Below are 57671 nucleotides of genomic sequence, written 5' to 3' on the forward strand. Positions count from 1 at the left end.
ATGGTGATGCTTTTTGCGGTGACTTCTAAAGTATAGGTTTCACTTGCAAGTGTTTCGTCCTCGATAAACACAACGCCGTTTTCATCTTTTGTATCGATGATGTTTAGCGGAAAACCTGCTGCCTTTTCAAGTAAATCTGACAAATATTTGGCGGCTGGCTTTTGACTGTTATTACCAACAGAGATTTTGATGTCCTTTGAAAACGTATAACTGCCTTCTGAAAGATACATCGAGGATGGTTTGGGAACAATGGATATTTCANNAGAGCGAGGAACGAGTGACGAGAAATCTTATAATACTATGATTCCTCTTCGTGCCTCATTCGGAATGACAAACTATTTTCAGAAAAGAATTTCATTCTTTTGTTTAAAACTATGGATTTCCAATCCATAGTGGTTTATTTTTTTTCGGCTTTGGCTTTTTCTTCTGCTTCAAGCTTGTCAGAATCTTTAAAATAATTGATTCCTACACTGTCCCAATGCTGTTGCATTTTTTTAAGAGCGACTTTAAAACTGTCATAATCTTTGTTTTCCAACTCCGTCCAGCCCACTTCAGCATAAGCCGCTATTCTTGGGAATGTTTGTCTTTCAACATCAGCATGTGTTGGGGTCCATTCACTCCACATTTGAGCTCCCGTACCATAAATGTTTTTGTGATATTGCACATCCAATCCTTCCGGGATAGGGTCAAAATCATATGCTTTTTTCAAAGGGATGGACGTGTAGCCATAATCCAAATACGTGCTACTATGTAATGAATTTACAATGGCATACCCATTTTTAGCAGCATCAGATAATAATTCCAAATCGCCTTTCCAGAAATGAACGATTACGTTTTTAGCCAATTCGGTTTCGGCTTCTTGGTCTCCTTTCTTTTCAGCAAAATCGGTATGAATGTTTTTTCCTAAAATTTCATTCCATCCCATCATGCGTCTGCCATTGTCTCCAATATATTGAGAAATTTTATTGGTAAAATCAATTTGTAAATCAGCAGGTGTATTGATATTGTGTTCTTTCATGTATTTTTGAACCGAAGCAGATTTCTCCCACACTTCATAACCTACTTCATCACCACCAATATGGATGACTTCAGAAGGGAACAATTCGAATAATTCAGTCAATACATCCTTAATAAATGTAATAACTTCAGGTTTAGTAACGTCATAATTATCATAAAGACGCCCGAATGTGACTGGGACGTCAATATCGACACCAGCAGTTCCCAACCATGTGTAAGCAGCAATGGCTGCACTGGAGTGACCTGGCATTTCAAATTCTGGAACTACGTTAATGTTCCGTGCTTTGGCATAAGCAACAATATCTTTTATTTGCTCTTGAGTGTAGAATCCACCGTGTGGTTCACCTGAGGTTTTTCCACTTTTCCAAGTTTCAATTTCAGTGTCTGCACGAAATGCACCAACTTCAGTTAAGAGGGGATATTTCTTTATTTCTACGCGCCAGCCGGCATCATCAATCAAATGCCAATGCAAAGTGTTCATTTTTAACAACGCCATTTGGTCAATCATTCTTTTAGCGTGTTCCTCGCCATGAAAGTAACGTGAATCGTCAATCATATAGGCACGCCATTTAAAACGCGGACTGTCCTGAATTGTAACTGACGGAATTAAATAGCTAGTGTTTTTAGTGCCTTCACCAGTTTCAATGGCTACCAATTGTTTTAATGTTTGTACGCCATAAAAATAGCCCGCAGCATCATTAGCTAAAATGCGTATTTTTTTTGGTGTAACCGTAAGCTCATAAGCCTCTGGCCCTAAGCTTTCATTTTGTTCAAAAGTGATGCTGGCGTCATTACTGTCACTTGATGTGATGTTTTGACCTGAAGTTTCTGCCAAATACTTTTGTAAATCTTCAGCGGCCGTTTTTTGGGCGTCATGATTTGTAGACATCGTTTGATCAGCAGTGATCTTAAAAGAACCTTCATTCAACTTTAAAGAATTGGGTTGCGGTAGTACGGCTATTTCAGATGCCGTAAAGGATTTTGTTTTTACAGCACAATTTGTTAAGGTAAAGAGACCGATTAAAGTAAATAAAATAAATTTCATTATTTAGTGTTTAGGGATTATAGGTGAATTCAAATTTTGTTCAAAAAGTTATAATGTTAATTGATTGTTAGCGTTGCACTTATTATATATTTTTTCATCGTTTTAAGCTATTACGGTCAATTTGAATAGCCCTAAGTTTTACTTTCTAATTCTCAAAAAACAATCTGAAAATATATGAACATAAAGACAGTTTTAAAAATCATTTCGACGTACGACTACGCTACACAGTTGGAGGCATTTAAGGATATTCATTTTATGTGTTTTCATGATGATTACCGATGACTCTAATCTTGTGGAATAAATTCCATCTTATAATTGGTAGTTGCAAGTTGCATTATTGCAGTATATATGAAATCGCTGACCTGTTTGTGTCCAGGGAAGTTGATTAAATCGACTGTATCTTCTGGTCTATGGTATTGTGGATGCGCCCCCGTATGAATTCCCAAAACAGATAAGCCCGCTTTGTAAAATGACACATGGTCAGAACCACCAACGGAGCCTGCATGCACCACCGGAGTTAAACCTAAAGATTCTCCTAAATTTTGCAGTAAGGCAACGCCACCAGGAAACGTACCAGCGCCATTCATATACACATGATTAGCAGTATTGAGTCTGCCCACCATATCCATATTGATCATTAGTTTAATTTGTGTAAGCGGCACTAATGGATTATCTACAAAATATTGACTTCCTAATAAACCTTGTTCTTCTGCACCAAAGGCAATAAAAATAACGCTGCGCTTTAAGCTTTGTTTGTTAGCGGCTATCTTTTCGGCTATCTCTAACAAAGCAGCGGTGCCACTAGCATTATCATCCGCACCATAATGAATGGTGTTTTTTTGATCTGATTTGGAGGAAGGCCCACCCATACCCAAATGGTCATAATGGGCACCTAAGATTATGTATTCATCTTTTAATAACGGATCAGTGCCTTCAACAAAAGCAACAACATTAGAAGTTTTTACTAGTCGTTTTTCAGGTACTCCTTTGGCCACACGTAATTTCGCCTTAAATTTCTGTCTATAAGATTTCCCTAAAGGAAGAAGGCCCTGCTTTTTGAAATCTTTCTGAATATAGCTTACCACAGCACGGTTGGCTTTAGTGCCGGGAAATCGGCCCGCATTTTTTTCAGAAGCTAAAAATGAAATATGATCTTTTAGCTCATTCTCCGTGATGTCAGATTGCGAAAATCCACTAAAGCATAAAGTGCTTATTAGTAAAAATAGGAGTGTTTTTCTCATGGTTTTGTTTGTTGTAGGGTGTCTTTTTTGGATTCAAAAACGTGTTTCGCGTAATTCAAATCCATAGCGTCGTATCGGTGTTTCATCGTATTTAAACGCAATTTGAAATCGTCCCAATTTCTGGCCTCTTTTTGAGTCCAAACCACTTCTGATAAAGCAGTCATTCTTGGTAAAATCATATATTCTACATCATCAGTAGTGTCCATATACTCGGTCCAAACATTGCCTTGTGCGCCTAAAACATACGAGCTTTCTTCTTCTGATAATTCATTGGGAACAGGCTCATAAGCATACACATCTGCCACCGTTGTTTTTCCGCCTATGGCTAAAGGCTCATTGTCTTTATCTTCAGTTTGATAATGATCAAAATAACAAGAATGTCCCGGAGTCATAATAACATCGTGATGCTGTTTGGCTGCTTCAATTCCACCTTTTTCACCTCGCCAAGACATGACTGTAGCATTTGGTGCCAATCCACCTTCCAAGATTTCATCCCAGCCAATGATTTTTTTGCCGTTGGCATTCAAATATTTTTCAATACGCTGGATAAAATAACTTTGCAATTCATGTTCATCCGCTAAATTATTGTCTTTTATTCGTTTTTGGCAATCGGGACATCTTTTCCAATTGGATTTTGGACATTCATCACCACCAATATGGATATATTCTGATGGGAATAACGGAATTACTTCTGCTAAAACATCCTCCAGAAATTGGAATGTTTGTTCATCTCCAGCACAAAATACATCGTCAAAAACGCCCCAAGTTTCCTGTACAATTTTTGGGGTGCCGTTGGCTTGAGCTTCTTTTCCGGCTTTTGAACCCATATCTTTAGTAACTATTGTAGGTTCTTCAGGAAAACAGCTTAAAAAGGGATAAGCGGCAATAGCGGCGCTGGCGTGGCCGGGCAATTCTATTTCTGGAATGACCGTCACATGTCTTTCTGTAGCATACTTTACAATATCTTTCACCTCTTCTTGCGTATAGAATCCGCTATATTCCGTTTCGTCATTTCCTGTACCGGGGTGATGGCCTATAATTGTACCATATCTTTTTGAACCTATTTCGGTTAGTTTTGGGTATTTTTTAATTTCTATGCGCCAGCCTTGATCTTCAGTTAAATGCCAATGGAAGGTGTTCATTTTGTGCATTGCCAATAAATCGATATATTTTTTAATGAATGCCACAGGAAACATATGTCGCGCAACATCAAGATGCATGCCTCTGTAGGCAAATCGTGGATGGTCTTTTATCTCTACTGCTGGAATGGTCAAGTCTGATGTTTGCTGGGTTTCAGAATTGCTTGACACTGGTATTAATTGGCGTAATGTTTGAATGCCATAAAACACACCCTTTGACGTTTTGCCTGAAATAACAATGTTGTCATAGGTTACGGAAACTTCATAGCCTTCTTCATTTTCAATAGCGTCATCAATTTTCAACTGGATAGTTCCAGACGTGCCTGATTCAAAATCAATAGTGGCATTGGTAAGAAGACTTAACATGTCTGCCAAATAATCGCCCTCATGTTCTAATCCAGCAGCTGCAGAAACGGTAGTTTTTGAATCTACTACAAAACGACCGGTTTGCATTTCTAAAGACTCTGGTTTCGGAATGATTTGATAATCTGAAGTCGCATTTTGATAGTCTTTATTCGGATTGTTGCAGGCAAAAAACAGAATGGAGATAATTAGCGCTAATGAAATTTTCATGTGAATAGGTTATTTAATTTATAATAGGATTATTTCGTGATAACGCCAATTTCAGCAATAAGGGCGTCATCTTTATCATTCATTATTTTATTGGCTACCAGTCTGATATATCTTACAGAAGTAGCTTTTGAAAATGTGATTTTCTGTTGTATAGGATTCGCGATAATATTCGAAAACTCTCCTTCTGATAGTGTCGTCCAATTTTCACCATCCATGCTTCCGTAAAAGCTATAATGTGTAATGACGCCAGAAACCCATCGGCCTTGGGTTGGCGTATAGGTAAAACCTTTAATGGCCGTTGTTTCTCCTAAATCAATACTATAATTGGTTAAGGTTTGTGTATTGACGGACCAGTCTGTTAACGGATTTTCATCAATAGCTTGATCTGTAAGTGAGACACCTTGAAAGGTTGTGATTTTCCAAAGTTTTTTACTAATGTCAAAGCTTTCGGTGATGACGTCACTTTGGCGCTGGGTTGCCGGATCTATTGAAAACGTTTTTAAAGTGGTGGGTTGGTCAATAGCGATGGGAGCTAGATATTTAGAAGAGGACGTGCTTGGTTCCTCGCTATTTAAAGTATAGTATATTGTTAGTCCATCTTCTGGAGTTTGGAGACTTACTAATCCCTGCTTGTTCCTGCTCATTTTAGGAACGTCAACAATTAATGGTGCATGATAAACAGCGATATTTGAGATTATAGGACTGCCTTTTGCACCTTCAATATTCAGCCTGATTTTTGTTGCTTTGGTATCATCAAGTCTTAAAATACGTTTATAACCTATGGTCGTTTGATTATCTAAAGTTTTCCAAATACCATCAATTTCAGCATCTAAAGAAAATTGGGTCACACGTTGTCCTAACGGGATGTATTCCTGAACTAAGAATCTATTAAAAAGCGTTGGTTTGCCAAAGTCGATGGTGATGGATGCATTAGTGATATCATCATTAGTAGTCCAATATGTGGTTTTATCGCTATCTACTGCTCGATCTGACTTATACCTAGATGTGTTCCCACGGGTATGGTTAGCCGAAGTTTTTGCGTTCAAAGCCAAATTAGTTGCAAAATCTTCTTTTAATTGTGCCATTAATTTTTTGAGTTGTCTTTCGTCATTTTCGTGAACCAAACCTCTGCGGTCAACCGGAAGGTTCAGTAGTAGCGTGCTATTTTGACCAACCGATTTATAGTAAATTTCCAATAATTCCTTCAAAGTCTTCACCTTGTTGTCCTCTGATTTGTGATAATACCAACCCGGCCGGATGGAAACATCGGCTTCGGCAGGCACCCAGTGTGTACCGTTTTCTTGGCCCATGGCGTATTTTTTACTGTATTCTGGCATGCCGCCATAAATGGAATCTCTTAACAATGGAGACCAAGTGGTTTCATAAGCATAACCATGTTCATTGCCTACCCAACGTGCATCGGGTCCACTGTCACTCCAAATAATAGCGTTAGGTTGTAATTTCCGGATTAAGGCAATGGTGTTTTTCCAATCGTAATAGGATTTTTTATCTACGGTACGGATCTCTCTGGCGCCGCCATAATAACCATCGCCACCATTGGCACCATCAAACCAAACTTCAAAAATGTCGCCATAGTTGGTTAATAATTCGGTCAGTTGATTTCTAAAGTATTCAATATATTCAGGTTTGCCATAATCGGGGTGATTTCGATCCCATGGCGAGAGGTAAATCCCCATTTTAAGCCCATATTCCCTGCAGGCTTCAGCCAATTCTTTGACCACATCGCCTTTGCCGTTTTTCCAAGGCGAATTCTTTACGGAATAATCGGTATATTCTGAAGGCCATAAACAAAATCCGTCGTGATGCTTATTGGTTAAAATGAGTCCTTTCATGCCAGCTTCTTTGGCTATTCTTGCCCATTGTCTTGCATCTAATTCAGAGGGATTAAATAAATCTGGCGATTTATCGCCATAACCCCATTCGTCATCCGTAAAGGTGTTAATGCTAAAATGGATAAACCCGTAAAACTCCATGTCTTGCCATGCCAATTGCTGGTCACTCGGTGTAGGGCCTACAGCTTTTGGTGGTGGTACAGATGCACACGATTGACATAGGATGATGAGCAAGACTAATGCGGAATTTTGAAGATAGGCCATGTTGGGTTTTCTTGTTGAAATGTTTTGGATGCATAAGATAAGGCTGAACGTAAACAAGCATTGTAAACCGTGGCTAGTAAGCATCTGACTGATGAGGCTAAAGATAACAATAATAGGGAATGGAGCCACCTATGCTTTAAAGGAGTTGTAGTCGTAATTCGTCAAAATGGGGTATTATTTAATCAATAGAATAGTCTACGCAAAAATCTAGAAAGAAAACGGATCGAAATCGAGGCAAGTGAGGGGATTGAATTTTAAAATTATAAATTCTGAGATCAATTATTGGTACATTGAAACCGCTTAGAGAGATTAAAATGCGGACTGTTGGATTGGTATCAACTGCGTCTTGTTGGTTAACTTATTTTATAAAAATCGAAGCGCAAGTCCAATTAATTTAAAAGTTGAATATTCCTTGAAAAAGAGAAACGAAAATAGCTTGATCAAATAAGATGGGTTAACTTCAAAAAAAGCCGTATATCGATTAATATGTAATACATAATACAATTAATCTTATTTTATTAACTTAGCGACGTGATTTAATAATGAATACTATCCGTTTTGCTTCATTTGTAATCTGTTGGAGCTGTGAAAAACGAATATAAATTTAATGATTACGTCCGAATTCGAACGAATTTTTAATAATAAAGTAATATTTCTAAAATGAAGAAACTCCAAAAAGCGGTCCTCTTAATTGCAATCATGCTCACGTGTTTGCCATTATGTAGTCAGGAAATATCCAAGTTAGATCGTTCAGAATTGCCGGCTTTGCCAGCGGTTAATAGCACTAGCGAATCCATTGGATATGCAGGGATGTTGGGCGGGGCTCATAACGGTGTGATTTTGGCTGCCGGAGGCGCTAACTTTCCGGAAGGCAAGCCTTGGGAAGGTGGTAAAAAGGTATGGAGCGCGTCTGTTTTTATTTTAGAACATGGACAATGGCGACTCTCCACAACACAATTGCCTATGCCTTTAGGGTATTCAGCCTCCGTTAGTACGGCTCAAGGCGTGTTATGTATTGGCGGTAATAATGAGGGTCTCATAAGTGATAGCGTATTTTTATTGGCTTATAATAAGGTCTCCAAAGAAGTTGATATCACTAAATATCCGAAGCTTCCGGAGCCATTGGCATTTACGTCAGCAGTAGTAGATGAAGATTTTGTGTATGTTATTGGAGGTAATTCTAAGGATGGTAGCACGAATTCATTTTATAGATTGTCTTTAAAAGGTAAGCAAAATTGGGAGCGATTAAAAGATTTTCCGGGACGTCCTAGAGCGCTACATACAACCGCGATACAAGAAACACAAACCACCAAAAAATTATTCGTTATTGGTGGTCGCTCGGAAAGTCCAGGAAAAAAATCGGAGGCCTTAACCAACTATTTATCTTATGATTTTAAAAATAAAGTTTGGGCTGATGAGGGAGATTTGTTAATTAAAGATACACCACGCGTCTTAATGGGCGCTTCAGCCGAGGTCATGGGGTCCATGCACATAATGGTTTATGGCGGTAGTGACGCTGTGCTTTTTGATGAATTGGAAACGATAGGACGGCAACTGGCTACAACGCCCAATGATTCTACAGCCACTGCATTAACCTCCAGACGTGATGGCATTTTAAATAATCATCCAGGATTTTCAAAAGATATTTTGGCTTATAATACCATCACTAAGAAGTGGTTTGTTTATGATCAACTAACTACCCAAATCCCGGTAACCGCACTTGCCTTTAAAAACAACGGCGATTTTATTATTGTCTCGGGAGAAGTGTCTCCAGGGATTCGAACATCAGGCTCACAAAGCTTTAAGATTGCTGATGCGGCGCATCCTTTCGGAGTTCTGAACTATACAATTCTTGCTCTGTACTTGCTAATATCTGTACTGATTGGGCTGTATTTTGCACGAAAACAAAAATCAACGGACGATTATTTTTCAGGTGGTGGCAGGATCCCTTGGTGGGCTTCAGGCTTGAGTGTGTTTGGAACCTTATTGAGTGCCATTACCTTTATGGCCATTCCTGCTAAAGCATTTGTGACAGATTGGTCCTTCTTTTTTCTAAATATCACCGCAATCCTTATCACGCCACTTATCGCATTTGTGTTTATTCCATTCTTTAATAAGCTTAAGATAAAAACGGCTTATGAATATCTTGAAGATCGGTTTAATTATACAGCTCGTGCTTTTGGAAGTTTCTCTTTTATCTTATTTCAATTAGGCCGGATAGGCATCGTATTATTACTACCATCTTTGGCCATTTCTATTGTGACGGGCATCCCTGTGGAAATCAGTATTTTAATTATGGGCGTGCTTTGTGTATTCTACACCACCTTTGGAGGTATTGAAGCCGTGATTTGGACCGATGTGATGCAGGTAATCGTGCTGCTCGGCGGTAGTGTTTTGGCGGTAGCGTGGATCATGCTTCATACCGAAACCTCCTTTGGAGATATGATTACGTACGCTTCTGAACGGGATAAATTCAATATAGCCAACATGAATTTTAATTTTACTGAATCGACGTTTTGGGTGGTGTTTATTGGTGGACTCGCTTCTGCAATGGTGACCCAAGGTACGGATCAAACCATAGTACAACGGTATTTAACCAGTAGTAGCGTTAAAGATTCTCAAAAAACACTCTATACCAATGCTGTGCTGACATTGCCGGCAACCATTATCTTTTTTGGGATTGGTACCTTATTATTTATGTTCTATTCTGAAATGCCTGGCAAACTGTCTCCAGCGATGTCCAATAACGACTCCATTTTTCCGTGGTATATTGTCAGAGAATTGCCGATGGGGGTTTCAGGTTTGTTGGTAGCCGGGATATTTTCTGCAGCCATGTCCAGTATCAGTAGTAGTTTGAACTCTGTGTCTACAGCCTATTGCAACGATTTTCATATGCATTTTAAGCCAGGGGTCAATGATCATAAATTACTAAAAATTGCCAGGATTGTAACCGTGGTAACGGGTGTGCTTGGTGTGCTTTTAGCACTATGGATGGCCAGTTCTAATATCAAATCATTATGGGATCAATTTTACCGATTCTTAGGGCTTTTTACAGGCGGACTAGGAGGGATGTTCCTTTTGGGGATGCTTACCAAACGTGCTAATGCTACAGGAACTTTAATGGGCTTGGTAGTGAGTGCGCTGTTGATATGGTATATTAGTGTGTTTACGGAAATCAACTTTTTAATGTACTCCTTCTTTGGGGTGGCCTCTTGTTTTACATTCGGCTATATATTCAGTTTGTTTTTTGGAAAACCTAAAGTTAGATAACAGATAATTAGAGTCAATCAAGCACCTGCCACTTTGGAGAGAAATAAGTAGATCTTCCGCCAACTTTGATTTTTTCGATGTTGGCATCGGTGTGAAAACAAGGTTCGCCTTCTTTTCTACGGTGGATTAAGAAGTCTTCCGGAAAATCAGGGTGATGGGCATCATTGGCAATGGACACTTCTATGACGTTTTTCATGGCGTTGAAAACATGTTCAATGTCTTGAGTGCTCATGTCGGGCACTTTTTGCATTGGATGGATTTGTGCTTGGTACAAAATTTCATCCGCCATCCAATTGCCAATGCCGGCTGCCACACTTTGATCCATGAGGACAGCTTTTATATAGGTTTTTTTCAGGCTTAAGGAGGTTTTAAAATCCTCCAAACTTAAATCTCGGGCGTCATCGCTTAAATTGCGTTCCGCTTTATAAGCCGTAATAGAATCAATTAAATCCCACCAGCCAAACTTCCGCTTGTTTTCAAATGCGAAATAAAAGCCATTTTCAAAACTGAGCACGATATGACCGAACTTTGGTCGGTCTTCTTTTTCCTTATAATAATTGGGTCTCCCGGTCATTCCGAAGTGCATCACCAGAGTTTTTTCGCCAGAGGTTTTAATGAACAGATATTTTCCGATGCGTTGGGTTTCGGTAAATTCATTGCCGACCAGATATTTTTCAAATTCAGATTTTGAACTTTTGAGGAGTCGGTTATCACGACATTCGAACGATGTAATGGTCTTGAGCAATGCGGTGTTGTCAATATAAATTTTATAACCCTCAACTTCTGGTAATTCTGGCATACTATTTAATTTTAGACCTAATTTAATTAAAAAACTTCGATGAGTCGTCTCGACTGAGCACTTACTTTCGTCTTTGAAATCGCCGATAATTTATTATCTTCAACCCAATCAAACTGAATCATAACACTACCAAACAAATAAACCTCTAAATTTTAGTCTATGAAAATCTATAAACTCACTTTGGTAACGGATGTTGTAGTAGAGGCATTTGCCAATTTAATTCCGCAACTTGCTCCTAGTTGTCAATTGCCAACAAAAGAAGATTTAAAGGCTATCGTGAACTCTAAACATACCCTGCTTTTTATGGCGGAGGAAAATAATGAGATCTTAGGCACCATGACGCTCGTATTAAATAAAATACCTACAGGCGATAAAGTTTGGATTGAGGATGTGGTGGTCGATCAATCAGCCAGGGGTAAAGGCGTTGGCGTAAAGTTGATTCAGTTTTCAATTGATTACGCTAAAACCGAAAAGCTAATGAGCATCAACTTAACGTCTAGTCCTGATCGCGTTGCTGCCAATCAGCTTTATCAGAAATTAGGGTTTATTCAAAGAGAAACCAACGTTTATAGACTGACTATAAAATAGTACATAAAAACGGTGGCTAATAACGGATATAGCGGTGTTACTTAATTGTGATCAATAACGCCCACTCTTCCGCCTCACCATTAGATGATTTGCGTCGTCTTATAATACATCAAGAACTTCAAGTTGCGTTAAGATTTTACTTCATGCTTATTTAAGTACTCGTCAACACCTGTAGCTAGAGCGTCGTTTTTAAAAGCTATCGGATTTTTCTTAAAGTGTTTTTTAAAGCATTTTGAAAAGTACTTCGGATCATTGAAACCTGTTTTAAAAGCAGTTTCCGAAACAGTATACCCATGTTTAGTGATTAAAATAGCGGCTTTTTTCAGACGCAAAATCCTTACAAAATCAACTAGGCTATGGCCTGTTAAAGATTGGCATTTTCTATAAATGCTTGAATAGCTCATGTTTAAAGGCGCGACCAGATCTTCCATCTTAAAATTAGAGTCCTCCAATCTTAAGTTAATATGTGACACCAAATTTTCAAGAAATAGTTCATCTTGAGATTTCTCTATAAAGTCTTCAGGTCTCGAAATGACTTCTTTGCGGTATTTGCTGATGATATATTCTTTAGAAATTAAAATATTTTGAATTTTCAGCAGCAACTCATTGGTGTTAAAAGGTTTGTTAATGTATTCTATGGCGCCAGATTTCAATCCTTTCAGTTTTGAATTTGTGGAATTTTTAGCGGTCATTAAAATAACAGGAATGTGCTTTGTGAGCTGATCTTCTTGAAGTAATTTGCTCATTTCAATACCGTCTAATTCTGGCATCATGATATCACTTAAGATGAGGTCAGGTAGGTTGCTTTTGGCGTAATAATAGCCTTCGTTACCATTCTCAGCTAAAATTATATTGTAATGATGTTCCAACAATTCCTTTAAAAACAACTGTAGGTCTAGCGTGTCTTCCACAATCAGAACTGTTTTTTTTAATATATTGGGATCGTTATGGTCTATTGATAGTAACTCCTCTTCCATTGTGTCATAGGTAGCTTCATCTTCATAATCTACAGTAATCCGTTCCGTATCGGTATAGACGTCATCAGTTACTGGGAAAGTAATGGAGAATGTTGTACCACTTGTTTTGGAAGATTCTACTTCAATGGTTCCCTTATGCAAATCAATGAGCTCTTTGGTTAGCGCTAGTCCGATACCGGTGCCTTTATTTTTTTTACCGATATGAGACTGATAAAAAAGCTCGAAAATGGAGTCTAACTCTTCCTTGGCAACGCCTGCGCCAGAATCGCTCACTGCGATTTTCACCATCTTATTTAAATTGACAGGAGTCACTATCAATTGAATATTGCCTTCTCTAGGGGTGAATTTAAATGCGTTGGAGAGCAAATTGTAAATAATGTGCTCAATTTTGTCCTTATCATACCAGGTGTCAGTTAAATTTTTAGGACTATTGACGGTAAAATCTATATTCTTTTTTCGAGCTAATTCATTAAACGAACGTACAATGTCTTCAACGTTATCGTGTAAATTATTTTTCGTAACCATTAATCTTAACTTGTCCAATTCTTTATTCCGGACCAAGGTTAACTCATAGGCTATTTTAGAAAGACGCCTTGCGTTGTAGGCAATAATGTTGAGGCGTTGTTTTAGAAGTAAATTGCCATTTTTTTCAGCTTTGATAATCATATCCTCGATAGGGCCTAAGATCAATGTTAATGGGGTTTGAATTTCGTGAGACATTTTGGCGAAAAAGTTCATCTTTAATTGATGCAGCTCATTTTCATTTTTGTGATTTATTTTTTCTAAATACAAGTTCTTTTTCAAACCATACCAGCGTCTGATGCCATAAATAATTAACAAACCAACACATAGGTACAACACCCACGCAATGGGTTTGTTCCAAAAAGGTTTTTCAATGTTAATGGTGATGCTTTTGGTAGGCACGTCCCATGTATCATCCTTCGTGCCAGCTTTTACTTCAAAAGTATAGTTGCCGGCAGGAATATTAGTATAGGTTGCGGAACGGTCATGATGACTAAGTATCCAATCTTTATCAAAGCCTTTTAAGCGATAGGCGTAATAATATTTGGGATGTAAGACATTATCAATAGCAGCAAATCGGAAAGCAAATGAGGATTCATTATGCTTCAATTTTAGGGTTTTTAGCTTACTAAAACCTTCTGTAATTTGATCTGGCAATAACACGTTGGCCGGTTGATTAAGGACTTCAATGTTATTAATTTGCAGAATGGGACGGGATTCTTTCTTAAATAAATCTTGAGGGTAGAAGTAATTAAAACCCTTCAAACCTCCAAAATAGAGCATGCCTGTATGGTCTTTAAAGGCACTTCTGGACAAGAACGTATTATCTTGTAGTCCGTCTGTACTGTAATAGGTTTTTATAATTGAATCATGTGTTTTAAAATTTATAATGCCATCAGTAGAACTTATCCATAAGTTGTCATCTCCAATGTTGATCACTGCCGTTAGTGATTTGTTGGAAATTGCCGATAATTCTTCAAAAGAAGAGAATACGCTACTATTGGTGTCATATTTTAATAACTTTCCGGAATCGTCTATAAGCCATAAGCTATTATAGGCACCTTCAGCAATGTGTTTGATGCCTCTAATTCTATCCAATTCAGAATTGCGAATGGAGCGGTCAATAAATGTTGAGGCGTTCAATTTATTATAATTTTCATTAAACTGAAATAAGCCTCCACCAACAGTGCCCAACCACAATTTCGCATCTTGTGATTCAATTATACTCTGTACAATTAAACCTTTTAAGTTGTTAGTGTTATTTTCAAAAGAAGCCAGGAGTACGAAATCATCGTTGTAAATGTTTAAACACGTGTTAGAACCAACCCATATGCGGCCCTTTCGATCTGTATATACCGTTCTCACATCAGAGGCTTTCTGGTTTTTTACATTAAAGACAGGACTATTTTTAAATTGTCTGGCTTTTGCATCATATATCCAAAGACCATTTTTATAAGTACCTACCCAAATATTTCCCTTATTGTCTTCTGCTATGGTTTGTATATAAAATCCCTTATTTGTAATCGGATCATTAAAAAAAGTCTCTTCTTTAATGATATCATTACCATTAAATGTAATTTTTGTAAGTCCTGATCCGTCTGTGCCCGCCCATAAAATGTTGTCAGAACTTTTTAAAAGACTTAATATTCTGTTCGGATATTGTTGATCAGAGCCTTCATGATAATTAATTGTGTTGGCTGCATTGGGAAGAATGTTGAGGTTACCATAATTTGGTGTAATCCAGATGTTTTGGTGATTGTCTTCAGTAATATGAAGAATCGTATTACTACTTAAAGAAAACTCATTGCGTGTTTGTTTCATAAAAAGAAGGACATCGCCAGTTGTCAAGTTGACTTTGTACAATCCGCCGCCATCTGTTCCTGCCCATAAAAAATCATTGCTGTCAATAAATAGGTTTAAGAACAATTCGCTTTTTATATTGTGATAATTGCCTTTAAAAAATGACTCTTGAATAAAGGTCTTGCTAGGGATATCATATAAGAAAAGACCTTTTGTTTCAGTACCAATCCAAAGTCTGTCATAAGTATCAGTGGTCAGAATCAGGTCTTCGGGGTAATTATTAAAGGGTGCATCTATATATTCTAGTGTTTGGGATGCTAATGAGTAAAAAAGGATATTACCGTCTCCAGTACTAATAAATAGGGTATTGGAGGCTCCAACTGCAAAATCCGTGATTTTTGTAGATCTGTGGTATAGATCGGGAATGGTCGTAATGAGATCCATCGTGCCATCTTTATAAGCGTAAATCGTTCCTGTGTTGGTCATAATCCATAAACTGCCATCTCTTGAAGTCATGACACTGACCCGCTGATTTTCTAAAAGAGGAGTCAAATCTTCAAAGGTACCTTTCTCGGCATTGTATCGGGTTAAAAATCCTTGATACGTTGACAAATATATGTTTTGAGAGGTGTCAGTAATCATATCCTTTATAATTGCTGCACCATCGGCTTTAGGAAATATTCTTTTACTAGGGATCAGACTGTAATTATAGCCATCAAAGACGTAAATATCTCCTTTTTGAACCATCCAAATATTTCCAATATTATCTTGTATGGTTTTGGTGACGGCAATGGGCGTATTATCCGATGAAGGCGAAATATGGGTAAAGTTAATATGATTTTGGGCTAATGATAGGTGCATTACTCCTAAGAAAAAGTAAAAAATGGTCCATCGGTCTCTCAATTGGTGCATAACTAAGTACTGCGTTTTTAATGAAAGGTCTAAAATAGCTTATAAGTGTTAATATCTTCAGAGATTTTTGAATTTAATCTCATTAAATATAAAACTATGTGTTGAATAATGATGAGATGTGTAATAGTAAAAAAGAATGCGAAGGGGTATAAAGTGATCAAATAGGAGTAAATTTTGAGCATTTCAGTGATAATACTGTTAAACGCTGAAAATTTGCCCCTCTTTTTATAACATAAGTTTCACATTTGGGAATAGAATAATTTAACGAAACATTAACTATTAATTAATATGGGTTCTAGAAGGGATTTTGTAAAAACTACGGCGTTAGCTGGAGCTGGGCTTTTTATGTTGCCAAATATATCGTTTGGAGCCATGACAGGTGAGTCCGATCAAAAATTGAAAATCGCTTTTATAGGTATTGGAGAAAGAGGCATTATGCATTTAAGTAATGCTATGTATAGAAAGGATGTTGAAGTTACTGCAATTTGCGATGTGGACCCTAAACGGATTGATATAGCTTTAAAAATGATCTCCGATAGAAAATTTGCTAAGCCCTTAGTTTTTGATAAATCAGATAATGACTACAAAAACCTGCTCGATTTAAAAGAGGTAGATGCTGTAGTGATTTCAACACCTTGGTTATGGCACACAAGAATGGCGGTAGATTCCATGAAAGCTGGTAAATACACCGGTCTAGAAGTTTCTGCGGCCAATACCTTGGAAGAATGCTGGGATTTGGTGAACACACACGAAGCAACAGGATCGCATTTGATGATTCTTGAAAATGTAAACTACCGTCGCGATGTTTTAGCCGTATTGAATATGGTCAAACAAAATGTTTTTGGAGAGTTAGTGCATTTTAGATGTGGCTATCAGCATGATTTACGTGAGGTAAAATTCAACAATGGCACGCAACCCTATGGCGGAGGTGTAGAATTTGGTGATAAGGGGTATTCTGAGGCAAAATGGCGCACACAACATTCGCTTTTAAGAAATGCTGATGTGTATCCAACCCATGGCTTGGGCCCAATAGCCGTAATGTGTGATATTAATAGGGGCAACCGATTAATGTCATTAACATCACATGCTTCAAAAGGTATCGGACTGCACAATTATATTGTGGACAAGGGAGGAAAAGATCACCCCAACGCGAAGTTAAAATTCAAGCAAGGTGATGTCATTACCACCACCGTTGAAACTACCAATGGCGAAACCATTATCATAACCCATGATTGTAATTTACCAAGACCTTATTCCTTAGGGTTTAGAGTTCAGGGAGCCAATGGCCTATGGGAAGTTGATGGCAACCGGATTTATATTGAGGGCAAATCGAATCCTCACCGTTGGGATGCTGCCGATGAGTGGCTCGAAAAATATGACCATCCCTTATGGAAAAAGTACGGTGAGAAGGCTACAGGAGCGGGACACGGTGGCATGGACTTTTTTGTACTAAATGCATTTATAGAATCGGCCAAAGAAAATAGTGCACCGCCAATGGATGCCTATGATGCTGCAGCATGGAGTTCAATAACACCATTATCAGAAGCTTCCATAGAAAATAACGGAGAACCTCAGGATATTCCTGATTTTACAAGAGGGATGTGGGTAAAACGCAAACCTTATAATTGGATTAAAGAATCTTATTAGACTAAACAACCATGAAAATTAACTAACAAAAATTACTTTATGAAAAAATTATTTACTTTCTTATTGTTGACAATATTTGTTACCGTTGGGTTTGAGGCTCAGGCACAGAGCACTCAAAAAACCATAACGGGAACTGTAATAGATGTTGATAAAGTTCCTGTGATAGGTGCCAATGTTATTGTTGATGGTACATCTATTGGAACCATAACTGATTTTGACGGAAAATATAGTATTACAATGCCTTCTACGGCACGTTCTATATCTGTATCTTATGTGGGTTATGCCACTCAAACGATAGTCATTGGTGAGCAAAAAGTCATTGATGTCACTTTAGAAGTTGATGCTGCTGGCTTAGACGAGGTGGTGATAGTTGGGTACGGACAACAGAAAAAAGAAAGTGTTGTTGGTGCACAAGCTACTATTAAACCTAGAGAACTTAGATCTCCTACTGGAAATCTAACCACGGCAGTTGCGGGTAGAATAGCTGGAGTAGTTGCCACTCAGAGAGGAGGGGGGCCTGGTGCAGACGGAGCAACCTTATTTATTAGAGGTATTGGAACCTTTGCCAGCAGCCCACAAGCCCCGTTACTAGTAGTTGATGGAGTGCCAGATCGTGATATCAATAATATTGATCCAGAAGACATTGAAAGTTTTACAGTGCTTAAGGACGCAACAGCTACAGCTGTATATGGAACACGTGGCGCTAATGGCGTTATACTTATCAATACCAAAAGCGGTAAGATTGGTAAACCTACAATTAATGCTGAATACAATCACGGAATTACCAGATTTACGGATCTTCCAGATTTTGTGGATGGGCCAACATTTATGAGGCTTTACAACGAAGGTTTAACCATGCGGGGTAGAACGCCAACCTATACTGAAGAAGTTATTGGATTTCATGAGAGTGGGGTGGATCCGGATTTATATCCAAATGTTGATTGGTATGATGTGTTATTCAAGGATTTCGGGAGTAATGATAGAGTGACTCTAAACGTTGGTGGTGGTTCTGAATCAGCACAATATTATTTATCTGCAGGTTATTACGGAGAGTCAGGTTTGTTCAAAACAGAAAATATTGACTCTTACAATTCTGAGTTAAAGCTGAACAGGTTTAATTTTACAAGTAACTTAAATTTAAATATTACCAGAAATACAAAATTGGATTTTGGAATAAACGGTTATATCACTGATTATAACCGACCGGCTTATGGTGTGAATACTATTTTTAATATTGCTACGGCTTCTTCACCGCATACTATTCCTTCGCAATATAGCAATGGTCAATGGCCACAAATAAAAGGAACACTTCAAAGTCCTTATATGGCATTAACCCAATCTGGTGTTACCAACCAGGCCTCTAACACCATAAGATCGAATCTAAGAGTAACTCAGGAATTAGATATGGTTTTAGATGGTTTAAGCGCAACGGCCATGTTCGCTTATGACGTTAACAATAGTACTAATTTAACCCGATCAAGAAATTTGCAAACCTATTTTGCAACAGGTCGTGATGATGAAGGTAATTTAATTACTGAGATCTCAGCTCCAGGTTCAGATGAGTTAGGGTTTGAGTTGACACGTTTTGGTGATAAAAGATTTTATGTGGAAGCGGCAACAAATTATGCTCAAAAATTTGGTGATCACGACGTTTCAGGTCTACTTCTATTCAATCAATCTGATTTTAGAGATGCTTCTGATCGAGTTACTAGTTATAAGGCAGCCATTCAATATAGACAACGTAATTATGTAGGACGTGTAAACTATGGTTATGCTGACAAATACTTTGCTGAAGCTAACTTTTCCTACTCCGGTTCAGATAACTTTGTGGATAGTGAACGTTATGGTTTCTTTCCTTCCTTTGGGGCTGGATGGATTATTTCTAAGGAAAAATTCTTTGAACCCCTCCAGAATATCGTTTCTAATTTTAAATTAAGATATAGTTATGGTCTTTCTGGAAATGCGGCGGTTGATAATCCTAATTTACGATTCTTATACTTAACAACAATTGGTAACAGCGCCGGTTATACTTTTGGGGCTCCAGGATCACAACGAAGTTATGGTGGTTATAATGAATCTCGAATTGGTGGTGATGTACGCTGGGAAACCTCGTATAGACAAAACCTAGGTATTGAATTGAGCTTTCTTAATAGTGATCTAGACCTTACGGTTGAATTATTCCATGAAAAAAGAGAAGGTATATTACTCCCTAATTATGTAATCCCTTACGTTTCAGGATTTACAGTAAGTAATATTCCATACAACAATGTGGGGCGTACCGAAAATAAGGGTATAGACGTAACGCTAGATTATAACAAGAATTGGAGTGGTACAAGCTTTTTCTCTTTTAAAGGAACATTTAATTACAATAAAAACAAGGCTGTATTTGATGGTCTTCCGGAATGGAGGTATCCTTATCTAAATAGGATTGGTCAGTCAATCAGCCAGCGCTTCGGTTATATATCCCAAGGGTTTTTTGAGAGTGAAGAGCAGATTGCAAATGCAGCCGTGCAATCTGGTGATGTAAGGCCGGGAGATCTTCGTTACAAAGATCTTAATGGGGATGGTTTAATAAACAGTAATGACCAAACGGCCATTGGTTATGGAAGTGTTCCCCAAATTGTCTATGGATTGAGCTTTGGAGGAGGTTTTAAAGGTTTTGATATTAGCTTGTTTTTTCAAGGTACTGCGCTTGTTGATTTTAATTATGCAGGTGGTTTTGGAACAACACCATTTTCACAAGGTGCAAATTACGGTAACATGTACGCGACAGTCAATGATCGTTGGACACCTGAAAACCCTAACCCTAATGCGTTTTATCCAAGATTGTCCACGAATCAGGATCAAACTACTAATTACTACACCAGTACACATTGGGTTGAAAGAGCTGATTATATTAGATTAAAGCAAGCCGAAATAGGGTATACTTTTGAGGATAATAGTTTTTTAAATAAATATGCTATTCAGAAAGTTAGGTTGTTTTTGAGCGGAACTAATCTCTTTACAATTTCACCTTGGAAGCACTGGGATCCAGAACTTGGCGATGGACGGGGTGCAGCCTATCCTAATATTAGTGTTTACAACGTAGGTTTACGTTTTAATTTTCAATAAATACGACTATGAAAAATATTAAAAACATAACATTTATATCATTCAGTATTCTTTTTGTATCGCTTTTTACAGCCTGCGAAAAAGATTATTTTGATACCCAACCCGATAATCAGTTATCAGTAGATGGAATTTTTTCTAACCGCGGCCAAACAGAAACTTGGTGGGCAGGACTATTCAGTAATATCCCTGATATCTGGGATCAACCTTACAACTATCAATACGGACTAACCACTGATGAGAGTGATGCCAGCAATTGGATTAATCCGGGGATCAACAGCGGTGCTATTACTCCTGATAATACACCGTCTAATTTTCAATCACTTTATGAACGTATCCGTTTAGCAACAATTTTCTTAGACCGTGTTGATGGAAACATTGAAATATTAGAGCAGGCTGGTGGAGATCAAATTATTCAGCATTATAAAGGTGAGGCCAGGTTTTTAAGAGCATACTATTATTGGAGGATGATGAAACAGCTCGGGCCGGTTGCGTTTGCGCCACTTGAGCCTGGACAACCTGGAGATGATTTTCAAATTCCGAGAAGTACTTGGGACGAGAGTGTTGATTTTGTTTTATCTGAACTAGCATTAGCGAAATCAGATTTACCAGTAGATTACTATTTAGATGGAAATGCCGTCGATGGTACTCAAATTGGAAGAATCAATAAAATTATCGTTACCGCTCTAGAGTCTCAAATTTTACTTTACCATGCGAGTCCGCTCTTTAATGGAAATACAGAATTGGCTGATTTTAAAAATCTTGATGGTACTGTTTTATTTAATCAAGTCTATGATGCCAGCCGTTGGGATAGAGCCGCACAAAAAGCCATAGAAGCAATAGATATCGCTGAGGCTAATGGGAAAAGCTTATTCCGTGTAGAAGATTCAGATCCATTTAGGGCTGGGTTTTTATCCAGTCGCAATTTATTTTGGGATGGATGGAGAACTGAGGGAATATGGGTAAGACCTTCAAGCAGTTCCAGTCAATGGGAAATTCATGCCGCGCCACGGTCTACTGCGGGAACTGCCTATAACGGTATTGCCGTCATTCAAAGTTTGGTTGATGAATATCGTATGGATGATGGTACAAGTATTGAGGATAGTGATATCTATAACGAAGATACTTACACTGATGCTGCAACAACATATTATGCGGCTGGCACTAATGCGATGTACACCAATAGAGAACCACGTTTTTATGCGCATATTTCTTTTAATGGCTCCGATAATCCGGGCGTTGAAAAATCGGGTATTAACAATTCTCGTGTCGAATTTTTCTATTCAGGAACTTCAGGCAAGTCAGCATCGCCTAGAGACTGGCCGAAAACTGGTTATACTGCCAGAAAAAATATTCATCCTACATTTAGTGTAAATCCATGGGTGACGGTGAGCAGACCCGCAATGCTTATAAGATTGGCAGAACTCTATTTAAATTATGCAGAAGCTTTGAACGAGTCAAATCCGGGAGATCCAAATATCTTGCTTTATTTAAATAGGATCAAAACAAGAGCGGGACTACCTGAAATGACAGCTGGGCTGAGCCAAGAACAAATGCGCCAAGAAATACGGCATGAAAGACGTATCGAATTGAGTTTTGAAGGACACCGCTATTTTGATGTGCGTCGATGGAAAATTGCAGGGCTACCTGGATCGAATCAAGGAGGAGCATTCTACGGGATGGACATGAATAAAGGAACGTTTTTATCTGATCCTGCGTTCCATACAAGAACTATTGGTTTTACAAGAGCGCCATGGCAACGGAAATTTTATTTTATGCCTTACGGTCAAAATGAAATGGATAGAAATAAGCAATTGGTCCAATTCCCAGGTTATTAGAACTTAAAACTTTAAACAAAATGAAAAAAAGATATTTATTATATACATCTCTAATAGTTATACTTGGACTACACTCCTGTGAGAAGGACGCTATACCATACGAAGAGTTAACTGACAATAAAGAAGGAGCCTTAATATTTACCTCTAAAGCGAGAGGAGGTATTAAAACTCTACAAACTTTTTCTCTTGAGGAAGAAAGTTACTTAGAAAAAGATACTGTTATGTTCAACGCAGGTTTTGGAGCTTTAGGTTTGCCTGCCAGTAATATTGATGTTACTTTTTCAATCGATACTAGGGCGTTTGATAGTATTAATGACATTCGAGAACTTAATGGTGAGAAATTGTATATACCATTCCCGAGTGATGCTTATTCAATAAGTACTTTGGAATTGACAATTCCAAAGGGTGAAGAATATTCAAACTTTTCAACAATGATCTATGATCCTGAAAAATTTGACATAGACAATAATTACTTAATTGCGCTTTCCATCATAGATGCTTCAGGGTATAAAATTAATCCTGAGGTTAAAACAGCTATTTTTCGAGTTTCTGAAGTTATAATTCCTGAACCAGAACCAGATTACTATAGCAAAGATGATTGGGAAGTTATTGATTTCAGTTCAGAAGAAAGTAAAGGAGAAGGTACAAATGGGTTTGCTTCAAGAATTATTGATGGCGATATAAATACGTTTTGGCACTCTTGCTGGTCTGGTTGTACAGAAGAACAATCTACTTATCCACATCATATAACTGTGGATATGATGACTGGCAAAGAAATTAACGGGATGGAATTTGCGCAACGTCAATCTGGGTCTCGTGGAATCAACTTAATAGAAATTGAAGTTAGTGATGATAATGAAGCCTGGAGAAGCCTAGGCGAATTCAATCTGATAAATTCTGTTGCACCTCAGTTAGTTGCTTTTGAAGAATTGGAATCCTTTAGATTTTTTAGAATTATCATTAAATCAGGGCATAGTGATGGTGGAGCAGCGTTTGTAGCTCTTGGTGAAGTAAGTCCATATATTTTGGATTAATACTATAATGGATGTGAAAATGTGATTATTAGAATTACGACTTTATATATTTAAATCACTTCATAATATTTCATGTATCAGTAATAATAATTTAAGCGGTGTTTTGAAAGAGATGCCGCTTTCATTTTTTAGTATCATTTATACATGAAAAAATATTAATAGAGAAGGTCTTCATCGGCGCGTATGCTACTAATTAAATTTTTAACCATAAAAACCCATGCTTATGCATCCCAAATTATTTTTGTTATTATTTATTTTAGGTTTTCATTTTACCAGTTGCTCTGACAAGGTTGATATTAAGGAAGAACCACAAGTGGTAACACCACCACCTACTCAAGATCCTGATACTTACAAACCTGCCAATGCCAATAGCATTGACAAAGATGTACTTATTGCACCAAGCGGAGCGACGGCCTCTGAATTCCAAAATGGCACCGACATACAAAAAACCTTAGACGGCGATAAAACCACTATTTACCATAGTAAATGGGGCGGACAGACCGTGTTTCCTGTAGACCTAATCTATAACTTTGCAGAAGATAAAGATCAAATCGATTATTTTGTCCTTTATCCTAGAAGCGATAGTAACAACGGAATTATCCAGGAAGTTACCGTGTATCTAAAGGTGCAAGGTTCAGACGACTTTGTAAAATATAAGGATTTTGTATTCGAAAACGGCAATACTCCAAAAATCATCACATTTACTGATGGGTTTAAGAACCCGAAGGCTATAAAATTATCAGTAACTAAAGGTGTCAACAATTTTGTAAGTCTAGCCGAGATTGAATTTTACAAAGAAAGTATGGCTTTAGAAGCGAGCTTAAGTGTTTTTAGCGATAAGGCCTGTACGCAATTTAAACCGGGGACCACAAGAGAAGACATTCTAGCTATAGAGAATGAGTTTATCAGAACCATGGCATTGGCCATGTTTAATGAAGTGTATGAACCTTTTAGAATTGGAGAGTTTAAGAGTTATCCTGACCCGAGTATTATAAGTGCTAGCAACAAAACAAGTACCTATGGTATTTATGATAATGTTACCGGTATTTATGTGAAGTGGGGTACTGAAATGGTTGTTTTTATGAATGATTTTCAAGGCGAGATATCTCTGCGAGTCGTTAATCATACTCAAGGATTTGGAGGAATCGACTATGTTTTGAAACCGGGCGTGAATCGTTTCAAAGCAAATACGGAAGGCTTGGCTTATTTAATTTATCAAGATACTCACCAATATGATGTTAAAGCGAACTTCGCTACAGGTCAAATCAATGGCTATTTTGATAGTGCCAAACATAAAAAGGAAGATTGGAAAGCACTGATTGATAATGCGCCATATAGTTATTTTGATGTGTTAGGTAAGTATGCCCATTTATCCTTTACTACAGATGACCTTCGTCAATATACGCCAGATATAGTAGAGCTTATCGGTCTGTATGATGATATTGTTGACTTAGAACAGGATTTCTTGGGTTTCTATAAATACGATAGAGCAAATCCAACGCGCATGTATTTTAGAACCAATACTCATCAAGACATGTACATGTTTGCTACATCGTATCGAACGGAATATCATAAAAACACCATGCCAGCACTTTGTAATCCAAACACCTTGAGATCTTCACCATGGGGTCCTGCGCATGAAGTGGGTCATGTTAACCAAACGCGACCAGGATTGCGATGGTTAGGAATGACAGAAGTAAGTAATAACATCTATAGTCTCTATGTTCAGACCACTTGGGGCAATGCAGCGCGAATTGACGAAGAAAAAGTTGAGCCGTTTAACAACCGATATGAGAAAGCGTTTACAGAGATTTTAGCGACTGAATTGGCTCATGGAGAACATGGAGATGTGTTCTGTAAGCTAGTACCGTTCTGGCAACTGCAATTGTATTTTTCAAATGTGCTAGGCATTAAAGATTTTTACAAGGACGTTCACGAAAAAATCAGGGTCAATCCAGACCCAAGTACATCAGGAGCTGCTCAGGTTGAGTTTGCTAAAATTTGCTCTGAGATTGCGCAAACAGATTTAACAGAGTTCTTTATAAAATGGGGATTCCTTAAAGCTGTTAATAAAGATTTGGACGATTATGGGCAGGGCACAATTCAAGTCACACAGGCCATGGTAGATAATGCCATAGCCGATATTAAAGCTAAAGGGTATCCAGAACCAGAAATGAAGTTGGAATTTTTACATGAACAAAGTTTACCTATGTTTCAAAGTAAGGGTACGCTTCAGGTAGGATCAGCATCTGTAAGCAATAATACGATCAGCATTTCAGGAACAAGTAATGCAGTGGTTTACCAACAAGAGCGTAATGGAGAAATTATCCATATAGCCGCGAGAAACAATTTTAAGGTGGCATCTTTTAATAGTACTGACAAGCTTTATGCCCTAGGCTATAAGGGCGAACGTGTAGAGATTTCAATAAAGTAATTGAGAAAAAATAGCAGGAGAGTTACGAGCTCTGTAACTCTCCTTTTAACAAAAATTAAAACATAACTTATGAAACTTCATTATTGGGTAATCTTCTGTGTATTGGTTTTTTCGTGTAAACCCCAACAGGTTACTAACGAAACCTCAAGCAAGGAACAACTTATTCTAACCACTGAAATCCCTGCACAGCCTAACAGCTGGATGGTCAATAGTCAACACAAAAACAAGAAAACCCCCAGCATTGAAACCAAACAGTGGACGGACATGAATCAGGTGATGCGAACCTATTTTAAAACAGACACTTCGGGTAAGCTTCACTTGGGCTTAAATGTAAGGGTGCCAGAAGGCATATCGAAACTGAAAGTTACTCTAGGGGGTACAACAAAAACAATAGAAATATCAAACACTGATGCTAAAACTATTGAAGTAGGTATTTTTGAGATTTCAGAAGGCTATAATTTTGTTGAAATTGAGGGGTTGGAGAAATCAGGAGCCGTGGTTGCCAATATCAGCAAAGTCTTAATCGGCGGTCCTGCCACAAAAGGCCATGTCTATTTTATAAAGGATGATTTTTATTTTGGACGCCGTGGACCATCCGTCCACTTATCCTATGAAATGCCTAAAGACAAGGAAGTCGTGTACTTTTATAACGAAATTAATGTTCCTAAAGGCGAAGACGTCATCGGCTCCTATTATATGGCCAATGGTTTTAAGGATGGCTATTTTGGCATTCAGGTCAATTCTGAAACGGAGCGTCGCATCCTATTTTCGGTTTGGAGTCCTTTTGATACCCAAGACCCCAATGAGATTCCTGATGACCATAAAATAATATTATTGGGTAAAGGTGCTGGCGTGACCACAGGCGAGTTTGGCAACGAAGGTTCAGGTGGTCAGAGTTATAAAGTTTACAATTGGAAGTCAGATACCACCTATAAGTTTTTATTGAAAGGGGTGCCGGTAGAAAATAATTCAACAGACTATACTGCATATTTCTACACCCCAGAAGATGGCAGATGGAATTTAATTGCCAGTTTTAGAAGGCCTCAAGCCAGTAGATACTTAAAAAACCTGTATTCATTTTTGGAAAATTTCGATACAAAGACGGGCAACATTACAAGAAAAGCGAATTACAATAACCAGTGGATTTACAGCACCGATAAGGAATGGACAGAATTGACCACAGCTAAATTTACCGCAGATGCGACGGCTAGAAAAGAATCAAGAATGGACTATGCTGGCGGAGTCGAGGGCAACCAGTTTTTTATGAAAAATTGCGGATTTTTTAACGACACCACACCAATTGATACTGTATTTACCAGAACGGCCAATGGAGTGGCGCCAATAATTGATTTTTCAAAGTTAGAGATCCCAAAAAGTTAATATTTTTTTGAGTTAGTTAGTCAGAAAACCCGAAAACATTGTTTTTCGGGTTTTTTTATAAGTATAATATGGCTGAGAACAAGCATAGATGGGCCTTAATATAGAATAGATTACGCAACTCAAGCTTGGGATGGGGTTTGAAAACGTGTATATTACTAAGGCTTTTCATTACTGGGAAATGATGGTTTAACGGCACGGTACTTTTTATTGGTGGGACTTGAAATTAAGGGCGAATTAAAATTCGACCGATTCACTTCTTTTAATTCGGCCGTGTTTCCTGTTGCTGCGGTAGTAAGTGGCGCATTGTTTCCAGCGCTTATATAATTTGCTTTCAATCAGGACACAGGTAGGCTGTTAGGTCATTAACCACAGTTTTAAGGGTAGAGGTTTGGTACACCAATGTGTGCCACGACCGGGGTTTTGCTAAACCATCCTTGTTTAGGGCATTCATTCGTCAAATAGGGGTATTATTTCGTCAGTTCTTCCCCAATCCCTGAAAACGCCTAAAATATCTCCAATTCTATACCAGTTAAGTTTCATATTTGGGCGCACGATTATTAAACAATTAACTATTTCAATATGGGTTCAAGAAGGGATTTTGTAAAAAAAACGGCTTTAGCCGGTGCGGGTTTATTTATGCTTCCAAGTGTATCATTTGGCGCCATGTTAGGCTCGTCTGACCAAAAATTAAAAATAGCTTTTATAGGCGTCGGTTTAAGAGGTGTTAATCACTTAAACAATGTATTACATAGAAAAGATACAGAAGTTACTGCCATATGTGATGTGGATCCTGTCAGAATAGATCTCGCATTAAAAATGATAAAGGATGCAGGGTTTGCAAAACCGCAGGTTTTCGGTAGTTCAGATCTTGATTATTTAAATCTTTTGAATTTGAAAGAAGTGGATGCTGTTATAATCTCTACACCTTGGCTTTGGCATACAAGAATGGCAGTAGATAGTATGAAGGCTGGTAAATATACTGGCTTGGAGGTTTCTGCAGCCAACACTTTGGAAGAATGTTGGGATTTGGTAAACACACACGAAGCCACAGGATCGCACTTGATGATTCTTGAAAATGTAAATTACCGCAGAGATGTATTGGCGGTTTTAAATATGGTCAAGCAAAATGTGTTTGGTGAGCTGGTACATTTTAGATGTGGCTACCAACATGATTTGCGTGGTGTAAAACTTAATGATGGTAAATCAGCTTATGGGAAAGGTGTTGAGTTTGGAGATAAAGGGATTTCTGAATCCAAATGGCGTACACAGCATTCCCTCTTAAGGAATGGCGATGTGTATCCAACCCATGGAATTGGTCCAATGGCCGTGATGTGCGACATCAATAGAGGTAATCGTCTCATGTCATTGACTTCCCACGCTTCAAAGGGTGTCGGATTGCATAATTATATTGTGGACAATGGTGGGAAGGACCATCCCAACGCCAAATTGAAATTCAAACAAGGCGATGTGATCACCACTACGGTAGAAACTACCAATGGTGAAACCATTATCATCACACATGATGTTAATTTACCAAGACCTTATTCCTTAGGGTTTAGAGTACAAGGAGCAAACGGGTTATGGGAAGTTGATGGCAACAGGATCTATGTGGAAGGGAAATCAAAACCACACCGTTGGGATGATGCTGATGAATGGCTCAAAAAATATGATCATCCTTTATGGAAAAAGTACGGAGAAACTGCCATGGATGCTGGTCATGGTGGTATGGACTTTTTTGTGATCAATTCTTTTATAGAATCTGCTAAGGAAAAATTGGCGCCCCCAATGGACGCTTATGATGCCGCAGCATGGAGTTCTATTACACCCCTTTCAGAAGCGTCTATAGAAAATAACGGAGAACCTCAGGATATTCCTGATTTTACAAGAGGGATGTGGGTAAAACGCAAACCTTACAATTGGATGAAGGACACGTATTAAAGGTGCCTAAGAATACTCTGAATATTATTAATAAAATGAAAACTAACTTAAAATCAATCTAATGAAGAAACTATTATTTGTGTTGTTCTTATCCCTGTTTCTCGGTTCTGCTTATGCACAACAATCTAAAATTGAGGTCAAAGGAACTATAACAGAAGCCAGTGCAGGCACTTTTGTTCCAGGTGCAACGATTATTGAAAAGGGCACTACAAATGGCGCTGCCTCTGATTTTGATGGAAATTTTTCTATCGAAGTAAATCCTGATGCCACATTGGTCATCTCATTTATAGGATTTGTGACTGCTGAAATCAAAGTAGATGGTCGCTCTGAAATAAACGTAAGTTTGGTGGAAGACGTTGCCAGTTTGGACGAAATTGTCGTTGTAGGTTATGGCGTTCAGAAAAAAGTAAACCTTACTGGATCTGTTGCCACTGTGGATGGCGATATGCTGGAAAGCCGACCAATCACTAGCGTCTCTGCAGGATTGGCTGGTTTGTTACCAGGTGTCTCTGTAAATCAACAAACGGGTCAACCGGGTGCTGACGGTGGTAGTATCAGAATTCGTGGTACGGGTACCTTAAACCAAGCCTCACCAATGGTTTTAATTGATGGTGTGGAAGGATCATTAAACGATGTTCAAGCCAACGACATTGCAAGTATCTCTGTACTTAAAGATGCTGCATCAGCTGCTATTTATGGTTCAAAAGCAGCAAATGGGGTCATTTTAATTACTACAAAATCAGGAAAATCTGGTGAACCTGTAGTAAGTTACACGAGTGATATTGGTTGGCAGTCGCCAACGCAATTGCCTGAATATTTAGGTTCTTATGATTATGCGCGTTTATACAACGAGGCCTTAGTAAATGGTGGTAAAGCACCAAAATTTACAGAGGGCGATATTGAGCTTTTCCGTAACGGAACAAGTCCTTACACCCACCCTGATACTGATTGGCAAGATCTTTTATACCAAGGCTCAGGTTTTTTAATCACCAATAACTTCGGCGTTTCTGGTGGTTCAGAAGTCACTAAATACCGTGCTTCCGTTAATCATCAAAAACAAGATGGTATCATCCAGCATACGGGTAAAAATGAATATAACGGCCGACTAAATCTTACCGTGACACCTAAAAAGTGGTTGACTACAAATATGAATCTGTCTTATACCCAAATGGATCGGGAAGCTCCAAATAATGCGTATGTTGGTGGTGGAATAGATCAAATTATCAGACAAGCCAACAGAATTGCACCTTGGATTCCTTATAAAAATGAAGATGGAACTTATGGTACTATTTCAGATGGTAACCCAATTGCATGGTTGGATATGGGGCCACAAATTAATTACCAACGTAAAACTTTTGTAGGAATTGGTTCTGTACAAATTGATTTGCTAGAAGGCTTGAACATTAAAGCCTTAGTGTCTCATAGAAATGTGGAAGAGGACAATTCAGAAATGAATAAGGAAAATCAATACAACCCTAATAAATATCATGGACCGACGAAATTGACCGAAGACCTTAGAACAAGTACGCGTAACACATTCGATTTGACGGCAAATTATTTCAAAAGCTTCAATGATGTGCATAATGTCTCCGTACTTGCTGGATATCATGCTGAATCTTTTGATTTTAAAAAAACCACAGCGTATCGTGAAAATTTCCCAAGTACTGAACTTCCAAATTTAGATGCTGGATCTACCAACGGAATGAAAAATACCGGATATACGCGTGAACTTAATATGGTTTCATTTTTTGGACGTATTAACTACGATTATATGGGACGTTATTTATTTGAAGCTAACGTGAGGTCCGATGCTTCTTCTCGTTTTGCTAAAGATAACAGAGTGGGTGTATTTCCATCGTTCTCTGCTGGATGGCGTATCTCTGAAGAAGCATTTTTTGAGAACGCTAAAAATTCAATTAACGATTTAAAAGTGAGAGTGTCATGGGGACAATTGGGTAATCAAGACGCACTTAGTGGTGATGGTCAAGATTCCTATTATCCTACCATTCCAACTTTAGGTCTTGGAACCAATTATCCTTTTAATAGTGTCATTACTCCTGGAGCTGCCATAACAAACGCTAAAAATGGTGCTTTAATTTGGGAAAAAACCACCAGCTACGGTATTGGCGTGGATGCCCGTTTATTTAGAAAGATTGATGTGACTGTTGATCTCTACAAAAAACAGACTGAAGGTATTATTATGCAAGTACCTGCTCCTAACGAATTCGCTTTAAACAACTTTTTTGATAACGTAGGTAAGTTGGACAATAAAGGAATTGAAGTGAGTTCAAATTATAGAGACACCTTTGGCGAAGTAGATTTTAGCTTTGGGGGAAATATAGCCTATAATAAAAACGAGCTGGTACAATTAGCAGGCACTGACCAAATTATTGATGGACGCAAAATTCGTCAACTAGGTCAAACCCTTGATTCTTGGTATGGTTATAAAACGGATGGTTTACACCAAAGTCAAGCCGACATTGATGCTTATCCAACTAACACGATTTATGGAAACCAAATTAAACCGGGCGATTTGCGTTACATGGATTCAAACGGCGATGGTAAAGTTGATGCTGATGACCGTGTTTTGTTAGGCAACTCTACACCTAATTTCAACTTTGGTATTAACTTGAGCTTAGGGTACAAAAACTTTGACTTGCAAGCGCTTTTCCAAGGTGCCACAGGAGGTAAAGGGTATATGGATTTTGATGCGGTTGGTGCCGTAAATGGTGATGGTCAGAAACCGTCTGCAATTTGGTTAGATCGTTGGACCCCTGAAAACACAAGCACTAGCGTCCCGCGACTTATAGCCGGTATCAACGGTCCGAGCATGCCTCAAAATTCAACCACAAGCTATTGGTTGAGAAGCACCGATTATCTAAGAATGAAAAACCTTCAATTAGGATACACGATTCCAAGTGATATTTTAGACAATTGGGGTGTTTCAAGACTTAGAGTGTATTACAGTGCTCAAAACTTATTTACGGTAACCAATTATCTTAAAGGATGGGATCCGGAAGCACCTTCGGGACGTGGTAGTAGTTATCCTGTTGTGATGACGAATTCATTCGGAGTTAATTTAACTTTTTAATACATAGTACAAGATGAAAAAATTAATATACTTATTAGGAATAGTGGTTATATTCAGCGCTTGTGACGATTCCTTCTTAGAAACAGCACCTGATGACGCACTATCACCTTCCACGTTTTGGAAGTCGAAGAAAGATTTGGATCTGGCCTTAACAGGTTGCTATAGCGGCTTCCAAAGCGGAGACGATATCATGTATCGCGATGCTGGATCAGATAATGCCTACAATAATTTCCCTTGGGAAGGTTGGACGAACATTGGAAATGGGAAACTATCTGCGGCAGACGCAGGTGCATCATATTACGGCTTTGGAACCATCAACAGATGTAACGAGTTTCTTGCAAATGTTGATAAAGCAACTGCAGTTTCAGAAACAGATAGAGCGGTTTATAAAGCGCAAGTACGTTTTATTCGCGCCTATAAATATTATGTATTGACCACAAATTATGGTGCCGTTCCTTTAATCCAGCAAAACTTTGCTACTCCTGAAGAAGCTAAAGTTCCAAGAGATTCACAAGACGTTATTCGTACATTTATTGAAGACGAATTGACAACGGTAATTGGCATGTTGCCAGATTCTTATTCTGGTGGTGAATATGGTAAAGCTACCAAAGGAGCTGCACAAGCGCTTCTAATGCGTTACTATCTTTACTTTGAGGATTATGACAATGCATTAGCTACCGCCCAAAGTATTTCTGGCTATTCGTTACATCCTTCGTTTGAAGGGCTTTTCGACCCAGCCAATGAGCAAAACGAGGAGATCATATTATCAGTACAGCAAACACCAGATTTTTATGCGGTCAATTTCACCCCATTTATGCCCAACGGCCTTGGCGGTTGGTCTTCTGTAGTGCCTACACAATCGTTGGTTGATGCTTTCGAAATGGCAAATGGTAAAACCATTCAAGAAGCTGGCGAATATGATCCAAACAATCCATATATAAACAGAGATCCTCGATTGAGAGCCTCAATAGTGTATCCGGGTCAGGTATTTGCAAATAAGGTTTACAGTTCAATTGAAGATACTAGTCCTGATTATTATAACAAAGCTGATAATGCCACAAAAACGGGTTACAACTTTAAAAAGTACACTACTTTTTTAGATTTAAACCCTAGTTCTCCTTACTGGAACATGGGGAACGATATCTATATCTTTAGATACGCTGAAGTGCTTTTAACCATTGCAGAAGCAAAAATTGAATTAAGTCAGATTGATAATGAACTTTATGACGCTATGGATGCCGTTAGATTAAGAGCAGGAATGCCTGCTGTTGACCGCGTTAAATATGCTGATCAAACAAGTTTAAGAAAACTACTAAGAAATGAGCGTCGCGTTGAGTTTGCTATGGAAGGTCTTCGGAGAGATGACATTATCCGTTGGGGTATAGCTACAGAAGTTCTTAATGGCGACCTCATGGGCACAAAAAGAGGAACTGTGTTAGAAACCACACAGCCAAACGGCGATCATAATGTGTCTCTAACCTTACCATCAAATCTGATTGAGAACAGACAATTCCAAGCTCCTAAAAACAATCTTTTGCCTATTCCACAAGGAGCAATTGATAAAAATCCGAGCTTAACCCCTAATAATACTGGGTACTAGTTTTCTCTATCCATCGTGTGAAAAAAATACGATGTTTGAAAAAGTTAATATTTTTTATTTTTTTGAGTTAGTTAGTCAGAAAACCCGGAAACATTGTTTTTCGGGTTTTTTAATAGGCTAATTGCTGCTGTGATTCTGAATTTACGCAATTATTGCACAAAACATCCAAGAGCCTAATTTTGCATATCTTCATAAATTTAAAGTAAAACATTACACCACTTTAGCTTCTTTTGTGCGGTTGTTTTGAGAGCGTTTATAACAAGTTAATAGTATTGTTAGGTGTAACTTTCTAGTTTTCAGGTTGGTGTGTCAAAATATTTCAATAAAATAAAATTGAAATTTTATTGAAATAGAAAATATTAAATCGGAAATTGTACTTTGAACGTAATAGTGTCCAAAAATGAGCAACCTAACAAAAAAAATAGAGACCTTTTTCAAAAATGATTCCGCACCGGGAATATTGTTAATCATTGCCACAATTAGTGCGTTAATTGTTGCTAACACGCCTTTAAATAGCTTTTATCATACAGTCATGCAACTCAAATTTGAAATGGGTTTTGAAAACGTCTACATTTCCAAAACCTTGCACCACTGGGTAAATGATGGCTTAATGGCCCTTTTCTTTTTATTGGTAGGGCTTGAAATTAAGAGCGAATTGAAATTTGGACGGCTGACCTCATTTAGATCGGCCACATTTCCTGTGGTTGCCGCAATAAGTGGCGCCTTATTTCCTGCGCTTATATATCTAGCCTTCAATCAGGGAACTGATTATGTAAAAGGTTGGGCGATACCAATGGCTACTGACATTGCATTTGTTATTGGTATCCTCGCCATGCTCGGGTCTCGAATGCCTTCCTGGGCTAAGGTGTTTATTACCACTATTGCTGTGGTAGACGACCTTATTGCGGTATTGGTAATTGCATTTTTCTATACTGACGAAATCAATTTTGGAGCTTTAGGCATAGCCGGGGCCTGTACCTTGATTCTGCTGATCTTTAATTATAAAGGAGTCAACAGATTGACACCTTATCTCATTGTTGGTTTTATAATGTGGTGGGCTGTGTTGACCTCGGGAATTCACGCAACCATTGCTGGTGTCATCTTGGCCTTGACATTACCGCTGCGGCAAGAATGGGAGCTCGATAAAATTCGGCGGTATGCGCTACGCGGTTACCACTTATTTAGAGAAGCAAAAGATCATAAACTGGCAATGACCAGTACAAAAGTGCACGATTATCTTGAAAGAACCCAACGGGAGATGGAATCGCCATTAAAACGTTTGGAGCGTAAACTACACGGACTGGTTTACTTTTTTATCATGCCGCTCTTCGCCTTTGTTAATGCCGGAATTATATTTGATTCGCAAATTCTTAATGAAGCCTTTCATATCCCCATCACTTGGGGGATCATCGTAGGATTGTTGATTGGGAAACCTGTAGGCATTATGTTAGCTATTTGGATCCTTTTGAAATTTTTCTACAAAAACATGCCACAAACCCAAGAAATATGGCGCTTGCTCTTTGGTATTTCGTTGCTCTGTGGTATTGGTTTTACCATGTCGTTGTTTATCGTAAACCTATCGTTCGATGATCGTGTGATTCAGGAAGAAGCGAAAATTGGGATTCTACTCGCCTCTATTTTGAGCGGAATAATTGGTTATATGGTACTGCGTAACGCCACTAGAAAACCAGAGGCAATTACTGAAGATAAGATGAGTAAAATGGGCTATTATTAATCGGTAATACAAGTAAATAGGGTGCCACTTAGTTATAAAATGTAAATTTTAACGCACGTTTGGTGTTGCTAAAAATATAAAAGGAGACTATTTTCTAATAGGTCTCCTTTCTTGATTTTAGGGTGATTCTTGCCATTCTGGTTATGATTAATCTGCTTGTGTAGAATTTTAATGAGAGTCCTTTTCTACTATAACTATCGCAAGGATTACAGTATGCACAGTCCGTAGCTATAGAGGTCATTTTTATAGGGATAAGATTCGTAATGACTTCTAAAATGCCTAACTTTAGACAACTCATTAGGACATATGTGCTCTAAAACGTGGTGGATGCTTGATCGTATTGCATCGCTTTGATTATGGAACCATTTCAAAATTTTAAATAGACCTATCACAATTCACTAAAACTCAAATACTAACCCTATGGAAAACGATGTATTTAAAACTAAAAAGCAATTAACCATTGATGGTAAAACCTATGATTATTACAGTCTTGAAGCGCTTGCCAAACAGGGTTATGATATAGATAAACTACCATTTTCAATTCGCATACTCTTAGAAAATGCCGTGCGTCATTTTGATGGTTTTTCGGTTACTAAAGAAAATATTGAAACCTTGTTGAATTGGGAGCCAAAAGGAATAGATAAGGACATTCCGTTTAAACCTGCAAGGGTATTGATGCAGGATTTTACGGGAGTTCCCGCAGTGGTAGATATTGCTGCGCTTCGGGCAGAAGTGGCAAGGAAAGGTAAAAACCCGGATCATATAAATCCTCTCGTACCTGTAGATTTGGTCATTGACCATTCTGTTCAAGTAGATTATTTTGGAACGGAATATTCCTATCAGCGTAATATGGAGGAGGAATATAAGCGCAATAAGGAACGCTACCAATTCTTAAAATGGGCGCAACAGTCTTTTGATAATTTTAGTGTGGTTCCTCCTGGGATGGGAATCTGCCATCAAATTAATTTAGAATATTTTTCCAAAGGCGTCATTGAACGCGACGGCCAATTGTTTCCAGATACCGTGGTGGGTACGGACAGTCATACCCCAATGGTCAATGGGATTGGCGTTGTGGCGTGGGGTGTTGGTGGTATTGAAGCGGAAGCGGCAATTTTAGGGCAACCGCTTTATTTTATAATGCCAGAAGTGATTGGATTAAAACTGACCGGTAAGTTGCCCTTAGGATCTACTGCCACAGATTTGGTATTGACCATTGCCAATATTCTAAGAAAGCAAGGCGTGGTGGGCAAATTTGTGGAGGTGTTCGGTCCAGGATTAGATCATTTATCGGTTCCTGATAGAGCTACCATAGGTAATATGTCTCCAGAATTTGGATGTACCATCACCTATTTCCCAATTGATGACAAAACATTAAAATACATGCGGGAAAGTAACCGCTCAGAAGAACAAATCAAGTTGGTAGAAACCTACTGTAAAGTCAATATGCTCTGGCGAGAGAATGAAGACCGAATTACCTATACTGAAGTTGTAGAGCTCGATGTGTCTACTATTGAACCGACCGTTGCAGGACCAAAACGACCTCAAGATAAAATACTCTTAAAGAATTTTAAACCGAAATTTATCGATTTGCTGAGTTCATCGTTTGAACGCGAATACATTGAGCATGAAGATCGGGAGTCGGTTATTAGGTGGAAGAATGAAGGGGGCAATCAACCTACTTCTCCGCCTAAAGAAATCTCTGATGGTACAAAAATTGAAACCAAAGAGAAAAACGGGCTTAAAACCGTTTGGATTGATAAAGGCGAACAGAAATATTCATTATCAGACGGATCAGTGGTTATAGCGGCCATTACTTCGTGTACCAACACGTCCAATCCGTTTGTGATGATAGGTGCTGGATTGGTGGCCAAAAAGGCACGAGAAAAGGGTATTGACGTCAAGCCCTGGGTAAAAACGTCTTTAGCGCCAGGCTCTAAAGTGGTGACGGATTATTTGAAAAAAGCCGATTTATTAAAAGATTTGGAAGCCTTGCAATTTCATTTAGTGGGTTATGGCTGTACCTCTTGTATTGGGAATTCAGGACCGCTGCCACCGGCTATTTCTAAGGCGGTAGATGACAATCAGCTGGTGGTGTGCTCAGTGCTTTCGGGCAACCGGAATTTTGAGGCCCGTGTGCATTCACAAGTTAAAATGAATTACCTCATGTCGCCCATGTTAGTGGTCGCGTTTGCAATTGCAGGACGCGTGGATATTAATCTGACTACAGATCCTATTAGTTATGATAAAAATCAACTCCCAGTATACCTTAAAGACATCTGGCCAACGGATGATGAAATCAATGCGGTGCTAAAAGAGGTATTGACGCCAAAAGATTTTCATAAAAATTATTCTGAAATTTTTGAAGGGAATGAGATTTGGAGAAACTTGGAAGTTCCTAAAGGCAAACTGTATGAATGGGACCAAGACTCAACATATATTCAAGAAATCCCCTTCTTTAAAAATATTTCAGAGACAGCACCAGCACTTCAAAACATTACAAATGCACGTGCATTGTTAGTTTTGGGAGACAGTATTACTACTGATCATATCTCCCCAGCGGGAGCTTTTGATGAACATTCTGCTGCAGGACAGTATTTAATAGAAAAAGGAGTCAAAAAAGAAGCGTTCAACTCCTACGGAAGTCGCCGTGGCAATGATGAAGTGATGGTGCGTGGCACTTTCGCTAACGTTCGAATCAAGAATAAACTTGCTAAACAGGAAGGCGGCTACACGGCGTATTTACCAACAGGGGAGGAAATGAGCGTCTATGATGCGGCGATGAACTATCAGAAAGATAATACGCCTTTAGTGGTGCTGACGGGCAAGGAATACGGAAGTGGATCTTCAAGAGATTGGGCAGCAAAAGGTACCTTTTTATTAGGCGTCAAAGCGGTCATAGCGGAGAGCTATGAGCGTATCCATAGAAGTAATTTAGTAGGCCTTGGTGTCTTGCCACTGCAATACGAAGTGGGCGATACCGCGGAAAAATTAGGATTAACCGGAACAGAAATTTTTACTATTTCAGGAATAGCGGAAGGATTGACGCCACACAAATCTGTAGATGTGAGTGCAGAAAATGACAAGGGTGAAATCATTAAATTTAAAGCCATTGCCCGATTGGATTCATTGATAGATATTGAATATTACCGCAATGGGGGCATCCTCCAATACGTGCTTCGTCAGTTTTTAGATAACGCATAAGGATGCACTAAGGATCAATATCTTGAATAGAAATTTAGAATTTAAAATAATTCATTAGTGTCCGGTTAAAATAATTTTAGTGTAATAAACCCTATCTTAATAAGGGATTTTACAAGTTTTGTTAAATGACACCTGTCTTTTTCGAAATGATGTTATGGAGGTAGAGTTGTCAAGTCTATCCTTAGATCATATGTGTTTATCAGTTTGTGATGTGCAATTTGAGCAAATTTTGCTAACATACCAATTTTTGGTATATTTGAATCAAATAGTATTCAAATGAACAAAAACACATCAATATCACTCGGGAATTATTTCGACCAATTCGTCCAAAGTAGCATAAGTAAAGGAAGATTTAAGAATGTTAGCGAAGTCATACGGGCTGGTTTAAGACTTTTAGAAGAAGAAGAAAATAAAGTTATTGCTTTAAAAAACGCAATTCAAGAAGGAATTGACAGCGGAATAGCGCACGACTTTGACCCTAAAAAACATCTTGAAACTTTAAAGGCAAAAAAACACTCGAATGGCTGAATATAAGTTAACAAACAAAGCTGTTGAGGATGTATCAAAGATTTGGGATTATACATTTGAAGTTTGGTCGGAAAAACAAGCTGACAAATATTACGATGAACTAATTTTAAATTGTCAAGAAATTTCTGAAAATCCAGATTTGGGAAAAAGCTACGAAGGCATATCAAAGCAACTTCTCGGAATGAAGGCAAATCGGCATATAATATTTTACAGAACTTTAAGCGAGGGCTATGTTGAAATAACGAGAATATTACACGAGAGAATGGATTTGAAGAAAAGAATAACGGAATAAAAACTATACACAAAATAGTATAGTTAGATTGAGTTTAAATAAAGCAGATTCTGCGCAGCACGTATAAGATGTGGCAAATCAGTAATAGCTCGGTTTGGAAATTTATATGACAGATGGAATGCTTTAAGATATAAAATGAAAGAATGTTAAATAGAAATCCATGAAAAATCAAGTTGTACATATAAAATCAATAGCGCATGCCACTCATGATGTGTTACATATTGTAACCGAAAAACCAGAAGGCATGACTTTTAAACCAGGTCAAGCCACAGAACTGTTTGTAGATGAGTCTGGATGGGAAAATGAAGGACGTCCATTTACCTTTACGGGTTTGCCTGAACAGGAACATCTTGAGTTTATGATAAAAACCTATCCGTCCCATAATGGCGTTACCGAAAAACTACTGTCCTTAAAGGCAGGAGATCGGGTGATCCTGAATGATGTGTTTGGTGCGATTGCCTACAAAGGTGAAGGAACATTTATTGCCGGTGGGGCAGGGGTGACGCCTTTTATTTCAATTTTAAGACATTTGAAATCGCAGGGTAAATTAGGGGATAACAAACTTATTTTTGCAAATAATTCGGAAAAAGATATCATTCTTAAAAATGAATTTCAAACCATGTTGGGTGATAATTTTATTAATATCCTGTCGGAAGATACGGTTGGAGGCATAGCGCATGGACGCATCACAGAGAAATTCTTAAAAAATTGCGGACTGGCCTATGATAAACCATTTTACATTTGTGGCCCGCCGCCAATGATGGAAGCTGTAGTAGAGCAGTTAGCGCATTTGAATGTGTCTAAAGATCAGATGGTGACCGAAGCGTTTTAAATCTTATGAAAAACATCCAAATAAAGCGTATTTATGATGTTCCTGCCAAAGATGATGGGTATCGGGTTTTGGTGGATAGATTATGGCCGCGAGGAGTTTTAAAAGAAGATGCGCAATTGAACGATTGGCTTAAAGAGATTGCGCCTTCAACACAACTCCGAAAATGGTTTGACCATAAGCCTGCAAAATTTGAAGTATTCACTGAGAAATATACGGACGAATTGGAGGATAAATTTGAGATTTTGAGGGAGCTGAAAAACAATACGAGAACTAAAACACTTACGTTACTGTATGGCGCAAAAGACACTGAGCATAATCAAGCGGTGGTGCTTAAAACGGTTTTAGAAAACCTTTAAAAGTACAATTAGGAGGTCAGTTTATGCGGCTATGTCAGTTTGAGTGCCTATGTCAGTTTGAGCGCAGTCGAAAACCTTAGTATTTGGGGTGTCACAGTATTTCGACTGCGCTCAATATGACATTCGTTTTTATAAACCTTACATCTTAATCAATTTAGAAGTAGACACATGTCCGTTATAATCATTAATTTTAATAACATACAAGCTCTGGTCTAAATCAGAAACATCAAAACTATCTTTTTGTGTAAAGTTGCCTTTAAAAGATTTGATGTGTTTCCCCGTAAGGTCATAAATATCTAAGCCATTAAAATCTCTATTTACTTTAAACCTGCTGTTTGACGGATTTGGATATAGGGTAAAACTGGAAGTGCTTTCAAAACCATCAGTGCTTAATGTAGAAGGTTTATTTCCAAATATTCTAAACTGACCTGCAGCGATAGATATTGTAGCTTGGTTGTAGCTTGTCTTTCCTGTATCATCCATTAAGTCATACCAAGTTTCTCCGGAAGGGATGGTCGTATTTAAAGTTTTAGAGGTCACATCAAAATTCGCCAAAACAATCACATTCTTAAGGCTACTGCCCGGCAATGCATTATTGAAAATTTCAATGGAAGGGGTAAGGGTATTGGTGTTTATTTTATAGTCGCCTTCAAACACATCTTCTTCTGTTTTTAGCTTAATTAGCCGTGCCCAGTCGTTATAGACCTTATTTCTATTAGTGTCTCCCAACCAGTTTTGTGTCCATTGTGGTTGTGGCTTGGTGGCCAATTTACAGTCTCCCGGTGGGTTGCCAGCATCCCCACCTTCTTCTAATGGAGCGTCAGGTATATTTAGTGTACCATCATTACAGGTAAAAATTGAATTTTGCATTCCTAATTCGCCAAAATGCCAGATCATTTTAGGTCCTGGTACAGTTAAAGTAACAGCACCCAAGGCGGACATTCTTGATAAAGCGGTATTTAAATCTTTAACATCATGAACACTGTTGGTGCTATTGCCATACATCAAATTTTTGTACATCAAACGCTCCTCATCATGACTTTCTGCATAGCCTATAACACGTAGACCTTGAAATTGCGGTCTTGATTTATGACCAATACCACTAATATCAGCGGTATAACCCATAGTCAATTCGTTATAAGCACGGTTCATATTACCCCACATCATGATGCCTTTTCCCTCGTCATATTTATAATTAGCCCATTCTTTTTCTTCATTCTCTGAACCTAAATGCTCAAAAATGACATAATGGTTGGGATCTAAGGACCACGAGTAATCCGCATATTCTTTTAAAACCGCTACACGATCTGCTTGATAAGCATTGGTACAGCCTTCATCGTTGGCAGTGCAATTTTGGGTAAATCCTTTAGTCAAATCCCAACGGAAGCCATCAATCTTAAATTCTTCAATCCAATGCTTAACAATCCGTTTTGCATACGCTTTAGTGATCGCGTTTGAATGGTTAAAATCAGACCCCACATTATAACTGTGTCTTGCTTCTGTATTGAAATATGGATTTTCACTGCTCGGACCGCCCCAACCATCACCATCAGGATCATCCATCCACATCCTGACCATTGGGTTTCTTCCATAGGCATGATTGAGGGCCACGTCAAGAATGACTGCGATTCCGTTTTGATGACAGAGATCTATAAATTCTTTCAACTTGTTCTCGGCCCCATAAAACTTATCCAAAGCCATGTGAAACGAAGTGTTGTACCCCCAGCTTTCGTTGCCTTCAAATTCCATTACAGGTAAGAGTTCAATAGCGTTGATGTTGAGGTTTTTAAAATACTCAATTCTATCGATTAGATCTTGGTAGTTCCGGTCTGAATCAAAGTCTCTGATTAAAACTTCATAAATAATGAGGTCTTCTTTTTTTGGTTTCGTAAAATTGTTGACCTGCCAATTATAAGGTGTTTGACCTGTTTGTAAAACAGTTACTTCACGCTCTTGACCTGCTGGATAGGCAGGAAGATTAGGATAAGAGCTTGCAGGAATGTATGGATCGTCAAATGGTGATAACACTAATGTAGAATAAGGGTCTGCCGTTTTTACCAAAGCAGGTGAATTTGTAATTGGTGTTTTTTCAAAAACCCAGTATTGATAAGTATAAGTCTGACCAGAAACCAAACCTGTCAATTCTAACCAAAATTTTCCAGTTGTAGGATCTCTTTTCATGGCGTAGTTGCTGTTTGGCTCCCAATTGTTAAAGGTTCCTGCCACATCTACAAAATCTTTATTTGGTGCGTCAAGCACTAAAGTAGCCTTGGTGTTATCTGAAGTATTATAATTAATGCCGTCAATCATTCCAGAAGGTAAAGTTGCCGAGATCGTAGTAGGCTTTATAACAACCGAAAATAATTTAGTGATTGTTGTTCCCGCCAGGGTAACTTCCAGTTTATAATTTTGGTTTGACGTAATATTTGAATGGGTAAAAAGATAATTGGAGGTGTCCACATTGGTATTAATGCTTGCACCATTGGCTATTAAATTATAACTCGCATTACCGCCAGAGTTTGTGGCGGAAATATTCAAACTGCCACCGGTAGTTAGGATGGTGGTGCTATTTTGTTGTGGTGAAGTTAAGGTGACTTGAAAACTTCCTACATTTAATAGTATGTCTTGGCTTTTTTTATTGCCGTCTCCGTTTTTAGCCTTGATTAAAAAACCTATTCTGCCAATACCATTTCTCTGAAAAAAAGTAGTAGGCGTAAAGGAAATACTATAGGTGTCATTGCTGCTATTATAGCTGAGTTTATTGGTCTCGCTAGAGGCCGTCCAAGCACCATTAGTTGGGCAATCTTGTTGGTTGGTGAGATTAACATCATAGGACCAGGCCCAAAGATAAAGCGAGTTTGTTGTCACGCCCCAAGTTGCTTCATTAATGCTGTTGCCATTAAATGTAATTGTGATATTCTGATTTTCCTCAAAAGTCGATGGCGCAACTGTATAGGTCACATTTTGCTGTTGCGCAAAAGCGAACGAACACATGAAGAGCATTATGTAAAATGTAATTTTTTTCATCTTTAAGAATTTTAAGGATTCAATGTATGGCTGCAACCATATCTTGTTTTTCAACAGAAATATGCTTTGAGCGTATTAAAAAAGGCTATCTAAAAAAAAAATCCTTTTAATTTGATGTGGCAGGTTGAGCCTGTCGTAACCGATATTAATTGTCATCAGGTTGCACTATTACGACAAGCTCAATATGACATCACCTTATACTTTTCAAATAGCCCTTTTATTTTTAATCTTAAAGAATGGTAACCGTACCTTTATTAAAGTCAGCTTTAATTGTGTAAGTTCCATCTCCAGGAGCACCCACATTTTGTTCTCCGTCTCTTATCAACATGCCTGAATAAGCTGGATTTACTCCCCAATCATTATCCCAAGCACCTTGTACAGGTAAGAACTTAAACTCATCTGAAGCCACTAAAACTTGACTGATTTCAAAGACACCTTCTGAGAGTTTTGTGAAAGCAGGTGCCGTTGCATTGTTCCACCCATTAGGAGAACCAACCAAATATAAATTATCTGGTATTTCAGTTAGGCTGTAGGACAGCGTGTTGAAATCAATACTAATCATATACGTACCGGCATTTGCTACTGGAATATTATTTTCGCCATCTTGAACCAACTTTCCAGGTGAATCAGGATTTTCACCCCAATCATTATCCCAAGAGCCTGAAACCGGTAGCAATTTAAACTCTGATCCTGCATCAAAAGTTTGAACTCTTACAAACACACCATTTCCGGTGGTATTAAATTGTTGTGTTGCATCTGTATTATTCCAACCATTTTGTGATCCTACAGTAAACAGGTTATTAATGGCTGAAGTTTTTACTGTTAAATTATTGAAATCTACAATTACAACATACTTTCCAGCATCTGCTATTTTGATATTTTGTTCACCATTTTGAATTAAACTACCAGGATTTTCTGGGTCTTCTCCCCAGTCTCCATCCCAAGCTCCTAAATTTGGTAAAAATTTAAATTCAGAATTAGCATCAAAATCATAAGTTAAACTAAAAACACCATTACTATCATTATAGAATGGAATGGCTGTAGCATTGTTCCATCCATTAATAGAGCCAACCATAAATAAATTATCAGGTGCTTTGAATTCTGTAACTGTAAGACTTAATGTTGGAAAATCGACCGTAATAATATAAGTTCCAGCAGTAGTGACAGTAAGATTTTGTTCCCCATCTTGAATTATTTTACCAGGATTAGCTGGGTCTTCTCCCCAATCGCCATCCCACAAACCTAATGTTGGTAAAAACTTAAATTCGCCATTTTCTGGAAGATCAATTTGTAATTTAAAATTACCATTCCCATTATTTACAAAAGGTACTGCCGTAGCATTATCCCATCCATTATGACTCCCTACTAAATAAAGCTCGTTAATTACGAAAACATCCCAGTTAATGTATTTCTTTGCTGCATTAAGCACCGTAACACCATCAGTTACTTTCGCTTGTACTGTCCATATAACATTTTGGGTGTTGGCAAACTCTGCCCCTATTTGAGCATTGGTCATTGTAAAGGATGTTCCAGAATCTATAGGAAACGTTATTAATGGTTCAGAAAAATCACCATCCAATTCATCGAATAATAAAGTATACTCTATGGTTCCAGAACCCATAGTAGTTTCTGCTGGTTCCCATTCAAATGTAACTTCTCCATCTGGGTCTCCATAAATATCTGCCTTAATAAGGTTGTTATTGTCTGGTGCTAAAAGATTAAAATCTTTAATACCATTATCAGAAAATCTTGTAAAAGAGATATTGTTTTTGGCACTAAAAACTTCAACATCGCCATTAGTTGCAACCACTTGCCATTGTAATTCTGCAATGGCCCCAGAAGCAAAGCCAGCAGCATTTAAAGCTTCATCAATTTGAGCAAATGTGAGTGTTGCTTGATTTTTCTTGCCTTCATCATCACTAATAAACATGGCTAATTCTCCATCAGCATTAAAGAATAGCACTTTATAAGTTGGCACTTTCGAAACACCTGGTGCTGCTGCATTCCAATTTAATACAATGGCTTTGTCTGGAGTACCAGAATTTAACACATAGGATGTTACATTGTTCTCTACAATATTGAAACCATTAAGAGCCTCAGTGTCTGAACTGAATTCAACATCATTGGAACAAGACGTGAATAATGCTAAGAGAATTATCGATATTTTGTATACTAGTTTTTTCATAACGTTTAATTTTAATTAGCTGCCTGTCTTAATACAATTTCCTCTTCAGTAGATTGGATTGTTGGATTATCTGTATCGAAAAAGTGGTATTTTAATGTAGACAATGTTCCTGCATCAAATAAACCTTGAAAGGATTGAGCGGGAATTATAGCAGCCTCATAATATTGCCCATTAAACCTTGTTTCAATTTCAATAGCAAGTAAGGCATCTACTTCAGGTTCAATATGCAATGTGATATTTTGAGCACCAATCATTGCTGGGTTGCTAATTTCAGGAAAGTTTTTGTTAAAACGGAATGTTACAACATCTTTGGTGGTTGCTTGAGAAGGAAATGTTCTCACCTCTTTTTCTATAAACTTAAAAGGTGCAAATGGAATTGTTAAATCATTTGTTTGAAACGTTCCAGCCTGATTTCTTAATAAGTATCCTATTGACGTTATCGAACCAGGGGCAGCCTCTGCACCATAAAGCTCAGCAAGTGTTCTGTAAGTGTTCACCCCATCAGTTATAGGAAACTTTATTCTATATTCAGTATCGCTTAATTTTTCTAATTTTGCCGAGGATTTAATATTGGTCCACTCACCATTCGTCTTAGAGTCTCCCGCATTAGAAAAACTCCAGATATAAAGATCTTTTCCTTCTAATGACTTACCGTCACGATCAGTGGCGCCAGCTACATTAAATAGGATTTCTATATTTTCGTCAATTACGGTATAACTAGCAGGATTACCTGTAATAACAGGATTTTGTGCTTGAACCAATAATGTCGGTAAAAAAAGTATAGTTAATAATAATTTTTTCATAATTCGATTTTTTATTGTTTAGCTAGTATGTATTCATATCTCGTTACCGCATTACCTGAAGCATCTAGTCTTTCATAGTTTAAAGATAACTTTTGGTTATCTCCGGTTATTCCAGCGTATGTTTTAATTAAAAACAAAACCGTGTTACCATTTATGATAGTTTCAATACCAGACGAAGCATTTATGCCTAGCTGCTGGTTTACTAAATTTACGGTGTCATCAGAATTCCAAGTCCATGTACCAGTTCCTTCTGATATAACATAAGACATTGGCGAGTTTCCAACGGTTGTGGATAATGTTCCATCACCAATTTGTAAAGTAAAATCTGTAAAAGGCATACCTGAAATGGCGTTGGTAATATCTACTCGGGTTGCAAAATCAGGAAATCCTTTCTTTTCAGCATCTAAATCTATTTGAGAAACGGTCTCAATAGACCACGTACCCGTTAATTGTTCACTTCTATCTACAATAGTTCCGTGCGTTCCTTCATTATCAGGAGAACAGTTTGTAAAGATTAAAGCTATACTTAATAATAAGCTATATGTTATCGTTTTCATAGTTCTATTTTTTTAGTTACAACCTCCTGTTGGGTTTTGAATAAATCCTGTAAATACTTCCGTTGCAGGGAATTGAAATAAAATACCATTACAGTTCCATGGTGCATTTCTTATAGTTAAACTATTTTCATCTATGCCAATTCGCTTTAAATCGCTTACACGATTACCTTCTCCCAACAGTTCGATACGCCTTTGTTCTCTGATAAGATTGATTAATTGAGACTGGGACAAACCACTTATTGTGGATAAACCTGCTCGCTCTAAGATGCTATTTATATCATCTTCAGCTAGCAGTAGACTGTTTGTTTCTGCTGCAGCTTCCGCTCTAATTAAAAGTATTTCAGTATAGTGAACTAAAGGCACATTAAAGATTCCTTTATTAAATTTTAAAAGAAAGTACTCACCATCTATTTCTTCCAACAAATCTTTTCTTTTATCTGTTGAAGGAATAGAATTATATAGATCTTGCATAATTCTAATGGTCGTATTAGAAATAGAAGTGTCTGTTCTATAACGTTGAAAGGTACCTCCTTTACTATTTGCTATTGATTCTGAAACAATACCAAAAATGGTTTCTACGTTTGGAGATTCGGTATTGTTATTATCTAAAAGATTACCTGCAAATCGTTCTGTTCCCGTAGCTCCTCCTTGATATAGATTTACATCGAAGACAGCCGAAGTGTTCATTAAAGCTGCATCAGCATAATTATAAGCCATTTGGTAATTAGAGCCTTCAGTAGCTATATCGGGGCCAAATCCGGCTTGAAAAAACACTTTAGCTAAATAGGCTTGTGCAGCTGCTTTATCCCCATAGTTTTGATCGCTGGAGTTGGTTGTATTTAGTAAACTTTCAGCTTCTTTTAAGTCGCTTAATAAATCGGCATAGTTTTCTGCTACCGTTCCTCTAGTTTGACCAATGGCATTGTTAATCTCTTTTATGTACTGTATTCCTAAATGCGAATTGTCTGAGGAAAATCCAGGAGAGTGAGACATAAATCGTGACACTTCAAAATGAGCTATTGCTCTTAATAAAAGTGCTTCGCCTTTTATTTCTTGAATTCTAGCATTTGTTTCAGTAACACCGATAGCATCTAAGTTGTTTTCTATTTGGTTTAGCACAACATTGGCATCTAATACAATTCGGTAAAAACCACGATACATATTATCTCTAATTGAATTATTAAAGAATGAAGTACTTCTATTATATATTTCAGTTTCATCAGAATTTAGTCCTCCTGGTCCGTTAATATTATCTCCGTTAATTTCGGCGTATAACTGAGCATTTCCTCCTAAAGGCCAACCTAAATTATTATAACCCGCATTTAAAAGTGCTTCAAGATCAGCCAAACTTGTTGGGCCTACAATATCTACATTTTCAGGAAGTTCTTCCAAATCACATGAAACAAATAATGAGATTGAGAAAAACAATCCTAATAATAATTTTATATTTCTTTTCATCGTTTCCATTTTAAAAAGTTGCATTAATGATAAATGTGAATGATTTTGCTTGAGGTACACTTAAATAAGACACATTAGGAGATAGGTTTCTGTCTCTTTGAAATTGAAAATCTCTAGCAATTTCTGGGTCACCACCAGGAAACTTAGTCCAAGTAAATAAATTAGACCCTGTTAAAGCTACTTTGAAGGAGCTCAAACCAGTCCCATTTAAAAAGGAAGATGGAATTGAGTAGCTAACTGTAATATTTCTTAACCTAAGGTATGAAGCATCATATAAAAATCCTGTATGATTGTATTGCCATACACTAGATAGACCTTGCACTTGACTATGGTCATAGAATAAACGAGGTTGATTTGTAACATCCCCTGGATTTCTCCAACGGTCATAAATATCTGTCCTTACATTTGTTGTATTACTGTCTCCATCAATAAATGTTCCTAAAGCTCTTTTAGCAAAACTATCGTAAATGTTTCCTCCAATTGTAAAAACAAAATCGGTATCAAGCCCCCAATTTTTATACTTGAATTTGTTTCCAAAACCACCAGTTGCATCAGGGATAACAGAACCAGCAGATACACGGTTTGCCAAATCAAACGTCTTGGTTTCATTACCTTCCTTATCTAAGAAAATAGGCAAACCATCTGTTTGATCTACTCTTGCAAATCTTACTAAATAATTTGTTCCAATTGGTTGTCCTTCAATAACACGAGTATCATTAAAACCTCCTTCTAATAAATCTGGACTTACACCGCCCAAGCTAATTAACTTATTGGCATTGTGTGCAATGTTAAAAGTGGTAGTCCATGAAAAATTGTTGCTTACTATGTTTTTTGAGGTGATATTAAATTCAACACCCTTATTTTCAATTTCAGCGGCATTTAACCACAGACTCTCACCAAATCCTGATGAAGGGATTTGAAATAAATCTAATAAAACATCTTTTGATTTTTTATAGTATCCAGAAAGTTCAGTTTCTATTCGATTATTAAATAAGTTCAATTCAACTCCAAAATCTACAGTTTGAGCAGTTTCCCATTTTAAGTCTGGGTTATCTAATCTTATAATAGATTTGTACTCCTTGCCCAAATAAACGTTTCCTGAGTTTGGAATACTAAAAGCACCAAACCTTGAATCGTTTCCTATTTCAGAGTTACCTGTTATACCATAAGAAGATTTAATTTTGAAAAAGCTGATAGCTTTACTATTTTTAATAAAATCGTGTTTTGAAAAGTTATAGGCAGCAGAAAATGTTGGAAAAAATCCGTATCTATTATTTTCGCCAAATCTAGAAGATCCATCAATCCTAGCAAGCGCCATTAAATCTAAAGCATCATTAAATGAATAGCTTACACGACCAAAATACGATGCAAATGAGAATGCTGATTTACCAGTACTTTCTCTTTCAAAATCGGGAGCGTCTGATTCGTAAAGCGGTACAGGACTATTTATAAAACCTTCTGGGTTTCCGAAACGATATAACAAACGTTCACTTCTTTGGTATTCCGTACCTAATAAAAAGTTAAAGGAGTTTTTATCGTTCAAATCCCATAGATACGATGCTGTAAAGTTTGTGTTATAGTTAGTTACAAAGAATGGAGTTTCTGAAGCATACGTGTTTTGCTCTTCTTCTGGTGTTCCATCAATTCTTCCTATTTCTAATGATTGCCAGTAGTAATCTCTAAAATCCATATAATCTAGAGATGCCGTACCTCTTAAATATAAGTTTTCAATAGGCTGAAAATCTATCGCAATAGAATTTATAGATCTCATTTCTTCAGATCTTCTGTCTCGGTACCTTAATTCCACCAAAGGGTTTGCAAAAGTATTATCTACATCGCCATTAGTTTTAAACGGTGAATAAAACGGAAGTGAAAAACTTTGAGCATTACGCCATGTATCATTAATATTTACTTTGTCATAAACACCTCTGGTTAAAGAAGAATTGATACCTAATTTTAGGTTTTTAAAAATTTGATAATCAAGGTTAAAACGACCACTTAATCTTTTATATTCATCGTTAATAATGAAAGACTCCGTATCATCATAAGATAAATTTAAGTAAGTTTTCAATTTACTTTTTCCATAATTAACAGAAAAACTATGTCTGTTGGAAATTCCTGTTTTGGTTACTAAATCTACCCAATCTGTATTTGTGTTTAATGCTTGCTCCCAAGATATGCCTCTTGGCAAAGGGACCAAACCTGTATTACCATCATTTTCCCAAGCTTCTTGATATACTTTTAATAAATCTTGATTGTTTAAAACTTGAGGATTATATGTTGGATCTGAAGTTGATACACTCCCTGTGTATGAGAATTTCAATCCTTCCTTACCTCTTTTTGTTTTTATCAGGATAACACCATTTGCTCCTCTAGATCCATAAATACCCGCAGCAGCGGCATCTTTTAAAACCTCAATACTTTCTATATCGTTCTGGTTTAGTGAGGCTAAAGGGTTATTGTTTTGACCATTTGAATCCCCTTGCAGAAAGTAATCTTGAGTAATTGGAATACCATCTACAACATATAATGGATCACCACCAGCTGAAATTGAAGAAATACCCCGTATTCTAACAATATTGGCAGAGCCCGCTAATCCAGAACCTTGAATAACCTGAACACCAGCAGCTTTGCCTTGTAATGCCGCATCTATAGAAGGTACAGGTGTATCTTTTAAATCTTCTGAATTAATTCTAACGGCATTTCCAAGAACTTTGCTTTTCTTTTGAACGCCATACCCTATTAAAACAATTTCGTCCAATTGGGCAGCGTCTTCTATAAGCACCACATTAAACGGCCGTTGTCCATTATAGCTCATTTCCTGAGGTTTAAACCCGACATAAGAAAACACAACAATATCGCCATTTTTTAGGCTGATGCTGTAGTTGCCATCAAAATCTGTAGTAGTTCCAGTGGCAGTTCCTTTAATTAATATATTTACTCCTGGTAAAGGCACGTTAGCCTGATCTGTTACAGTCCCAGAAACAGTGGTTTGTGACCACATGACTGTGGGTATTAAAAATACCAATAACAGCATGCTATTTAAAAATGTTTTCATACACTATTTTTAAAGTTAATTGTTTTACTAATTCACTTATATTTTCACTTCTTGGGTTAAATCTATGTAAATTTTGTGTTAATCCACTAAATAGCATTATCATATAAGTAACGAAAACGTTTGCGTGTTGACAACTTTTTTGTAAATAGACGTTTTTATTTAAATATTATCATAAAAAAGTCAAATTGCTGGTAATTTCATACCTTTTGCGTTTGAGACGTGTAATGTGATGTGTAATTGCTAAATTATCGGCATTAAAAACTAACCATTTGCCAGCTACTATTATGAAAAAGAAGATCACCTTAAAACAAATTGCGAGAGAGCTGGATGTATCCATCTCAACTGTTTCTAAAGCCTTGAGAAATAGCATCGAAATCAGTGAAGATACCAGGCAAAAAGTACAAGCATTTGCCAAATTATATAATTACCGTCCCAATAATATTGCGCTGAGTTTAAAGAATAGAAAAACAAAAACTATTGGTGTTATCATTCCGGACATTGTACATCATTTCTTTTCAAAAGTGATCAGGGGCATTGAGTTGGTGGCCAATAAAAGAGGGTATAATGTTATTGTGGGACTTTCTAATGAATCCTTTGATAAAGAAGTGATCAATATGCAAATGTTGGCCAACGGTAGTATTGACGGATTTATTCTCTCCATTTCAAAAGAAACCTTGCAACAGCAGGATTACCATCATTTTAAGGAAACCATTAACCAAGGGATGCCCATTGTGATGTTTGATCGCATAGTCAATGAAATCAACTGTGATAAAGTTATTATTGACGATTTAAAAGGATCTAAAAATGCAGTTTCTAAACTCTTATCCAATGGATGTGAAAATGTAGCGATAATTACTACAAAAGATTATGTCAGCGTAGGAAAACTTAGGACTCAAGGGTATTTGAATGCCTTGGAGGATTTTAAGATGAGTCCCGAGACTGATTTAATCTTAAAGGTGGATGACGAATTGGTGTCTGAAGATCATTTGGAATCTTTAGAACGCGAGATAGAAGGCTTGTTCAAAAGAAATAAAAACATTGATGGTGTGTTTGCGGTCAATGAATTGTATGCTATTATTGCCATGAAGGTGGCACGTAATTTAGGCATGAGAATTCCCGAAGATATTCAGTTTATTGGCTTTACGGATGGGGTGTTGTCCAAACATGCCACACCTAGTTTAACCACAGTGAGTCAGCACGGGCAGCTTATGGGCGAAAAAGCGGCGGAACTGCTTATAGACAACCTTGAACGCGAGGATGAAATGGAACATTACACGACCATTGTTATCGAAACAGAACTCATCGAAAGAAATTCTACTAAATAAAAAAATAGTGCAGATTTAAAAACTTTACTATATTTGCCACATCATCAAAACTTTATTTTCACTTCTTACAAAATAAGTTTTGATAAGTTTTATCGCTTGTCAATAGTATTAATTTAAACATACTATTAATGAAAAAGCGTACGCTCGGATTTTGGGAAATCTGGAACATGAGTTTCGGTTTTCTGGGAATCCAAATGGGTTTTGCCCTACAAAATGCTAATGCCAGCAGAATACTTCAAATTTTTGGCGCTGATGTGCACGAACTGTCATGGTTTTGGCTCATTGCACCACTGATGGGTCTCATCGTGCAACCTGTTATTGGGCATTATAGCGACAATACTTGGACACGTTTTGGCCGACGTAAACCTTTCTTTTTACTAGGAGCGGTTTTGGCATCTGTGGGAATGATTTTTATTCCACAAGCCGATTTTATGATCGCTATTTTACCAGCCTTATGGGTTGGTGCAGGGATGCTCATGATTATGGATGCCTCCTTTAACATTGCCATGGAGCCTTTCCGAGCACTTGTTGCCGATAATCTTTCTGACGAACAAACCACAAAAGGATTTAGTATCCAAACCGCACTGATTGGTATTGGAGCGGTCATCGGATCGTGGTTGCCTTGGGTATTGAGTAATTGGTTTGGTGTTGCACAAACATCACCCGACGGATCGGTTCCTACCAATCTGTTATGGTCTTTTGTTATTGGTGCAGGCGTGTTAATTGGCTCAATTTTAGTCACCATTTTTACCACCAAAGAATATTCGCCTGAAGAATTACAGCAATTTGAAGACGAAAAGGCGCTTCATAAAACAGTAGCTGATGATGCCATCGTTCAGAAAGCAAAATTGTCAGACATTTTTGAGGATTTTAGAAAAATGCCCGAAACGATGCGCCAACTAAGTTGGGTACAATTCTTTTCGTGGTTTGCCTTATTTGGTATGTGGGTATTTGCCGTACCAGCCATTGCACAACATATTTACGGCCTACCTTCAACAGATTCTAGCAGTGAAACCTATCAGGAAGCAGGAAACTGGGTGGGGATTTTATTTGGAGTCTATAACGGGATCTCCGCTATTTTCGCCTTCCTATTACCGGCCATTGCCAAAAGACTTTCCAGAAAAAAAACCCACGCCTATTCTCTTTTTATTGGAGGGATAGGCTTACTGTCTATCTACTTCATGCCCAATGAAGATTGGCTGATTTTATCTATGGTATTTATCGGTATCGCTTGGGCAAGTATTCTCGCCATGCCTTACGCCATGTTAGCGGGGTCCATCACGCCTAAGAAAATGGGTGTGTATATGGGTATTTTTAATTTCTTCATCGTAATACCACAAATCATCAATGGTATTATCGGTGGGCCTTTAGTAAAATACGCCTACAACAATGAAGCTATTTATGCTATTATGGTGAGCGGTATAAGTTTTATTATCGCGGGTATTCTAGCATTCAAAATTAACGACAAAAAAGATTTGACTTTAAAACATGACTAAAAAAGCATTTATATTCGATTTGGACGGTGTTATTGTAGATACCGCAAAGTATCATTTTTTAGCTTGGAAAAAATTGGCCAACAGCATCGGCGTCGATTTTACCCACACACAAAATGAACAACTCAAAGGCGTCAGCAGAATTAAATCTTTGGAGAAGATTCTAGCTTGGGGTAATAAAAGTATTAGTGAGGCTGAGTTTACGAGACTCATGAGTCTAAAAAATGAAGATTACCTGACTTACATCGACACAATGGATGAACAAGAGATGCTTCCTGATGTGACAAAAACCTTAGATTTTTTAAGAGAGGCAGGACAACACATCGCCTTAGGTTCCGCAAGTAAAAATGCGCGAATGATCTTAGAAAAAGTCAATATCCTCTCAAAATTTGATGTCATTGTGGATGGCAATGATGTAACCAAAGCCAAACCAGACCCGGAAGTATTCTTAAAATCGGCAGAACAATTACAGGTCGCTCCCAAAGATTGTATTGTTTTTGAGGATGCTGTTGCCGGAATTCAAGCAGCCAATGCCGCAGGTATGGTATCTATTGGGATTGGAGATAAAGAAACGCTTCATGAAGCCGATTTTGTCTTTGCCGGTTTTCAGGATATGGATACTGATTTTTTAAATAAATTAATAAATAAATAGAACATAGAGTAGAGATGTTAGAAAAGAGACTAATTAGTTATAGTCTTTATTCTCTTCTCTCTATTCTTTTATCTCACAAGAAATGAATCAAGATTATATACAACCAAACAATTGGTCCATTATAGAGGAAGGCTTTGATGCCGAACGTGTCAAATCTTCTGAAAGTATATTCAGTATCGGTAATGGTGCCATGGGGCAACGTGCCAATTTTGAAGAGCAGTATTCAGGAAGCACTTTTCAGGGCAGTTATATTGCCGGCGTTTATTATCCAGACAAAACCAGAGTGGGATGGTGGAAAAACGGCTATCCGGAATATTTTGCCAAAGTGATCAACGCCCCAAATTGGATTGGAATCAACGTGACTATTAATGGCGAAGCTTTAGATTTAGCAACTTGCAAGACCGTTAGAAATTTCAGAAGGGAACTCAACATGCAGGAAGGTTGGTTGTCTCGAACTTTTGAAGTGACCCTTCAAAACGGAATCGATCTTAAGGTAAATGCTAAGCGTTTCTTAAGTATCGATATGGATGAAGTTGGTGCCATTCAATATAACGTTACCGCATTAAACACTGCTGCTGACATTATTTTTGAGCCCTATTTAGACGCCGGCATTACCAATGAGGATAGTAATTGGGACGATAAATTCTGGAATACGCTAAGCGTCAATTCTGAAGGATCACAAGCCTTTATTTTATCGCATACGATGAAAACAAAATTTCATGTGTGTACCGCAATGCAAACCGAATTGTCTTTAAACGGACAGAAGTTAAATGAAACGCCATCAGTTACAAAATCTGAACATAAAATATCCTTTACATATACTGCAAAGGGTGCCAAAGGTGATACGGTTACCATGACCAAGTTTGGTGGGTACACCGTCGATAGAAATCACGATAAAAATGACTTGGCGTCGGTTGCACAAAAAACCTTAGCTAAAGCGGCAGCACTTGGTTTTGATCAGATGTTGGCGCATCAAAAGGAAGCGTGGACTAAAATCTGGAAAATGTCTGACATCACTATTGAAGGCGATGTAAAAGCACAACAAGGCATCAGATTCAACATCATGCAATTAAATCATACCTATTTAGGCAAAGATGCACGCTTGAATATTGGTCCGAAAGGTTTTACCGGCGAAAAATACGGCGGCAGTACCTATTGGGATACGGAAGCGTATTGTATTCCGTTTTATATGGCGACGAAAGACCAAGAAGTGGCACGGAACTTATTGGAATACCGCTATAATCATTTGGAGAAAGCTATTGAAAACGCTGAAAAACTCGGATTTAAAAACGGGGCAGCACTCTATCCAATGGTCACCATGAATGGGGAAGAATCCCATAACGAGTGGGAAATTACCTTTGAGGAAATCCACCGTAATGGGGCTATTGCCTTTGCGATTTTTAATTACCACCGCTTTACGGGCGACTTTAGTTACATTCCAGAAAAAGGATTGGAAGTGCTTATCGCGATCGCTCGTTTTTGGAAGCAACGCGCCACCTTTTCGACCCTCAGAAACAAGTATGTCATTTTAGGTGTTACGGGTCCTAATGAATATGAAAACAACATCAATAATAACTTTTATACCAATTATATCGCGCAATGGTGTCTGAACTACACTTTGGAGACCATTTCTAAAATGAAGGAAGAGTTCGCATCTGATTTAATCCGCGTGATTGACAAGGTGAAATTGACAGAAGCCGAAATGTCTGATTGGGAGCAAGTGGCTACAAATATGTATTATCCGTATTCAGAAGAGCATAACGTTTACTTACAACAAGACGGGTTTTTAGATAAGGAATTGATTACCGTAAAAGACTTGCCAAAATCAGAACGTCCTATCAACCAGAAATGGTCTTGGGACCGTATTTTACGTTCGCCATACATCAAACAAGCCGATACCTTACAAGGGTTTTATTTCTTTGAAGATCAATTCTCGACAGAAGAATTGGAACGTCACTTCGATTTTTACGAACCATTTACCGTTCATGAAAGTTCCTTGTCGCCGTGTGTACACAGTATTCAGGCAGCTAAATTGGGCAGAATGGAGCAAGCCTACCAATTTTACTTAAGAACATCACGATTGGATTTGGACGATTATA

General features: G+C 37.8%; 35 protein-coding genes (1 of these 35 running past the window's edge). 21 read left to right on the forward strand and 14 right to left on the reverse strand.

Going from position 1 to position 57671, the window contains the following annotated elements:
• The 5 genes from JEM65_RS15940 to JEM65_RS15960 form a co-directional block, all read right to left on the reverse strand.
• On the reverse strand, positions 1 to 230 hold a 230-nt coding region (locus JEM65_RS15940), incomplete at its 3' end, for a glycoside hydrolase family 20 zincin-like fold domain-containing protein (RefSeq protein ID WP_199601619.1).
• A 167-nt stretch (positions 231 to 397) separates the two neighbouring features.
• Positions 398 to 2062 (reverse strand): beta-N-acetylhexosaminidase, encoded by a 1665-nt coding sequence (locus JEM65_RS15945; RefSeq protein WP_199601621.1) that lies wholly within the window; start codon positions 2060 to 2062, stop codon positions 398 to 400.
• A 284-nt stretch (positions 2063 to 2346) separates the two neighbouring features.
• Positions 2347 to 3303, reverse strand: coding sequence for a M20/M25/M40 family metallo-hydrolase (locus JEM65_RS15950; protein WP_199601623.1), 957 nt, complete (start codon positions 3301 to 3303; stop codon positions 2347 to 2349).
• Positions 3300 to 5015, reverse strand: coding sequence for a beta-N-acetylhexosaminidase (locus JEM65_RS15955; protein ID WP_199601625.1), 1716 nt, complete (start codon positions 5013 to 5015; stop codon positions 3300 to 3302). Before JEM65_RS15955 ends, JEM65_RS15950 begins: the two co-directional genes overlap by 4 nt.
• A 29-nt stretch (positions 5016 to 5044) precedes the next feature.
• Positions 5045 to 7132 carry an alpha-L-fucosidase gene (locus tag JEM65_RS15960; protein WP_199601627.1) on the reverse strand — a complete coding sequence of 696 codons (2088 nt, stop codon included), beginning with the start codon at positions 7130 to 7132 and terminating at the stop codon, positions 5045 to 5047.
• A gap of 660 nt (positions 7133 to 7792) precedes the next feature.
• Between JEM65_RS15960 and JEM65_RS15965 the strand changes: the two genes are divergently transcribed.
• Entirely contained in the window at positions 7793 to 10402 is a 2610-nt protein-coding gene (locus JEM65_RS15965) for a sodium:solute symporter family transporter (RefSeq protein ID WP_233530693.1), read from the forward strand.
• 13 nt (positions 10403 to 10415) lie between these two features.
• Here the strand turns inward: JEM65_RS15965 and JEM65_RS15970 are convergent, their stop codons facing one another.
• Positions 10416 to 11201 carry an Fpg/Nei family DNA glycosylase gene (locus JEM65_RS15970; protein ID WP_199601629.1) on the reverse strand — a complete coding sequence of 262 codons (786 nt, stop codon included), beginning with the start codon at positions 11199 to 11201 and terminating at the stop codon, positions 10416 to 10418.
• Between the two features lie 159 nt (positions 11202 to 11360).
• Between JEM65_RS15970 and JEM65_RS15975 the strand changes: the two genes are divergently transcribed.
• Positions 11361 to 11789: a GNAT family N-acetyltransferase gene (locus JEM65_RS15975; RefSeq protein WP_199601631.1), complete on the forward strand. Its 429-nt coding sequence runs from the start codon at positions 11361 to 11363 to the stop codon at positions 11787 to 11789.
• Positions 11790 to 11917: 128 nt separating this feature from the next.
• Here the strand turns inward: JEM65_RS15975 and JEM65_RS15980 are convergent, their stop codons facing one another.
• A complete protein-coding gene (locus JEM65_RS15980; RefSeq protein ID WP_199601633.1) occupies positions 11918 to 16000 on the reverse strand; it encodes a hybrid sensor histidine kinase/response regulator transcription factor in 4083 nt (1360 codons plus the stop codon).
• 288 nt (positions 16001 to 16288) lie between these two features.
• On the opposite strand from JEM65_RS15980, the gene JEM65_RS15985 reads away from it, so the two are divergent.
• The 6 genes from JEM65_RS15985 (at position 16289) to JEM65_RS16010 (ending at position 27441) form a co-directional block, all read left to right on the forward strand.
• A complete protein-coding gene (locus tag JEM65_RS15985; protein ID WP_199601635.1) occupies positions 16289 to 17647 on the forward strand; it encodes a Gfo/Idh/MocA family protein in 1359 nt (452 codons plus the stop codon).
• Positions 17648 to 17686: 39 nt separating this feature from the next.
• Positions 17687 to 20758 (forward strand): SusC/RagA family TonB-linked outer membrane protein, encoded by a 3072-nt coding sequence (locus JEM65_RS15990; protein ID WP_199601637.1) that lies wholly within the window; start codon positions 17687 to 17689, stop codon positions 20756 to 20758.
• 8 nt (positions 20759 to 20766) lie between these two features.
• Positions 20767 to 22593: a RagB/SusD family nutrient uptake outer membrane protein gene (locus JEM65_RS15995; protein ID WP_199601639.1), complete on the forward strand. Its 1827-nt coding sequence runs from the start codon at positions 20767 to 20769 to the stop codon at positions 22591 to 22593.
• Positions 22594 to 22613: 20 nt separating this feature from the next.
• Positions 22614 to 23627, forward strand: coding sequence for a discoidin domain-containing protein (locus JEM65_RS16000; protein WP_199601641.1), 1014 nt, complete (start codon positions 22614 to 22616; stop codon positions 23625 to 23627).
• Positions 23628 to 23850: 223 nt separating this feature from the next.
• Entirely contained in the window at positions 23851 to 26061 is a 2211-nt protein-coding gene (locus tag JEM65_RS16005; RefSeq protein ID WP_199601643.1) for a M60 family metallopeptidase, read from the forward strand.
• Between the two features lie 69 nt (positions 26062 to 26130).
• Positions 26131 to 27441, forward strand: a complete 1311-nt coding sequence (locus tag JEM65_RS16010; RefSeq protein WP_199601645.1) for a DUF3472 domain-containing protein — start codon at positions 26131 to 26133, stop codon at positions 27439 to 27441.
• Between the two features lie 155 nt (positions 27442 to 27596).
• On the opposite strand, the gene JEM65_RS23585 is transcribed toward JEM65_RS16010, so the two are convergent.
• A complete protein-coding gene (locus JEM65_RS23585) occupies positions 27597 to 27776 on the reverse strand; it encodes a hypothetical protein (RefSeq protein ID WP_233530694.1) in 180 nt (59 codons plus the stop codon).
• Between the two features lie 244 nt (positions 27777 to 28020).
• Here JEM65_RS23585 and JEM65_RS16020 point away from each other — a divergent pair, with 244 nt between their 5' ends.
• The 9 genes from JEM65_RS16020 to JEM65_RS16060 all read left to right on the forward strand — a co-directional run bounded on the left by JEM65_RS16020 (position 28021) and on the right by JEM65_RS16060 (position 41014).
• A complete protein-coding gene (locus tag JEM65_RS16020; protein WP_199601649.1) occupies positions 28021 to 29379 on the forward strand; it encodes a Gfo/Idh/MocA family oxidoreductase in 1359 nt (452 codons plus the stop codon).
• Positions 29380 to 29440: 61 nt separating this feature from the next.
• On the forward strand, positions 29441 to 32470 hold the full coding sequence (locus JEM65_RS16025; RefSeq protein WP_199601651.1) for a SusC/RagA family TonB-linked outer membrane protein: 3030 nt from the start codon (positions 29441 to 29443) through the stop codon (positions 32468 to 32470).
• Positions 32471 to 32483: 13 nt separating this feature from the next.
• Complete coding sequence (locus JEM65_RS16030) at positions 32484 to 34070, forward strand: RagB/SusD family nutrient uptake outer membrane protein (RefSeq protein ID WP_199601653.1); 1587 nt, start codon at positions 32484 to 32486, stop codon at positions 34068 to 34070.
• A 400-nt stretch (positions 34071 to 34470) separates the two neighbouring features.
• Positions 34471 to 35805, forward strand: a complete 1335-nt coding sequence (nhaA, locus tag JEM65_RS16035) for a Na+/H+ antiporter NhaA (protein ID WP_199601655.1) — start codon at positions 34471 to 34473, stop codon at positions 35803 to 35805.
• A 420-nt stretch (positions 35806 to 36225) separates the two neighbouring features.
• Entirely contained in the window at positions 36226 to 39006 is a 2781-nt protein-coding gene (acnA, locus tag JEM65_RS16040) for an aconitate hydratase AcnA (protein WP_199601657.1), read from the forward strand.
• Between the two features lie 276 nt (positions 39007 to 39282).
• Positions 39283 to 39534 carry a type II toxin-antitoxin system ParD family antitoxin gene (locus JEM65_RS16045; RefSeq protein WP_199601659.1) on the forward strand — a complete coding sequence of 84 codons (252 nt, stop codon included), beginning with the start codon at positions 39283 to 39285 and terminating at the stop codon, positions 39532 to 39534.
• Positions 39527 to 39826, forward strand: coding sequence for a type II toxin-antitoxin system RelE/ParE family toxin (locus JEM65_RS16050; RefSeq protein WP_199601661.1), 300 nt, complete (start codon positions 39527 to 39529; stop codon positions 39824 to 39826). Before JEM65_RS16045 ends, JEM65_RS16050 begins: the two co-directional genes overlap by 8 nt.
• A gap of 160 nt (positions 39827 to 39986) precedes the next feature.
• Positions 39987 to 40658, forward strand: a complete 672-nt coding sequence (locus JEM65_RS16055) for a flavodoxin reductase (RefSeq protein WP_199601663.1) — start codon at positions 39987 to 39989, stop codon at positions 40656 to 40658.
• Between the two features lie 5 nt (positions 40659 to 40663).
• Positions 40664 to 41014 (forward strand): DUF488 domain-containing protein, encoded by a 351-nt coding sequence (locus tag JEM65_RS16060; RefSeq protein ID WP_199601665.1) that lies wholly within the window; start codon positions 40664 to 40666, stop codon positions 41012 to 41014.
• Between the two features lie 138 nt (positions 41015 to 41152).
• Here the strand turns inward: JEM65_RS16060 and JEM65_RS16065 are convergent, their stop codons facing one another.
• The 6 genes from JEM65_RS16065 to JEM65_RS16090 all read right to left on the reverse strand — a co-directional run bounded on the left by JEM65_RS16065 (position 41153) and on the right by JEM65_RS16090 (position 52102).
• Positions 41153 to 44041, reverse strand: a complete 2889-nt coding sequence (locus tag JEM65_RS16065; protein ID WP_199601670.1) for an alpha-amylase family glycosyl hydrolase — start codon at positions 44039 to 44041, stop codon at positions 41153 to 41155.
• 229 nt (positions 44042 to 44270) lie between these two features.
• The gene (locus tag JEM65_RS16070) at positions 44271 to 46226 is read right to left on the reverse strand and encodes a SusF/SusE family outer membrane protein (protein WP_199601677.1); all 1956 of its coding nucleotides are present in this window, start codon (positions 46224 to 46226) and stop codon (positions 44271 to 44273) included.
• A gap of 11 nt (positions 46227 to 46237) precedes the next feature.
• Positions 46238 to 47029, reverse strand: coding sequence for a hypothetical protein (locus JEM65_RS16075; RefSeq protein WP_199601679.1), 792 nt, complete (start codon positions 47027 to 47029; stop codon positions 46238 to 46240).
• Positions 47030 to 47040: 11 nt separating this feature from the next.
• Positions 47041 to 47586 (reverse strand): DUF5004 domain-containing protein, encoded by a 546-nt coding sequence (locus tag JEM65_RS16080; protein ID WP_199601681.1) that lies wholly within the window; start codon positions 47584 to 47586, stop codon positions 47041 to 47043.
• A 12-nt stretch (positions 47587 to 47598) separates the two neighbouring features.
• Positions 47599 to 49044 carry a RagB/SusD family nutrient uptake outer membrane protein gene (locus JEM65_RS16085; RefSeq protein ID WP_199601689.1) on the reverse strand — a complete coding sequence of 482 codons (1446 nt, stop codon included), beginning with the start codon at positions 49042 to 49044 and terminating at the stop codon, positions 47599 to 47601.
• A 10-nt stretch (positions 49045 to 49054) separates the two neighbouring features.
• Positions 49055 to 52102: a SusC/RagA family TonB-linked outer membrane protein gene (locus JEM65_RS16090; RefSeq protein ID WP_199601691.1), complete on the reverse strand. Its 3048-nt coding sequence runs from the start codon at positions 52100 to 52102 to the stop codon at positions 49055 to 49057.
• A 284-nt stretch (positions 52103 to 52386) separates the two neighbouring features.
• Here JEM65_RS16090 and JEM65_RS16095 point away from each other — a divergent pair, with 284 nt between their 5' ends.
• The 4 genes from JEM65_RS16095 to JEM65_RS16110 all read left to right on the forward strand — a co-directional run.
• Positions 52387 to 53427 carry a LacI family DNA-binding transcriptional regulator gene (locus JEM65_RS16095; RefSeq protein WP_199601693.1) on the forward strand — a complete coding sequence of 347 codons (1041 nt, stop codon included), beginning with the start codon at positions 52387 to 52389 and terminating at the stop codon, positions 53425 to 53427.
• 128 nt (positions 53428 to 53555) lie between these two features.
• Positions 53556 to 54923 (forward strand): MFS transporter, encoded by a 1368-nt coding sequence (locus JEM65_RS16100; protein ID WP_199601695.1) that lies wholly within the window; start codon positions 53556 to 53558, stop codon positions 54921 to 54923.
• Complete coding sequence (gene pgmB / locus JEM65_RS16105; RefSeq protein ID WP_199601696.1) at positions 54916 to 55572, forward strand: beta-phosphoglucomutase; 657 nt, start codon at positions 54916 to 54918, stop codon at positions 55570 to 55572. The genes JEM65_RS16100 and pgmB overlap by 8 nt, the downstream gene beginning before the upstream one ends.
• Before the next feature lie 82 nt (positions 55573 to 55654).
• Positions 55655 to 57671, forward strand: partial view of a glycoside hydrolase family 65 protein gene (locus JEM65_RS16110; protein WP_199601698.1) — the 5' portion only. 290 nt of this gene lie beyond the right edge of the window; the window shows 2017 of its 2307 coding nt (coding positions 1-2017); its start codon is at positions 55655 to 55657; the stop codon falls past the right edge of the window.

Source organism: Gelidibacter salicanalis (assembly GCF_016469035.1).
Taxonomy (GTDB): Bacteria; Bacteroidota; Bacteroidia; order Flavobacteriales; family Flavobacteriaceae; genus Gelidibacter; species Gelidibacter salicanalis_A.

Excerpts from the sequence above, each read along its gene's own strand:
- JEM65_RS15945 (WP_199601621.1), bottom strand. The coding sequence starts at position 2,062 with ATGAAATTTATTTTATTTACTTTAATCGGTCTCTTTACCTTAACAAAT.
- JEM65_RS15950 (WP_199601623.1), bottom strand. The coding sequence starts at position 3,303 with ATGAGAAAAACACTCCTATTTTTACTAATAAGCACTTTATGCTTTAGT.
- JEM65_RS15955 (WP_199601625.1), bottom strand. The coding sequence starts at position 5,015 with ATGAAAATTTCATTAGCGCTAATTATCTCCATTCTGTTTTTTGCCTGC.
- JEM65_RS15960 (WP_199601627.1), bottom strand. The coding sequence starts at position 7,132 with ATGGCCTATCTTCAAAATTCCGCATTAGTCTTGCTCATCATCCTATGT.
- JEM65_RS15965 (WP_233530693.1), top strand. The coding sequence starts at position 7,793 with ATGAAGAAACTCCAAAAAGCGGTCCTCTTAATTGCAATCATGCTCACG.
- JEM65_RS15970 (WP_199601629.1), bottom strand. The coding sequence starts at position 11,201 with ATGCCAGAATTACCAGAAGTTGAGGGTTATAAAATTTATATTGACAAC.
- JEM65_RS15975 (WP_199601631.1), top strand. The coding sequence starts at position 11,361 with ATGAAAATCTATAAACTCACTTTGGTAACGGATGTTGTAGTAGAGGCA.
- JEM65_RS15980 (WP_199601633.1), bottom strand. The coding sequence starts at position 16,000 with ATGCACCAATTGAGAGACCGATGGACCATTTTTTACTTTTTCTTAGGA.
- JEM65_RS15985 (WP_199601635.1), top strand. The coding sequence starts at position 16,289 with ATGGGTTCTAGAAGGGATTTTGTAAAAACTACGGCGTTAGCTGGAGCT.
- JEM65_RS15990 (WP_199601637.1), top strand. The coding sequence starts at position 17,687 with ATGAAAAAATTATTTACTTTCTTATTGTTGACAATATTTGTTACCGTT.
- JEM65_RS15995 (WP_199601639.1), top strand. The coding sequence starts at position 20,767 with ATGAAAAATATTAAAAACATAACATTTATATCATTCAGTATTCTTTTT.
- JEM65_RS16000 (WP_199601641.1), top strand. The coding sequence starts at position 22,614 with ATGAAAAAAAGATATTTATTATATACATCTCTAATAGTTATACTTGGA.
- JEM65_RS16005 (WP_199601643.1), top strand. The coding sequence starts at position 23,851 with ATGCATCCCAAATTATTTTTGTTATTATTTATTTTAGGTTTTCATTTT.
- JEM65_RS16010 (WP_199601645.1), top strand. The coding sequence starts at position 26,131 with ATGAAACTTCATTATTGGGTAATCTTCTGTGTATTGGTTTTTTCGTGT.
- JEM65_RS16020 (WP_199601649.1), top strand. The coding sequence starts at position 28,021 with ATGGGTTCAAGAAGGGATTTTGTAAAAAAAACGGCTTTAGCCGGTGCG.
- JEM65_RS16025 (WP_199601651.1), top strand. The coding sequence starts at position 29,441 with ATGAAGAAACTATTATTTGTGTTGTTCTTATCCCTGTTTCTCGGTTCT.
- JEM65_RS16030 (WP_199601653.1), top strand. The coding sequence starts at position 32,484 with ATGAAAAAATTAATATACTTATTAGGAATAGTGGTTATATTCAGCGCT.
- nhaA (WP_199601655.1), top strand. The coding sequence starts at position 34,471 with ATGAGCAACCTAACAAAAAAAATAGAGACCTTTTTCAAAAATGATTCC.
- acnA (WP_199601657.1), top strand. The coding sequence starts at position 36,226 with ATGGAAAACGATGTATTTAAAACTAAAAAGCAATTAACCATTGATGGT.
- JEM65_RS16045 (WP_199601659.1), top strand. The coding sequence starts at position 39,283 with ATGAACAAAAACACATCAATATCACTCGGGAATTATTTCGACCAATTC.
- JEM65_RS16050 (WP_199601661.1), top strand. The coding sequence starts at position 39,527 with ATGGCTGAATATAAGTTAACAAACAAAGCTGTTGAGGATGTATCAAAG.
- JEM65_RS16055 (WP_199601663.1), top strand. The coding sequence starts at position 39,987 with ATGAAAAATCAAGTTGTACATATAAAATCAATAGCGCATGCCACTCAT.
- JEM65_RS16060 (WP_199601665.1), top strand. The coding sequence starts at position 40,664 with ATGAAAAACATCCAAATAAAGCGTATTTATGATGTTCCTGCCAAAGAT.
- JEM65_RS16065 (WP_199601670.1), bottom strand. The coding sequence starts at position 44,041 with ATGAAAAAAATTACATTTTACATAATGCTCTTCATGTGTTCGTTCGCT.
- JEM65_RS16070 (WP_199601677.1), bottom strand. The coding sequence starts at position 46,226 with ATGAAAAAACTAGTATACAAAATATCGATAATTCTCTTAGCATTATTC.
- JEM65_RS16075 (WP_199601679.1), bottom strand. The coding sequence starts at position 47,029 with ATGAAAAAATTATTATTAACTATACTTTTTTTACCGACATTATTGGTT.
- JEM65_RS16080 (WP_199601681.1), bottom strand. The coding sequence starts at position 47,586 with ATGAAAACGATAACATATAGCTTATTATTAAGTATAGCTTTAATCTTT.
- JEM65_RS16085 (WP_199601689.1), bottom strand. The coding sequence starts at position 49,044 with ATGAAAAGAAATATAAAATTATTATTAGGATTGTTTTTCTCAATCTCA.
- JEM65_RS16090 (WP_199601691.1), bottom strand. The coding sequence starts at position 52,102 with ATGAAAACATTTTTAAATAGCATGCTGTTATTGGTATTTTTAATACCC.
- JEM65_RS16095 (WP_199601693.1), top strand. The coding sequence starts at position 52,387 with ATGAAAAAGAAGATCACCTTAAAACAAATTGCGAGAGAGCTGGATGTA.
- JEM65_RS16100 (WP_199601695.1), top strand. The coding sequence starts at position 53,556 with ATGAAAAAGCGTACGCTCGGATTTTGGGAAATCTGGAACATGAGTTTC.
- pgmB (WP_199601696.1), top strand. The coding sequence starts at position 54,916 with ATGACTAAAAAAGCATTTATATTCGATTTGGACGGTGTTATTGTAGAT.